Consider the following 56004-nt stretch of genomic DNA (forward strand, 5'->3'; position numbering starts at 1 on the left):
GCGACCAGGTCGTGGCCGCGCTCGCGCTGCGCCCCGGCGCCGCCTTCACCCCCGAGGCCTTCGCCGCGTTCCTCGCCGCCCAGGCCGACCTCGGCACCAAGATGCCCCCGAAATACGTCCGGTTGGTCCCGGAACTCCCCCTGACCGCCACCAACAAGATCCACCGGGTCGCCCTGCGCCGCACCGCGCTCGCCACCACCGACCCGGTCTGGTGGCGCCCGGCCCCCACCGCCCCGGACGAGCCCCTCGCGTACGAGCCCCTCACCCCCGCCGCTCGCGCCCGCCTCCGCGCGGAGTACGCCCGCCACGGCCGTCCCTTCCCCGGCGAGGACGCGACTTCGACCCGCCCTTAGGGGGTGTCTCGCCGCCTCGCCGATCCCCTCGGCCCTGGCGGGCCCGGCGATCTCCCCTGCACCGGACGCCGCCCCCCCGTAGCCCTTCGGGCACGGGAGGTGCCCCGGATCCGGCCTGATCGACAAGGCACCCCCTAGGGGTAGGGGTAGGGCCAGACCCACCTCCCGCACGCCTCCCAGACCCATGGCCCGCACCCCGCGCCGCCGCATAGCGTGACCGGCATGGAGTCCCCCCGCCCCCGACCAGGCCCCCGTCCCCGCACCGCCTGGCAGGCCCTCGCCCGGCCCCGCACCCTGCTCCGCACCGCCTGGCCGTGGCGGGCCGTCGCGCATCTCGCGAGCGGCGCCGCCCTCGGGGCCGTGCTGCTCTGCGTGCTGCTGCTGCTCACCGGGTTCTCCCTGCTGCTCGTCGGCCTGCCGCTGCTGCTGCTCGCCGGGGTCGCGGTCGGCGCCGTCGAGCGCCGGCGGCTGCGGCTCGTCGACCTCGACCCGGCGCCCGATCCGCACCGGGTGCCCGAGGCGCCCGGGCTCACCGCCTGGCTCCGGCTGCGGGCCCGGGAACACGCCACCTGGCGGGAGCTCGGACACGCCCTGCTCCACGCCACCCTGCTCTGGCCGCTCGACCTGCTCGTGCTCGCCGCCGGACTCGGGCTCCCCGCTGCCCTGATGAGCGCCCCGCTCCAGCTCGCCGCCGACGGCCACGAGGCGAAGGTCGCCAAGGTCTGTCTGGTGACCTCGTACCCGCAGGCCTTCGTCGCCGCCCTGCTCGGGCTGCTGCTCCTGCCGCTCCTCCTCTACCCCCTGACCGCCTACGCCGGCGCCCGCGCCGCCCTCGCCCGCGCGCTGCTCGCCCCGCGCGAGGCCGAGCTGCGGCAGCGGATCGGCGAGGTCACCGCCTCCCGGGCCCGGCTCGCCGCCGCCTTCGAGGCCGAACGCCGCCGCATCGAGCGCGACCTGCACGACGGCGCCCAGCAGCGGCTCGTCGCCCTCACCATGACCCTCGGCCTCGCCCGCTTCGACGCCCCGCCAGGACCGCTCGCCGACCAGCTCGCCAAGGCCCACGACGAGGCCGGCCGGGTGCTCACCGAACTGCGCGAGCTCATCCACGGCATCCACCCCCAGGTGCTCGCCGACTACGGGCTCGGCGCCGCCCTCGCCGACACCGCCGACCGCACCGCCACCCCCGTGGACACCACCGGGATCGACCCCGACCTGCCCCGGCTGCCCTCCGCCGTCGAGAGCGCCGGCCACTTCGTGGCCCGCGAGGCCCTCGCCAACGTCGACCGGCACAGCGGCGCCGCCCGCGCCCGGATCACCGCCCGCCACACGGACGGCACCCTGCGCGTCACGGTCGAGGACGACGGGCGCGGCGGCGCCGACTCCGGCCGTGGCAGCGGACTCACCGGACTCGCCGACCGGCTCGCCGTCCTCGATGGCACACTGACGATCACCAGCCCGCCCGGCGGGCCGACCCTGCTACGAGCGGAGATCCCGTGCAGCCCGCTGCCGCCGACCGTCCCGCCGGCCTCCGGATCGTCCTCGCCGAGGACAGCGTCCTCCTCCGCGAGGGACTGATCGGCCTGCTCGCGCGCTTCGGCCACGAGGTGGCCGCCGCCGTCGGCGACGCCGAGGCCCTGCGCACCGCCGTCGCCGCGCACGCCCCGGACGTCGTCGTCACCGACGTGCGGATGCCGCCCGGCTTCCAGGACGAGGGACTGCGCGCGGCGGTCGCGCTGCGCGCCGAGCGCCCGGGCCTGCCGGTGCTCGTCCTCAGCCAGTACGTGCAGCGCAGCTACGCCGCCGACCTCCTCGACTCCGGCGACGGCAGCGGCGTCGGCTATCTGCTGAAGGACCGGGTCGGGCAGGTCGAGGAGTTCGTGGACGCGCTCGCCCGGGTCGCGTCCGGCGGCACGGTCGTCGACCCCGAGGTCGTACGGCAGCTGCTGCGCCGCCATCGCGACCCCCTCCAGGCGCTGACCCCGCGCGAGCGGGAGGTGCTCGGCCTGGTCGCCGAGGGGCACTCCAACGCGGCGATCGCCCGCCGGCTGGTCGTGACGGAGGCGGCGATCGGCAAGCACATCGGCAACATCCTCGCCAAGCTCGACCTGCCGCCGGCCGAGGACACCCACCGCCGGGTGCTCGCCGTCCTCGCCTACCTCCGCGCGTGAGCGGAGGCGGGGAAGCCGGGTGGCAGAGAGGGAGAGAGCCGGACGGGAAAGCAGAAGGCCCCTCGCTCTCGCGAGGGGCCTTCCGGTCGGTGCGCCGCCAGGGACTCGAACCCCGGACCCGCTGATTAAGAGTCAGCTGCTCTAACCAACTGAGCTAGCGGCGCCTGCTGACAGAGAAAATACTACCTGGTCCGGAGGGGTGCTCGTGACCACCCCTCCGGAGGCCTTCCCGGCGGACCCTCCCGGCGGACCCTCCGGGGCCCCGCTAGATCGCCAGCGAGAGCACCACCGGAGCCGCCCGCCGGTTGAGCGTGTCGGCCGCGGCGCGCAGCCGGTGCGCGTGCTCGATCGGGAGCGACAGGGCCAGGCAGCCCACGGTCGAGCCCGCCGTGAGCGGCACCGCCGCGCAGACCGTGCCCACCGCGTACTCCTGGAGGTCCAGCATGGGGACGGTCGGCGGCTGGCTGTCCAGCTTGGAGAAGAGCACGCGCTCGTTGGTGATCGTCCGGGAGGTCAGCCGGGCGATCTTGTGGCGGCTCAGGTGGTCGCGGCGCCCGTTCTGGTCGAGCTGGGTGAGCAGGCACTTGCCGACGGCGCTCGCGTGCGCCGCCGAGCGGAAGTCCACCCACTCGTTGACCTTCGGGGTGCGCGGGCCGTCGGCGAACTGGGTGATCTTCACCTCGCCGTCGATGTAGCGGCTGATGTAGACGGCGGCACCGACGGAGTCGCGCAGCTCGCCGAGGGTCTCCTGGAGCTTGCGCTCCAGGGCCTCGCGGCGGGTGACGCCGGAGCCGAGCAGGACCAGGGAGTCGCCGATCACATAGGCGCCGTCGGAGACCTGCTCCACATAGCCCTCGCGCCGGAGCATCAGCAGCAGGGACGTCAGATGGGCGACGGGCAGACCGGTCTCCCGCGCGATCTGCGCGTCCGTCACGCCGCCGCCGTGCCGTGAGACCGTCTCCAGGACGCGCAGGGCGTATTGCACCGAGTGGAACGGCGCGGTGGGCTCGGGCTTCAGCGCCACGGTTTCCCCCTACCAGGTTGTGACCGCAAGCTTCCGTACCACGATAGCCGCCAAGCGCCCGTAATAGGGCGGCTGTTGGCGAGAATGATGCGGTCCGCCGGGCCCCTGTCCTGGGCATCACCCCGCTGGCATATGCCATGGTCACAGCCCACTCGGAGAGGTGGAGGTCAGGGCCGCGCGAAGGGTCCTCCGTACGCCCGTTCGGTGCCATTCCGGACGTGAAGATTTTTTCGCCGGAGGGCCGTGACCGCCCGCTGCGGAGGCCTCCGGGAGCCCCCGCGAGGCACTCCCGGGGCCGCCCCCGGAATAAACGGAGCCATCCTCCTGTTACGCCCCTCGTACCCGACGTCCCCGCGAAGGAAGGCCGCCCACGGTGAGCGACGCGATTCGAGACGCGATTCGAGGAGAGGCGCACGGCTCCGCGCCCGTACCGCTGTCCGTGCTGGACCTGGTCACGGTCGGCGAGGGCCGCACCGCGAGCCAGTCGCTCGCGACCAGCGTGGAGATCAGCAAGCTCGCCGAGCGCCGCGGCTACCACCGGCACTGGGTGGCCGAGCACCACTCCATGCCCGGCGTCGCCTCCTCCTCGCCCGCCGTGATCCTCGCCCACCTCGCCGCCCACACCCGGCGCATCCGCCTCGGCTCCGGCGGCGTCATGCTGCCGAACCACGCCCCGCTGGTGATCGCCGAGCAGTTCGGCACCCTGGAGGCCCTCGCCCCGGGCCGGGTCGACCTCGGCCTCGGCCGCGCGCCCGGCACGGACGGCGCGACCGCCGCGGCGCTGCGCCGGACCGAGACGCTGCACGAGGGGGCGGACGACTTCCCGGAGCAGCTCGCCGAGTTGACCCGCTTCCTGGACGACGACTTCCCGGACGGGCATCCGTACGCCCGGATCCACGCCGTGCCCGGCCCGGTGCAGGGTCCCCAGGGCCGGCCGCCGATCTGGCTGCTCGGTTCCTCCGGCTTCAGCGCGCGGCTCGCCGGACTGCTCGGTCTGCCCTTCGCCTTCGCCCACCACTTCTCGGCGCGCAACACCATCCCGGCGCTCGACCTCTACCGGGACTCCTTCCGCCCCTCCGAGGTGCTCGACGCGCCGTACGCGCTGATCGGCGTGGCCGCGCTCGCCGCCGAGGAGGCGAAGGAGGCGCACCGCCAGGTGCTCACCGGCGCCCTGTCGATGCTGCGGCTGCGCACCGGCCGGCCCGGTCTGGTGCCGACCCCGGAGCAGGCCGAGGCGTACGCGTTCGCGCCGGCCGAGCGGGAGTTCGTGGACGGCTGGCTGGCGAACATCGTGTACGGGACGCCGGACGAGGTCCGTGACGGCCTGGACGCGCTCCAGAAGCGCACCGGGGCCGACGAGTTGATGATCACGGCCAACGCGCACGGCGGGGACGCGCGGCTGCGCAGCTACGAGCTGATCGCCGACGCCTACGGTCTGCCTGACGGTGCGCCCGACGGGCTGCCCGAGCGCGGCTGAACGGGAAATTCCCCGGCCGTTGGTTCACCTTCGAACGAGGCGGCCGTCGACCCCTAAGTGAACCTTAAACCGCTCGTCACGCGTGGTGGCGGGCGGTTGGTTTTTGTGCTGCACCTCTCTGACGAGGGCTTTCTCGCGTCAATTGGTCTAGTCCTCAATCTGGTTCAGACCATTGACGCGCTGTTCACGCGGCGGATATCACTGCTCCAACTTCCGTACCGCCACCCCTCCCGGAGGCCGCACGTGCACCCCCGCAACCCCCGCAGTCCCCGCAAGCCACTGATCGCCGCACTCCTCTGTTCGACCCTCGCCGCCGGCGCGCTCGCCGCGACCGTCGGCCTCGGCTCGGCCTCGGCCGCCGACTCGGCCACCACGGCCGCGTCCACCGGCGGCGTCAAGATCGCGTACTACGACCAGTGGAGCGTGTACGGGAACGCCTTCTACCCCAAGCACCTGGACGAGCGGGGGATCGCGGCCAAACTCGACGTCATCAACTACTCGTTCGGGAACATCCACCCGACCGACCTCACCTGCTTCGAGGCCAACAAGGCGGCCGGCGACGACAACAACCCCAACGCCGGTGACGGCGCGGGCGACTCGTACGCCGACTACCAGAAGTCCTTCTCGGCCGCGGACAGCGTCGACGGCGTGGCCGACAAGTGGGACCAGCCGATCGTGGGCGTCTTCAACCAGTTCAAGGAGCTGAAGGCGAAGCACCCCCACCTGAAGATCAACATCTCGCTCGGCGGCTGGACCTACTCCAAGTACTTCTCGGACGCGGCCAAGACCGACGCCAGCCGCAAGAAGTTCGTCGCCTCCTGCATCAAGCAGTACATCCAGGGCGACCTGCCGGTCGAGGGCGGCTACGGCGGCCCCGGCACCGCGGCCGGCATCTTCGACGGCATCGACATCGACTGGGAGTACCCGGGCTCGCCCGACGGGCACCTCGGCAACCACTACGCCCCCGAGGACAAGCAGAACTTCACGCTGCTGCTCGCCGAGTTCCGCAAGCAGCTCGACGAGTACGGCGCCGCCCACGGCGGCAAGAAGTACCTGCTGACCGCCGCCCTGCCGGCCGGCCAGGACAAGATCAAGAACATCGAGACGGACAAGATCGGCGCGTACCTCGACTACGCGAACATCATGACGTACGACATGCACGGCGCCTGGGACGGCGACGGGCCGACGTACCACCAGTCCCCGCTGTACTCCGGCGCGAACGACCCGACCGACGTCATCAAGCCGGGCACCGAGAAGTACTCGATCGACAACGCCATCGACTCCTGGATCGACGGCAAGCCCGCCTACGGCATCACCGGCGGCTTCCCCGCCAACAAGCTGACCCTCGGCTACGAGTTCTACTACCGCGGCTGGAAGGGCGTGCCGGCCGGCACCACCAACGGCCTCGCCCAGACCGCGACCGGCGGCTCGGGCGCCCGCCCGCTGAGCCAGGCGGCCGGCATCGCGTACTACAAGGAGCTCGGCGGCATCGTCGACAACCCGGCGACCACCTTCTGGGACGACCAGGCCAAGTCCGCCTACTTCTACAAGGACGGCGAGTTCTTCACCGGTCTCGACCAGCGCACCATCCAGGCCCGCGCCGACTACGCCCACCAGCGCGGTCTCGCCGGCGCGATGATGTACTCGCTGCTCGGCCTGGACGCCAACGCCACGCTCTTCAACCAGATCGTGACCGCGGTCGGCTCGTCCCCGACCAACCCGACGCCCACCCCGACCCAGCCGACGACGCCGCCGACCACCGGGCCCACCCCCACCCCGACGCAGACCACCACCCCGCCCACCGGCTGCACCAACCCGGCCTACGTGGCCGGCCAGGTCTACACCGGCGGCTCGCTCGTCTCCCACAAGGGCCACAACTGGAAGGCCAAGTGGTGGACCCAGAACGAGGAGCCGGGCACGACCGGCGAGTGGGGCGTCTGGCAGGACCTCGGCGCCTGCTAGTCACCCGCTGGTCACCACCCCGGTGTGACCCTCCATGAACCACTGCCCCCGCCCGGAATGTCCCTCCGGCCGGGGGCAGTTCCATGCCCGGGCGCGTGCTCGGCCGGGGTCGCTCAGGCCGGCTGCGGCTGTACGGGCAGGGGCGCGACCCCGATGAGGTCGGCGATGCGGTCCGGGGCCACCGGCCGGGAGTAGAGCCAGCCCTGGCCGGTGTCGCAGCCGATCCGGCGCAGTCGGGCGGCCTGGCCGGCGGTCTCCACGCACTCGGCGGTGACCGTGAGGCCCAGCCGGTGCGAGAGCCCCACCAGCGCCTCGACGATCAGCTCGTCGGCCGGATTGGCGTGCTCCTCGTCCTGGAAGCCGCGCACGAACGATCCGTCCAGCTTGAGCACCGAGACCGGCAGCCGGCTCAGGTACGCCAGGTTCGAATAGCCGGTGCCGAAGTCGTCGATCGCGATCCGCACGCCCATGTCGCTCAGTGCCTGCAGCGCCTGGAGCGGCCGCCCGGCCGAGCCCATCACGGCCGATTCGGTCAGCTCCAGCTGGAGCAGGTGCGGCGCGAGCCCGGTCTCGGCGAGGATGCCCGCCACGTCGGCGACCAGGTCGGAGTCCCAGACCTGGCGCACCGCCACGTTGACGCTGACGAAGATCGGCCGGTCGCCCGGGTGGTCCTTCTGCCACTGCCGGGCCTGGCGGCAGGCGGTGTGCAGCACCCAGCGGCCCAGCTCGACGATCGAGCCGTCCTCCTCGGCGATCCCGACGAACCGATTCGGCGTCAGCAGCCCGAACTGCGGGTGGTTCCAGCGCACCAGCGCCTCCACCCCGCGCACCGCCCCGTCGGCGAGGTCCACGAGCGGCTGGTACTCCAGCACGAACTCGCCGCGCTCCACGGCCGGCCGCAGGGTGGAGCTGAGCGCCTGCCGGGTCATCCGGTGTGCGTTGCGCTCGGGGTCGAAGAGGGTCCAGCGGGCCTTGCCGTCGGCCTTCGCCCAGTACAGCGTGGTGTCGGCGGCCTGCATCAGGAGCGTGGCGGTCGAGCCGTGGGCGCGCCGCTCGACCACGCCGATGGAGGCGGAGACGGAGAGCCGCTGCCCGGACAGGTCGAAGGGCTCCTGGAGCGCGGTGAGCACGGACTGCGCGAGGTCGGCGAGCTGCTCGGTGCCGGTGGAGTCCTCGACCAGGATCGCGAACTCGTCGCCGCCGAGCCGGGCCACCAGGTGCCCGCCGTTGCGGGTGTAGCCGTAGTCGTCGGCGCAGGCCGTCAGCCGGCCCGCGACGGCGGCGAGCAGCCGGTCGCCGACCCGGTGGCCCAGGGTGTCGTTGACCGCCTTGAACCCGTCGAGGTCCAGGTAGCAGATGCCGATCCGCCCTGTTCTGCCATGCCCGTACGACTCGTAGGACCGGTACGGGTGCTCCCGGGCCTCCTCCTCGCCGGCCGCCGGGCCCTCGGCGGCGGCGCTCTCCAGGGCGGCGGTGAGCCGCTCGAAGAACAGGGTGCGGTTGGGCAGCCGGGTGACCGGGTCGTGCATCTGGAGGTGGCGCAGCCGGGCCTGGAGCTCGCGCCGGTCGCTGATGTCCGCGACCGAGAGCAGCACGCGCGGGCTGTCGGGCACGGGGGAGACGGTGACCTCGGCCCAGAGCGAGTTCCCGTCGGGGTGCTTGAGGCGGCGGGTGCAGCGGAAGCGGGAGCGCCGGCCGCCGAGCACCTCGCGGTAGGCGTGCCAGGTGCGTCCGTCGGAGGCGAGGTCGACCAGGTCGGCGGCGTCCTGCCGGTGCAGGGCGGCGGCGTCGGTGCCGAGGAGGGAGCCGAGGGCCTCGTTGGCGGCGAGCACGACGCCGTCCCGGTCGACCAGGGCCATCGCGAGCCGGGAGGCGCGGAAGGCGGCGCGGTAGTCGCGGAGCGCGCGCTCGTCGTCCTGGGAGAGGGGGCCGGGATCGGGACCGGGACCGGGGCCGCCGTCCGGATCGGGTGCGGGTGAGTGACGCTCCGTGAGCGCCGGTTCCGCCGACGGGTGCACGGGTTCTTCGGAGGTTCCGCTCACCGCTCGCTCCCGGAGTGCGTTCGGGCCGTACAGATGTGGTCGGAAAGGTCCGCCAGGGAAAGTGTGCCGATCATAGAGGCTGGTTGGGGCGCCGTTCCAGCTTCCGGACGGCCCACGGGCCCCGGGCGGCCTGTGAGGCTGACCACCCGAACCCCTGGCAGATCGTTTCTGCGCGGGTCTGACACGGGTCGATGAAGACCTGATCGATGGTGACTTTCCGTGAGCTGTCGTCTGCCCGTGTCGCGTCGACCGGGCGCGTCCCGCTCACCCGACCGGGGCAGCCGAAAGGTGCGAAACATCACAAACCATCCCAAGGTGGGTGGGGTGTCACGCTTTCCGGAGCCGGAGGTCCACGTGAGGGGTCAGCAGCCACCCGGGCGGGTGCCCGGGGGAGTGGAGCGCCCGCGCCTGCGGGCCGGCGCGGCGGCCCTCACCTCCCTCGCGGCCCTCGCCGCGACCGGTCTGGTGGCCGGCCCGGCCGTCGCCGCGCCCTCCGCGGGGCCGTGCGCCCTGCCCCGTACCGCCGCGCACCACTCCCTCGGCCTCGACACCTGGAACCGGGCCTACCCCCGGCCCACCCGTGCGCTCGACGCCGTCATGATCTTCCTGTCCTTCCCTGACTCCCCGCCGCTCACCACCCCCGCCGAGCTGGCCGCCGACCACTTCCCCGGCACCGCCGAGTTCTTCGAACGCGCCTCCTACGGGCGCTTCCGCCTGCGCGTGCACCCGCAGACCGGCTGGGCCCGGATGCCACGGAACTCCACCGACTACGCGATACGGCGCGACTGGAGCGCCGAGCACCGGGCGGCCTATCTGCGCGACGCGATCCGGGCGGCCGACGGCTCCGTGGACTTCTCCCGCTACGACGTCGTCTATCTGGTCGCCGACCCGGACGCGCCCGGCGTGGACTCCGACGCCACCAAGGTGGTCAACCTGGAGCACCCGCTGGAGGCCGACGGCGCCGAGCTCAAGCGGGTGGTCACCGTCTTCGAGCGGCACCCGCCGGACCGCAACGTGCTCGCCCACGAGACCGGGCACGTCTTCGACCTGCCCGACCTCTACCACCGGCCGACCGACGGCAAGGGCGACTGGGACACCCACGTGGGGGACTGGGACGTCATGGGCAGCCAGTTCGGCCTCGCGCCGGACCTCTTCGCCTGGCACAAGTGGAAGCTCGGCTGGCTCGACCGCACCCAGGTGACCTGCGTCCGCGGCCCCGGCACCCATGTGATCGGCCTGGAGCCGGTCTCCGCCGCCCCGGTGGCCGGCGGCACGCTCGGCACCCGGCTGGCCGTGGTGCGCACCGGCGAGGACAGCGTCCTGGCGATCGAGGCCCGCTCGGCGACCGGCAACGACACCGACACCTGCACCGAGGGCGTGCTCGTCTACCGGGTCCGCAACCGGGCGGCGTCCGGCGACGGCCCGGTCGAGGTGGTGGACACCCATCCGCGCACCGAGGCCTGCTGGGAGCGCTCGGTCTACCCGCCGCTCGCGGACGCACCGCTGGGCGAGGGCGAGTCCTTCACGGTGCCGGACGCGGGCGTCCGGGTGGAGGTGGCGGAGCGGACCCGTTCGGGCGTCTGGACGGTGCGGATCACCGGCCCGCAGCCCGTCGCCGGCTGACGGGGGACACCACGGGTCCGGAACACGAAGAAGCCCCCCGCTTCCGCGAGGGGCTTCTTCCGTCTGTGCGCCGCCAGGGACTCGAACCCCGGACCCGCTGATTAAGAGTCAGCTGCTCTAACCAACTGAGCTAGCGGCGCCTGCTGACGTCGTAGACACTAGCATCCGGATCGGCCGAAGCAAAAATCGATACCCGCACGTCGGCCCGCCTAACCGCCCGGACCGCCCGGACACAGGCCCACAGCAGCACCTCGGGGCCCGGCAGCCACGGCTTGCGGGTGTCGGGGGCGACCAGCCAGCGCGGGCCGGAGTCGTGCGGGGCGAGCGGCGGGACGGTCACCGCGTCCCCGGTGCCGTGACACAGCGGCCGGGGCACCTCCGGACCCCACTCCTCCCAGTCCAGCAGGGACGGCAGGCGCTGGGCGGTGCCGGGCGCGGCGAAGAGCAGCATCCGGCCCCGGTGCACCGCGACCGGGCCGCTGCCCGGGCCCTCGGCCCACAGCCGGTCCAGCATCCGCCGCCCGAAGGTGGGCTCGACGTTCACCACGTCGAAGGCGGTGCCGCAGGGCAGGACGGCGGGGGAGGCGGGGTGCTGCTCCCAGTGGGCGAGCGCGGGGCCCGGGCGCGAGGTGGCGGAGGCGAGCCAGGCGGCGCCGTCCTCGGTGACCCGGGCGGGCTGGTGCCGGCAGATGTCGTACAGGACCGTCGTCTCGTCGCTCAGCCATGTCGTCATACGAGAAGATCTACCGGGCGTGACGGAGCCGTTTCAGCGGGTTGCCGGAAAACCGGACACGGCGGGGTGCGGAGGAGTATCTTGCGCCCCGGCATATGCCAGGGCGCTGGGCGGCCGGACTGTTCCTGCGGCCCACTCCGCCGGCCCGTCCCGGTGGCTCACTCCTCCGGGTCGCGCCCGCCCGTACGGATCAGGTCCCGCCCGAACTCGATCATCTTGCGCGCGTAGTCCTCGGTCCACGCGGCCCGCTCGGCGACGTCCGCCGCGGTGAGCTGGTCGAACCGGCGCGGGTCGGCGAGCTGGGCCGCCGCGATCGCCTGGAACTCGACCGCCCGGTCCGTCGCCGCCCGGAAGGCCAGCGTCAGCTCGGTCGCCCGGGAGAGCAGCTCCCGGGGGTCCTCGATGGACTCCAGGTCGAAGAAGTGCTCCGGGTCGGCGGTCGCCTCGGCCGGCTCGAAGACCAGCGGCGCCGGCCTGACCCGCCGCTGCCCGCTCCGCTCCGCGGATTCCGCCATGATCCCTCTCCTCCTCGCACCCGCACGGCCCGGACACCCGGGCCGCCACTCCCCATTCTCCCGCGCCTGGCAACCCCGCCGAACCCGGCCGCTCACGGTGCCCGAACTCACGGCGCCCCCGTCACCCGGTGTTCCGCCAGGTGGGACAGGACGGCGCGGTTCGCCTCCCGTGCCGGACTCCGTCCGGCGAGGGGGCGTGGGGTCCTCGGGCGGCCTGCTCACGGCGCCCACGTCACCCGGTGTTCCGCCAGGTGGGATAGGACCGCGTGGTTCGCCTCCCACCCGTCGGGGAACTTCACCGTGACGCCCAGCTGGACCGGTTCCGTCGAGGGGTGTTCGTCGAGGAGGTCGGTGACGCCCGCGCGGCAGACGACGACGCAGGCGTGGCGGTGGCGGGAGGCGAGGACGCAGAGGCGGCCGGTCTCCAGGTGGAAGGCGGTCGCGTCGGGGCGGCCCGAGAGGGGGTGGAGGACGACCGTGACGTCGTACTCGCGGCCCTGGAGGCGGTTGGCGGTGTCCACCGTGACGCCCGGGACGCCGAGCTCGGCCAGGGCCGCGCGGACCGCCGCCGCCTGGTCGCGGTGGGCGGTGCCGACGGCGACCCGGTCCGGGGTGAGCGGCGCGGGGGCCGGGGAGCGCTCGGAGACCGTCGAGCCGCCGCGGTCGAGGAGCCGGCGGACGACCAGGGCCACCGCCTGGACCGCCTCCGGGTCGGTGCGCGGGGTGTGCCGGGCGGGGAGTTCGAGCAGGCCCCAGCCGGACTCGGCGGCCTCGTCCAGGACCCGGTCCGGGCCCGAGCCGTCCGACGGCACGCCGAAGGACAGCTTCCGGTCGCCGTGGTCCGTGCCGCTGCGGAAGGGCGTGTACGGGTAGAAGGCGTCGGAGACGAGCGGCGCGGCCGACGCCGGGAGCCGCCAGGACACCGGGAGGCGGTGCTGGGGCAGCTCGGGGTTGTGGGCCAGGAGGGTCGAGACGGCGGATGCCGAAGGGTCGTACGACAGGCCCGCCCACTGCTCCGCGCCCACCACCGAGAACGGGTCCAGCTGCCCCGGGTCGCCCACGAACAGCGCCCGCTCGAACAGGCCCGCCACGGCGAGCAGCGCGTCCGAGCGCATCTGGTAGGCCTCGTCCACGATCGCGTGCGCCCACGGCTCCACGTTCTTCACGTGCGCCCACTTCGCGGCCGTCGACACCACCACCGGAAGGCCCACGAGGTCCCCGGCCTTCGCCGACTTCCGCACCTGCTCCAGCTCGTTCAGCGCCTTGTCGTACGGATCGGTGTCGCTGGAGTGCAGCCGGCCGACCGCGAGATCCGGCTGCTTCTCCGCGATCCGCAGCACCAGGTCGTCCACCTGTGCGTTGGTCTGCGCCACGATCACCAACGGGCGTCCCGCCTCGGCCAGTTCGAGCGCCGCGCGGACGACGAGCGTCGACTTCCCGGCCCCCGGCGGGGAGTCCACGACCACCCCGCGGGCCGTCCCGTGCAGGGTGTCGGCCAGGATCTCCCGGGTGGCCCTCGCGGCCTCGGCGCCGGGGTCGAAACCCCTGCGGTCCCCACTCACAGCACGTCCTCCGGCGTCACGGCGTCGGGCAGTTCCACGGCATCGGCGCGCGGCGGGCCGCCGTGCGTCCACGGGGTGTCCTCCGGGTCGGGCAGCTTCGCGCCCATCCGCTGGTCGTGCTCGAACAGCGTCCAGACGATCCGCTCGCCCTTCTCCGGCACCGTGCCCTCCGCGGGGTCCTTGGCCCGGCCCATCCTGTCCAGGAGCCGCAGCACCAGCGCGCCGTCCGGCTCGCGCCGCACGAACTCCGCCGACTGCGGCTTCCCGTCCAGCGAACGGTAGGCCTTCACGCCCTCGCCCAGGTGCGGCCGGTCGTCCGTGCGCACGGTCAGCAGCGGGCGGGGCGCCGGGCGCTTCGACTCGGTCCAGGCCGGCGTGACCTCGACGACCTCCGCCACGAACGCCTCGCCGGCCAGCCGCCGCCCCGCCATCACCAGCGGGTCGTCCAGCGCCTCCTGCGCCTCCAGCTGGCCCTGCGCCTGCTCGCGCGCCGCCAGCTTCGAGGCCGCCGTCACCGCGTCGTCCCGGCGCGGCTGGGGCGGCTCGCCCGCCGCGATCCGGTCCCGCTGCCCGGTGAACGACCAGCGGTCGCGGGTCCAGCGGTCGGCGACCCTGGCCCCCTCCGGCAGCTCCCGCAGCAGGTCGAGCGCCCGCCACACCGCGTCCCAGGTGGGCTTCAGCTGGGAGGCGACCAGGCGGCGGATCTCCCGCTCGGCCCGGGACAGCTCCGCCAGCCCGTCCTCGGCCGCCCCGCCGTCCTCCGCCGCGCCGAGCGCCTGCCGGGCCCGGTCGTAGGCCTCGATCGCGGGCGCGAGCAGCTTGTTGTCGAAGGCCGGATCGGTCGCCGGACCGGCCGGCGGGCACAGCAACTGCCCCCGCCCGTCCCGCGCCAGCTCCGCCCGCAGCGCCGCCTGGGCCCCCGACTCTCCGTCGCCCGGATCGATCCAGGCGAGCAGCGCGCCCAGGTGCTGGTCCTCCAGGGAGGACTGACCGGTCGCCCAGTGCCGGTTCAGCAGGTCGGTCGCCGCCACGAGCAGCGAGGAGCCCGGCACCCGGGCCCGCTCGCCGAAGTGGGTCAGCCAGCGCCCGAGCAGCGGCACCCGCGGCGGCGCCGGGAACGGCGTCTCCGGGTCCTGCTCGGCCGTGCGCCGAAAGCGCGTGGACCGCCCGAGCAGCCGCACGTACTCGATGCCCGCCCGGCTCGGCACCACCAACTGCGGCGCGTCCGCGCACAGTTCGACCTCGACCTTGACCTTCTTGCCGGTCTCCGGGTCGGTCTCGGACCGCTCGGCCGCCTCGACGACCTCCGCGAAGGAGTCCACGTACGGCAGGATCCCGTCGGCCAGTTCGGCGAGGAACGCGAAGCGCAGGTCCCGGTCGCGCGGCTGCGGCACCACCAGCAGCCGCGGCTCCGCCGGGTCCGTGCCCACCAGCGCGCCGAGCGGCGCACCCGCCTCGCCCGAGGTCGTCAGCGGTACGAGCACCAGCGGCCGGTCCGACAGGTGCCGGTGCCGGACCGTGGCCAGCGGCCGGGCGCGGCCCGCCTCCACCGCCTCCATCCGGGCCAGGGTGCCGATCAGCGACATCCGGCCACCTCCAGCGCCTCCGCGCGCAGCGCCCGCGCCCGGCGCAGCGCCGCCACCGCCGGGTCGTCCGGGTCGCCCGCCTCGCCGCGCGCCGCCGCCAGGACCGCGCCCACCGTGGTCAGACCGCCCAGCTCGCCCCGTACCGAACGGCCCAGGGCCGCCACCGCGTCCGCCGCGCGGGCCCGCTCCCGGCAGTGGAAGGCCAGCTCGCAGGCGGCCAGGCACTCCGGCGCGTACGCGGGCGGCACGCACTCCACCGCCGAGGCCAGCTCCTCGGGCGAGCACTGTGCGAGGTCGAAGGTGACGCCCTCCGGCAGGGTGTCCGCGATCTCCTCGATCCGGGTCAGCCGGGCAAGCTGCCGGCGGGTGACCGCCAGCTGCTTGCGCACGTCCACCGCCGAGGCCGTCGGCAGGTTCGAGAAGTCCTTCGGGCAGACGAGCAGCACCTGGTGGGCCACCGCCGCGCCCTCCGTGACCGCCGCGACCTTCTCCAGCGCCAGCACGTACACCGCGGCCTGCCGGGCCGCCGCGCCCACCTTGGACGCGTCGGCCGAACCGTCGATCATCGGGAAGGACTTGATCTCCACGACCGTCCACCGCCCGTCCGGCCGCACCACCACCGCGTCCGGCTCCAGATAGACCGGCGAGCCGGCCACCTCCAGGGCCAGCATCGGGTGGTCGAGCAGCGCCCAGCGGCCCGCCGCCGTCGCCTCCCGCAGCGCCAGCGCCGTCCGCGCCGCCCGGCCCTCGGGGCCCGCGGCCGCCAGCTCCGGCAGGTCGACCTCGCCGGGCTCGGCGATGCCGAGCAGGGCGAGCAGCTCGCGCCCGCCGTCCGCCTTCACCTTCGCCTCGAACGCGTTCCCCCGGGCGATCGCGAACTGCGACTGGCCGAAGGCCGACGGCGCGCCCAGCTTCGCGGCCAGCGCGGTCTTGTCGACCCCCGCCCCGTCGAGGATCGCCCGCCGTCGGCAGCCGGGATTCGCCGCCAGCGCGGCCAGCGCCCGCGCGTCCAGCGGACGCGGCACGGCGGCCGGTCCGCGCAGCTCGGCGAGCCGATGCCGGAGTGTCGTCTGCGGCGGCCGGTGCGGACCGCTGCCCAGGGATGCGCTCACCCGCGGAAGTCTCCCATCCACCACTGACAGCCGGGAGGTTTCGCGCCGATTCGTACCCGAAGATCCGGTCGGCACACCGGCTCGGGCCGGGGCGAACGGCCGGACGGCGTGCGGCGGACGCCGTGGGTGATGATGGGAGGGCATCTTTTCCGTGAACCGCTGGAGACCTTCCATGGCACCGCGCATCCTGCTCGCCCGGCACGGCCAGACCGAATGGTCGCTGCTCGGCCGGCACACCGGCAGGACCGACATCCCCCTGCTCGACGAGGGCCGGCGCGGCGCCAAGCTCCTCGGCGACCGGCTCGCCCGCGGCCCGTGGGCCGGGCTCGACGGCGTCGAGGTGCGCACCAGCCCGCTCGTACGGGCCCGGGAGACCTGCGACCTGGCCGGCTTCGGCGAGCGCGCCGAGGACTGGGACGCCCTGATGGAGTGGGACTACGGCGCCTACGAGGGGATGACCCCGGCCGAGATCCAGGCGGTGCGGCCGGGCTGGTTCATCTGGCGCGACGGCGTGCCCGACGGGGAGACCCTGGCCGAGCTGTCGGACCGCGCCGACCGGATCGTGGAGTGGGCCCGCTCGGCCGACCGCGACGTGCTGGTCTTCGCGCACGGGCACATCCTGCGCTCGATCGGCGCGCGCTGGCTGGGCGAGGACGTGTCCTTCGCGGCCCGCATCCGCCTCGACCCGACCAGCCTCTCGGTGCTCGGCTGGGCGTACGGGGACCCCGCGATCGAGCGCTGGAACGACACCGGCCACCTGGAGTAGCCGCCCCGGCGGGCGGTACGGGCCGGGTCGCGCGGGGGAGTTCAGCGTGCGGCGAGGACCCGGCGCGTCTCGGCCAGCAGACCGCGGATCCGGGCCGACTCCACGCCCTCCAGGGACTCCTCCACCCGCCGCACCTCCGCCGCCGCCTCGTCGGGCCGGCCGGCCCGGGCCAGGTTCCCGGCCAGCTGGGCGCGGTAGAGGGCGAGGTTGCGGGCGAAGTGCGGGTCCTGGAGGACGGTGGCCCGCTGGGCGTGCCGGGCGGCCCGCGACCAGTCGCCGAGCAGCGCCCAGCACAGCGCCTCCTGGGCCTCCAGCTCCGGCTCGCCGAAGAAGGACATCCACTCGGGGTCGCCGTCGCCCGGGCCCCGCCCGAAGTGGGCGTGCGCACGGCCCAGCGCCTCCGCGCAGGCGGCGCGGTCGCCGAGCCCGGCCCAGGCCCCGGCCTCCCGCAGGGTGAGCAGCGCGCGCAGCCGGTCGGAGGCGAGCGGGGCCGCGGCCCGCAGCCCGGCCTGGGCGGCGCGCACCGCCTCGCGGTAGCGGCCGGCGTCCCGGGCCAGGAAGGAGGTGTTGCAGAAGGCGTGCGCCTCCAGGGCGGCGTCGCCGGCCATCCGGGCGGTGGCCAGGGCCTCGGCGTAGTGCGAGCGGGCGTCGTCGAGCCGGCCCGAGTCGTGGGCCAGCCAGCCGACGGAGATGGCGAGTTCGCCGGCGCCGTTGTGCAGCCGGTCGGCGGTGGAACGGCGGGCGGTGACGCCCGCGTCGAGCAGGGCGTAGGCGGAGCGCAGCGGCTGGGTGGCCCGCCGGTAGAGGCCCTCGGCGCCGTGCCGGTCGTCGAGCAGCCGGATCTGCCGGACCGCCTCCTCGACCGCGCGGACCTCGGCGTCGCCGACGCGGTGGACGGTACGGGGGGACGGAATGCTCGCCGCGGCGGAGCCGCCGAGTCCCAGCGAGGCGGTCGCCAGGGTGGCGGTGCCGCCGGTCATGAATGCGCGACGCAGCACGTCGCTCTCCTCATCGTTCCGGGTGGTGAAGGCGAGGGGCGGCGGTGCCCCGGCCGCCACGGCGGCCGGCCGCCGGCCGCGAACGGCCTCCCGCGCCGAGAACCCCAGGTCCGCAAGGGTCAGTCCGGGGAACATGTGCAGGAAGACCCGCTCGTACGCGTAGTTCGGGCAGCGGATCTCGCCGGCCTCGACGCGACCGATGTAGCGGGGGTCGCAGGCGACCTGCTCGCCGATCTCCCGGGCCGCGCGGCGGACGGCCGCGGCGAACTCCGCCGGCGAACGCTGTCCGCGGAGCCTGCGGAAGGCGAGATTGGGAACTGCCCGTGACAACGCCATGGCCGAGCCCTCTCCTGGTGCTGCCGGTGTTCCGGCGGGGCAAGAACGTACCTGCTGTGACCGGCCGTCCACGCTGGGTTTGGCAACAAATCGGATATCTCGTACGCGATCTGCCATGAACTGCCATCCTTTGCGGCGGCGTGCCGCCGTAGCCGTTGACGCCCGCCGGCGTTGAACCCTGCGGAGAGACGGAACGTGTCTCCTCTTCGAAAACGAGGAGGGTCCCATGGTGGAAATGGTGGAAGCCGGAGCCATCGGGCCGGGCGCCTCGCAGGCGTCGACCGAGCGGCACACCCCCACTCCGGACGCGAGCGCGTCCCCCGCGGGAGCCGGGTTCCCGGGCGGGCCCGGCCCGCACCCCGAGCCCTGCGACCTGGTGACCGTGCCGGCCCGGCAGGGCCTGGAGGCCGTGGACATCCTGCGCCGCGGCGGCGCCCCGGCGGTCGGCCCGGTGCTGCACGACGGGGCCTGCGACACCCTCGGCTTCCTGGTGCCGCCCGGCACCGCGGCGGGCTGGGACATGCCGGGCAGCGCGTGCACCCGGACCGACGGGCGCGGGCTGCGCATCCCGGAACCTCCCGAGCTCCCCGGCCCCGACGGCGCGACCCCCCGCCCCGCCGACTGGCTGCTGCCGCCCGGCGACAGCGGCGCGGTCACCGACCCGGCGATGCTGCGGGAGGCCCTCGGCCAGGCGGCGCGCCTGATCGAGGCGGCGGACGGCTGTCGCTGAGGCCCTCGCGGGGCGGGGCGGCTGCGACGGCGGGTGGGTGGCGACGGCCGGTGGGGCGGTGCGGCGCCGTCGTGGCGGATCGCGCCGTTCCCCGCGCCCCTGGACCCCTGGGCGGGCCCCGGCGTCACCCGGGCCGATAATGGGGGCGTGGGCAGGAACAGGCAACGGGAGCGGGGGGTCGAGGCGGTCGCGGTCGTCGAGACCGTGGACGGCGGACTCGCCGAACTCATACCGGACCGCGACCGGCCGCGCGGATGGACGCTGCTCATCGACGGCGCCCCGCAGTCGCACGTCGACCTCGACGACCCCGCCCATCTCTCCTTCGAGTACCAGCGGCGCCTCGGGCACATCGCCGACCTCGTCGCCCCGCCGGGCCGCCCGGTCCAGGCCGTGCACCTCGGCGGCGGGGCGTTCACCCTCGCCCGGTACGTCGCCGCCACCCGGCCCCGTTCCACCCAGCAGGTCGTGGAGCTGGACGAGCCGTTGGTGCGGCTCGTGCGGCGGGCGCTGCCGCTCGACGCGGGGGCCAGGATCCGGGTGCGCTCCACCGACGCCCGCGCCGGGCTCGGCAAGGTCCAGGACGGCTGGGCCGACCTGATCATCGCCGACGTGTTCAGCGGCGCCCGCACCCCCGCCCACCTGACCAGCACCGAGTTCCTCGCCGAGGTGCGGCGCGTGCTGCGGCCCGGCGGTTTCTACGCGGCCAACCTCGCCGACGGCCGGCCGCTGGCCCATTTGCGCGGCCAGATCGCGACCGCCGCCACCGTCTTCCCCGAACTGGCGCTCGCCGCCGACCCGACCGTGCTGCGCGGCCGGCGCTTCGGCAACGCGGTCCTGCTGGCCTCCGACCGCGAGCTGCCGGTGGCCGAGTTCACCCGGCGGGTCGCGACCGACCCCCACCCGGGGCGGGTCGAGCACGGGCGGGAGCTCGTCGACTTCGCCGGCGGCGCGGTCCCGGTCACCGACGCCGGCGCCAGGCCCTCGCCCGTACCGCCGCCCTCCGTGTTTCGGTAGGCGTTCCGGTGGGCCCGGCAGGTCACGGGCCGCGCGTCAGATCGCGCGTTCCTCGATCTCCACGCGCGGCGCGGAGTCGTGCCAGAGACAGAAGACGGAGATCTCCCGGGAGTCCTTGGTGAAGGTCACCCGGATCCACGAGGTCTGCTTCCACACCTGCATCTGCCAGCCCGACTCGGGCGTGGCGCTGACCAGTTCCGCCGAGGACGGGCCCAGGTCGAAGACGGCCCGGCCGCCGTCGGTGCCGTAGCTCTTCACGCTGCCCCCGCCCCCGCCGCCCGCGTCCGGTGACGGCTTCGGGGCGGCGGTCCGCGGGGCCGCCGGCGGGGGAGTGCCCGGGGTCCGGGAGGGACGGGCGGTCCCGGCGGCGGCCGTGGGCGTCGGGGTCGCCGGGGGCGGGGCCGCGGCGGAGGTCGCCGGGCCGAGGGAGACCGCGTTCGGGCTGCCCGCGCCGGACGGGATGGGCAGGGCGCGCGGCGGGTCGTAGACGGTGCCGGCCAGCACCGTGTGCACCCCCCACCAGGAGAGCGTGACGGCCGCGCCGGTGGCGACCGACCACGCCAGGGCGTGAACCAGACCTCTTCGCACCGGCTCATCCTGCCATCCCCCGAATGGCGTACGGTGCGGGCCATGGCAAGTGTGCTCGTCGTCGAGGACGACCAGTTCGTCCGTTCCGCCCTCATCCGGCACCTCACCGAGGCCTCCCACATCGTGCGGAGCGTCGGGACGGCCCTGGAGGCGCTGCGCGAGGTCGCCCACCACCGCTTCGACGTGGTCATCCTCGACCTCGGACTGCCCGACCTCGACGGGGCCGAGGCGCTGAAGATGCTGCGCGGGATCACCGACGTGCCGGTGATCATCGCGACCGCCCGGGACGACGAGGCCGAGATCGTGCGGCTGCTCAACGACGGGGCCGACGACTACCTCACCAAGCCGTTCTCCGTGGAGCACCTGTCCGCCCGGATGACCGCCGTGCTGCGCCGGGCCCGCTCCTCCGCCGGAGACGTGCCGCCGTCCCGGGAGATCCGGGTCGGCGGGCTCGCCATCGACCCGCTGCGCCGGCAGGCCGCCCTGGACGGCGCCGCGCTCGACCTCACCCGCCGCGAGTTCGACCTGCTCGCCTTCCTGGCCGGACGGCCCGGGGTGGTCGTCTCGCGCCGGGAGCTGCTCGCCGAGGTGTGGCAGCAGGCGTACGGGGACGACCAGACCATCGACGTACACCTGTCATGGCTGCGACGGAAACTGGGCGAGACGGCGGCCCGGCCCCGCTATCTGCACACCCTGCGCGGGGTCGGCGTGAAGCTGGAGCCCCCGCGGTGAGATGGGCGCTCGTCAAGGTGTCGCTGGCCGTCACGGTGATGGTCGTGGTCGCCTTCGCCGTACCGCTCGGCCTCGTCGTCAAGGAGATGGCCCGCGACCGGGCCTTCTCCAACGCCGAACGGCGGGCCGCCGGCCTCGCGCCCGTGCTCGCCATCACCACCGACCGCGAGCAGCTGGAGCGGGCCGTCGCCACCACCGAGGACGGCGCCGAGGGGCGGCTCGCCGTCCACCTGCCCGCCGCGCCCGGCCGACCGGGCGGCACGGGCACGGAGATCGGCACCCGGCGGGCCGCCGACGAGGACCTCGGCACCACCCGGGCGCTCGGCCGGGCCACCATCGCCGAGGTGCCCGGCGGGTCCGTGCTGCTCCAGCCCACCGCGGTCAGCTCCGGGCAGGTCGCCGTCGTCGAACTCTTCGTGCCCGAGGGCGAGGTCAGCAACGGCGTCGCCACCGCCTGGCTGGTCCTCACCGCCGTCGGCGTCGCCCTGATCGTCGGCTCCGTCGCCGTCGCCGACCGGCTCGGCCTGCGCATGGTGCAGCCCGCGCAGCGGCTCGCCCGCGCCGCCCACGAGCTCGGCGAGGGCCGGCTCGGCGCCCGGGTCCGCGAGGAGGGCCCGCCGGAACTGAAGTCCGCCGCCGTCGCCTTCAACTCGATGGCCGACCAGGTCGTGCGGCTCCTCGCCAACGAGCGCGAACTGGCCGCCGACCTCTCCCACCGGCTGCGCACCCCGCTCACCGTGCTCCGCCTCAACGCCGCCTCGCTGGGCTCCGGTCCGGCCGCCGAGCAGACCAGGGCCGCCGTCGAGCAGCTGGAGCGCGAGGTCGACACCATCATCCGCACCGCCCGCGAGGCCAAGCCGCAGACCCGGGCCGGCGCGCCGGTGGTCGGCTGCGACGCCGCCGAAGTGGTGCGCGACCGGATGGAGTTCTGGTCCGCGCTCGCCGAGGACGAGGACCGGAAGGTACGGGTCGCGGGCGTCGAGCGTCCCGTCCGCATCCCGGTCGCGCGCCCCGAACTCGTGGCCGCGCTCGACGCCCTGCTCGGCAACGTCTTCCGGCACACCCCCGAGGGCACCGCCTTCTCCGTCGACCTCCACAACGGCGACGACGCCGTCATCGTCCTGGTCTCCGACGCCGGCCCCGGCATCCCCGACCCCGCCGCCGCGCTGGCCCGCGGCGCCGGCAGCGGCCGCGACGGCTCCACCGGCCTCGGCCTCGACATCGTGCGCCGCATGGCGGAGACCACCGGCGGCGACGTGCGCATCGGGCGCTCCGTGCTCGGCGGCACCGAGGTGCGCATCTGGATCGCCCTCGACGGGCGCCGCGCTCCGGCCGCCGGAGGCCGCCGCGGCCGCCGGGCCGGCGCGGGCCGGCGGGGCCGCGCCCAGAAGGACTGACCGCCGGAGCGTCACCCGGTTCGCGGGGCCCGTCCCGGCGGGCCCCGCGAACCGGGTACGGGGGCTTTCCGGCGTCCAACCTTTCCTCGTCCCGATGCCTCCCTTAAGCGGACCCTAAGAATCCCGACCCCGGTCCGCTGTCGGGCATTTGTCCGTTTCCGGGTCGCTAGCGTGCTGCCGCACCCCACCACCCCCCACACCCCCCCCACCCCACCCCCGGCATTCAGAGGCAGGCACGCGATGGGCACCAGCGCACACCGGCGCAAGGCGAGCGGCAGGACCAAGGCGATCGGCGCGGTCGTGACCCTCGCGGTCATCGGCGGAGCGGCGTTCGCGCTCACCGGCACCGCGCAGGCCGCGTCCGTCGGCGCCGCGTACACCAGGACCAGCTCCTGGACCGGCGGCTACACCGGGCAGTACGTGGTCACCAACGAGACCGACGCGCCGCAGTCCGACTGGACCCTGGAGTTCGACCTGCCCGAGGGCACCACGATCGGCTCGCTCTGGAACGGCGAGCACACCGTGTCCGGGCGGCACGTCACCGTGAAGCCCGCGAGCTGGAACCGGCAGCTCGCCCCCGGCCAGTCCGTCACCGTCGGCTTCGTGACCTCCGCGGCCGGACAGGCCGGCGACCCGCTCAACTGCCTCATCAACAAGGCGAGCTGCGCCGCCGGCGGCCCCGCCCCCACCCCCACCGGCCGCCCCACCACGACCCCGGCCCCGACCCCCACCGCCACGAAGACGGCCACCCCCACTCCCACCCCCACCCGGACGGCCACGCCCACCCCCACCGCGACCGCCCCCACCACCCCGCCCCCGCCGGCCACCGGGACGGCGCGGTTCGCCCCGTACGTCGACACCTCGCTCTACCCCGCGTACGACCTCCTCGCCACCGCCGACCAGACCGGCGTCAAGGAGTTCAACCTCGCCTTCATCACCTCCGGCGGCGGCTGCGCCCCGCTCTGGGGCGGGGTCACCGACCTCGGCTCCGACAAGGTCGCCGCGCAGATCGGCGCGCTGCGCGCCAAGGGCGGCGACGTGCGGGTGTCCTTCGGCGGGGCCGCCGGCCACGAACTGGCGCTCAACTGCTCCACCGTGGACGCGCTGGCCGCCGCGTACGGCAAGGTCGTCGACCAGTACAAGCTCACCAAGGTCGACTTCGACATCGAGGGCGCCGCGCTCCCCGACACCGCCGCCAACACCCGCCGCTCGCAGGCCATCGCCCGGCTCCAGCAGTCCCACCCCGGCCTGAACGTGTCCTTCACGCTGCCCGTCATGCCCGAGGGCCTGACCCAGCCGGGCGTGGACCTGAGCGCCGACGCCAAGCGCAACGGCGTCCGCGTCGACGCCGTCAACATCATGGCGATGGACTACGGACCCGCCTACAGCGGCGACATGGGCACCTACGCCGTCCAGGCCGCGACCGCCACCCAGGCCCAGATCAAGGGCGTCCTCGGGCTCTCCGACGCGGCCGCGTGGAAGGCCGTCGCCGTCACCCCCATGATCGGCGTCAACGACGTCTCGTCGGAGGTCTTCAAGGTCGACGACGCCACCCAGCTCGTCGACTTCGCCCGGTCCAAGGGCATCGGCTGGCTCGCCATGTGGTCGGCCACCCGCGACAAGCAGTGCGCGTCCGGCGCCGTCACCTACGCCGACCCGACCTGCTCCTCGATCCTCCAGCAGCCGCTGGCCTTCACGAAGGCCTTCGGCGCCTACACGTAGGCACACAGGCCGTCCCGGCCCCCCACACCGCGCGCCCCGGACGGCACCACCCCACCCCGTCCGGGGCGCGCACCCCTTCCCCGCGCCGGGCTCAGCCCTTCACCGCGCCCCGCATCACCCCGCCCACCACCAGCCGCCCGAGCAGCGCGAACACCACCAGCAGCGGCAACGTCCCGAGCAGCGCCCCCGCCATCACCACCGAACGGTCCGGGACATAGCCGCGACCCAGGCCGGTCAGCGCCACCTGCACCGTCGGGCTGCCCGTCTGGGTCAGCACGAGCACCGGCCAGAAGAAGTCGTTCCACGCGGCCACGAAGGTCAGCGTGCCGAGCACCGCCATCGCGGGCCGCGCCGCCGGGAACACCACGTGCCACACGATCCGCAGCGTCCCCGCCCCGTCCATCCGCGCCGCCTCGACCAGTTCGCCCGGCAGCGCCCGAAGCAGGTACTGGCGCATGAAGAACACCCCGAAGGCCGACACGAGCCCCGGCAGCACCACCGCCTGCAGCTCGTCCGTCCAGCGCAGCCGGGCCACCAGCAGGTACAGCGGGACGACCCCGAGCTGCGGCGGGATCAGCATCGTCCCCACCACCAGGGCGAACAGCGCGCCCCCGCCGCGGAACCGCAGCCGCGCGAAGGCGAAGCCGGCCAGCGTCGCCACCAGCACCGTGCCGGCCGCCGTGAGACCCGCCACCAGCAGGGTGTTGGCGAGCGCGGCCCCGAGCCGCGCGTCGGTCCAGGCCACCGCCAGGTGCTCCGGCAGGTTCCGGCCGAAGCGCAGCGGCGGCGGGGTGTGCGCGAGCCGGGTCGAGGTCCGTGAGGCCGCCACCGCCGCCCACACCAGCGGAAGCACGGAGACCGCGCAGAACAGCAGCAGCAGGGCGTACGTGCCCGGGCCCGCCCGCTCGCCGCGCATCAGGCGCCCCTCCCGAGCCCGTGCCGCACCAGCCGGGCCGCGCCGAACACCAGGAGCAGGAGCAGCAGCATCACCCAGGCGATCGCCGAGGCCCGCCCCAGGTGCAGGTTCACCCAGCCCTGCTCGTACAGATAGAGCCCCAGCGTCTGGAACTGGCGGTCCGCGCCGCCCGAGGCCCCCGTCCCGGCGTCGAAGAGCAGCGGCTCGCCGAACAGCTGGGTCGCCCCGATCGTCGACACCACCACCGTGAACAGGATCGTCGGACGCAGCGCCGGCAGCGTGACGTGCGCGAACCGCCGCCACCGCGACGCCCCGTCGAGCGCCGCCGCCTCGTACAGCTCGCGCGGCACCGTCTGCATCGCCGCCAGATAGATCAGCGCGTTGTAGCCGGTCCACCGCCACACCACGATCGCCGCCACCGCCGCCTTCGCCGCCCACGGCCCGTTCTGCCAGTCCACCGGCGCCAGACCGAGGCCGGTCAGCGCCCAGTTCACCGGCCCGTGCTCGCGCCCGAAGAACAGCGCGAACACCAGCGTCGCCGCCGCCACCGACGTCGCGTACGGCGCGAGCGCCACCACCCGGAACAGGCCGCGCGCCCGCAGCCGCGCGTCCAGCAGGTGCGCCACGCCGAGCGCGAGCAGCAGTTGGGGCACCGTCGCCAGCACCCCGATGAGGAAGGTGTTGCCCAGCGCGTTCCAGAAGTACGGATCGACCGCGAGCCGCACGTAGTTCCCCGGCCCCACCCACTCCCACCGGTCGAGCGCCGTCAGCTCGACCCGGTGCAGCGAGGCCCAGCCGGTGTAGAGGAGGGGGAAGAGGCCGAAGGCGCCGAAGAGCACGAAGAAGGGCGCGACCAGGCCGTACGGCGCCCAGCGTTCCGCGCGTGTCCTGCGCACCGCCGCCGTCACCGGTCCAGGGCGTTGTCGATGGAGCGCAGCGCGTCCGCCCAGGCCTCGTCCGGGTCGCGGCCCGTCTGGTCGACCAGGAGCATCCCGCCGTCGGTGAGCAGCTGGGCCACCAGTCCCTCCTTCGGGCCGATCGGAGCCGACGGCACCCCGCGGGCCGCCGCGCCGAAGATCGCGCCGACCGGGGTGTCGCCGAAGTACGGGTGCCGGGCCCGCGCCACGGCGGGCAGGGCGTGGGCGGCGGAGGCGCTCGGGAAGCTGCCGCGGCGGGCGAACAGCCGGGCCTGCTGGGCCGGGGCGGTCAGCCAGGCGGCGAGCCGGGCCGCCTCCGCCCGGTGCCGGCCGGCCTTCGGGACGACCAGGAAGGAGCCGCCCCGGTTGCCCGGCCGGGGTGCCGCCGCCACGTCCCAGCGGCCCCGCCCCGCCGGGCCCGCCTTGTCCTGGATGTAGCCCAGCATCCAGGCCGGGCAGACCACCGTCGCGAAGGAGCCGCGGGCGAAGCCCTGGTCCCAGCCGGGCGTGAACTGCTGCAGCCGGGCCGTCAGTCCCTCCCGGGCGAAGTCCGCCGCCAGGTCCCAGGCCTGCCGCACGGCCGGGTCGGAGCCGATGACGAGGGCGCCCCGCCCGTCGTAGAAGCGCCGCGGGCCGCTGCTGACGACGGCCGAAAGGACGCCGGACGCCGAGTCGGTGAACGCCGTCCCCTCCGGGGCGCGGGCCGCGTAGCGCCGCCCGGCCGCCAGGAAGCGCCGCCAGTCCCCGGCCCACAGCCGCCCCACCGCCTCCCGGTCGGTCGGCAGTCCGGCCCGCGCGAACAGGTCCTTGCGGTAGCAGACCGCCTGCGGCCCGACGTCGGTGCCGAGCGCGACCGTGCGCCCGTCCCGGCCGGTGCCCTGCGCCCACTTCCACGGCAGGAACGCGCTCCGGTCCACCCCCGGCGCCGCGCCCAGGTCCACCAGGCGCGGGCCCTGGGTGCCGACCACCTCGGCGATGTTGCCGACCTCCACGGCCTGCACGTCCGCGAGGCCGGAGCCGGTGACGAGATGGGTGATCAGCTGCGGGTAGTAGTTCTCGTTCCGCTCGATCGAGGTCTGCCGGACGGTCACGTCGGGACGCAGCCGCATGTACGCCTCGTAGAGCCCGGCCTCCTGGAAGCCGAAGGAGCCGAACACGCCCACGGTCAGCGTCACGGGCCGGCCCGCCGGGTCCACCGCGCCGCCGGCGCCCGCGCGGGGTGGCTCGGGCGGGTCGGTGGCGCAGCCCGCGGTGAGGCCCGCGCCGAGCAGCAGGGCCAGCGCGAGCGCGGCGACCGGACGGCGGGCCGGGTTTCCGCTGTTTCGGTGGGTGCGCCGGGACATGCGGCGACCGTAGTGCGGCGCCGGGGGCCCGCCGGCCACAGCTCGCCGGGGACCGCGCGGGGGAGCGGCGGATGTCACCCGGCCGTGTGAAGCCCGGACATGGCCCGAGTGCCGTGCGCGTGAACGGGCGGGAACACCCGGCCGTTAGCATCGCTGGACCTCGATGGTGAACGACGAAACGGAGTGGGCTGTGGCGCGACCGCGTATCGGTGTGGCGGTGCTGACGATGGGCACTCGCCCGAAGGAGCTGCGGGCGCTGCTCGACTCGGTGGCCATGCAGGACGAGCCGGCCGCCCGTCTCGTGGTGATCGGCAACGGCACCGGTTCGCTGGCCGAGCTGCCGGACGGGGTGCACGGCGTGGAGCTCCCGGAGAACCGCGGGGTGTCCGGCGGGCGGAACGTCGCCATCGAGACCCTGCGCTCCTTCGGCGACGTGGACGTGGTCGTGGACCTCGACGACGACGGGCTGCTCGTCGACACCGACGTCTTCCGGCGCCTCGCCGACCTGTACGAGGCGGAGCCGGCGCTCGGCATCGTCTCCTTCCGGATCGCCGACGAGCACGGCGAGACGCAGCGCCGGCACGTGCCCCGGCTGGGAGCGAAGGACCCGATGCGCGGCGGCGAGGTGACCACCTTCCTGGGCGGCGGCCACGGCCTGTCGATGCGGATGCTCGACCAGGTCGGCGGCTGGCCCGAGGACTTCTTCTTCACCCACGAGGAGACCGACCTCGCCTGGCGGGCGCTGGACGCCGGCTGGACCGTGCGGTACGCGCCGGAGCTGCTGCTCCAGCACCCGAGGACCAGCCCGGCCCGGCACGCGGTCTACTACCGGATGACCGCCCGCAACCGGGTCTGGCTGGCCAAGCGGAACCTTCCCGCCCCGCTCGTCCCGGTCTACCTCGGCGTGTGGACCCTGCTGACGATCGCCCGCACCCGCTCGCTGCCGGGGCTGCGCGCCTGGTTCGGCGGTTTCCTGGAGGGCGTCCGGAACTCCGGCGGCGACCGCCGGCCGATGAGCTGGTCCACGGTCTGGCGGATGGGCCGGCTGGGCCGCCCGCCGGTGATCTGAGACACATCGCCCGGTCCCGCGCCCGAGGGGGCGGGACCGGGCGATGTGCGCGGGCCCCTGCGGCCCCGGGAAAACGACCGAGGCCCCGGTTCTTCCGAACCGGGGCCTCGACCCTCAGGGTGAGTGACGGGACTCGAACCCGCGGCATCCTGGACCACAACCAGGTGCTCTACCAGCTGAGCTACACCCACCATGACCGGTCATTCGCCCGAGGGCTTCCCTGACCGGCCGAGAAGAAGTCTACAGGGTCTTGGGGGGTGCTCGCGCACACGTTTCTCCGGCGCACGAGCGGACCCCCTCCGGCGGCTCCCTAGTGGGCCGCCCCGCCGTCGATCACGTGGCGGGCCGCGATCTGCCGGGCGGTCTCCGAGTCCGGGCCGGGCTGCGGCACGAAGACGGCCTCCCGGTAGTAGCGGAGCTCGGCGATCGACTCGCGGATGTCCGCGAGCGCCCGGTGGTTGCCGTTCTTCTCCGGACTGTTGAAGTACGCCCTCGGGTACCAGCGGCGGGCCAGTTCCTTGACCGAGGAGACATCGACGATCCGGTAGTGGAGGTGCGCCTCCAGGGCCGGCATGTCGCGGGCGAGGAAGCCGCGGTCGGTGGAGACCGAGTTCCCGCACAGCGGGGCCTTGCCGGGCTCCTTCACGTGCTCGCGGACGTACGCGAGGACCTGGGCCTCGGCGTCGGCGAGGGTGGTGCCCCCGGCCAGCGCGTCGAGCAGTCCGGACTTCGTGTGCATCTCGCGCACGATCTCCGGCATGGTCTCCAGGGCCGCGTCCGGCGGGCGGATCACGATGTCCACGCCTTCGCCGAGCACGTTCAGTTCCGAGTCGGTGACCAGCGCGGCCACCTCGATGAGTGCGTCGTCCGTCAGCGAGAGCCCGGTCATCTCGCAGTCGATCCACACCATGCGATCGTTCATGCGTCCTACCTTATGGCCGAAATATGGTCGGGGGACGGCCGAAGGGCCCCTCGGGGGGTGTCCCGGGGGCCCTTCGGTTTCCTCGGTGCGCGGCTCGTGGCGCGCGGCTGTGGGGTGCGGTGCGGTTACGGGGCGCTCCGCTGGCCCGGGAGTGCCGGGCGGCCCGGCGCGAAGGCGTCCGAGGCCGGCTTGCCCGGGTCGAGCAGGTGGCCCGGGCGGCGGGCGCCCGCCGGGACCTGCGCCTGGGCCGGGACGACCGCGTCGAGCACGGCCGTGCCGCCCTCGCCCTGCGGCCGCCGGGCCCGGTACGCGGCCCGGTAGGCGGCCGGGGAGGAGCCCAGCTGCCGCCGGAAGTGCCCGCGCAGGGCCACCGGCGAGCGGAAGCCGCAGCGCCCGGCGACCTCGTCGACCGAGTAGTCGGAGGTCTCCAGGAGCCGCTGCGCCTGGAGCACCCGCTGGGTGATCAGCCACTGCAGCGGCGCCGAGCCGGTCAGCGAGCGGAAGCGGCGGTCGAAGGTCCGCCGTGACATGTAGGCGCGCGCGGCGAGGGTCTCCACGTCGAACTGCTCGTGGAGGTGCTCCAGCGCCCAGGCGACGACCTCGGCCAGCGGGTCGGCGCCGATCTCCTCGGGTAAAGACCTGTCGAGGTAGCGCTCCTGACCGCCGCTGCGCCGCGGCGGGACGACCAGCCGGCGCGCCAGGGCGCCCGCGGCCTCCGTGCCGTGGTCGGTCCGCACGATGTGCAGGCACAGGTCGATTCCGGCCGCCGTGCCCGCGGAGGTCAGCACGTCGCCGTCGTCGACGAAGAGCTCCCGCGGGTCCACGTGGACCGACGGGTAGCGCTTGGCGAGCGTCGGCGCGTACATCCAGTGCGTGGTCGCGGGCCGGCCGTCGAGCAGCCCGGCGGCGGCGAGCACGAACGCGCCGGTGCACAGGCCGACGATGCGCGCGCCCTCCTCGTGCGCCCGGCGGAGCGCGTCCAGCGCCTCCGGGGGCGGCGGCGAGGTGATCGAGCGCCAGGCCGGCACGACGACGGTGCCCGCCCGGCTGATCGCCTCCAGGCCGTAGGGTGCGCTGAGTTCGAGACCGCCGGTGGTGCGCAGCGGGCCGTCCTCGCCGGCGCACACCAGCAGCCGGTAGCGCGGCACCCCCGCGTCCTGGCGGTCGATGCCGAAAACGGAGAGCGGGATGGAGCTCTCGAAGATGGGGCCACCGCTGAACAGCAGTACCGCGACGACTTCGCGACGGCGGCGCCCGGACAGCTTCCGTGCCGCCTCCGGTGCGGCGGAGTCCTGGCTCATGACGCTAAGCCCCCCTCGGTGTTGGCGTCTCCCTGGTCATGTGGATGTGCCACGTTTCCCCTCGGTTTTGCGCGAGACCCCAGTCTTCGGTATCCATGATCGAATCTACTGCGTCCCGTGGCGCCCGAGTGCCACGTTCTCCTTCCGGCACATTGTCGACATGGCAACTTGGCGTGAAGCATTCGATCGTGAAGCCCAGTACAGCGCGGTGATGCCAGGACCTACGCGGGTTGAGCGGTCTTCGGCCAAGGACTCGCCGAGGACCTGAACTTGGCCGAAAACATACGGGATCGGCTGTGCGACCCTGTCAACTCCGCGAGTGGCGCTCCGCCCGCAGCCCCCGCTCCGAGCGCCGGAGCAGCACCCGGCAGGCCGCCGTGACGGCCGCGAGGCCCAGCGCGGTGCCGGCCGCGCCGCCCAGGGACGTGCCGTAGACCAGCAGGACGACCGGCACCAGGACGCAGCAGAACGCCGCCCAGCGCACCACGTCGCCCCCCGCGTCGGACGGGCCGCCGTCCGCCCCGCCGCCCTCCGGTCCGGCGGCGGCCCGGCGGCGCCCGCGCGGGCCCGGGGTCCGGCCGCGCTCGGGGGCGGCGCCGGGGGGTGCGAGGACCGCGGTGACCGTCTCGGCGGCGGCCAGCGCGGCGGGGTCAAGGGCGGCGTCGGTGTCCATGGGTGACGGTGCGGGCACGGGCGGGCTCCCTGCGACGGTGACGTTGACCTGTGGCAACGAGGAGCGGAACGTTCCGGTCACTGCGGGAGACGTCCGTTTGGCCCCCGTACGGACACCTGTAGGGCACATCCGGCATTGCGCTACGGCGCGGGGCTCGTGCATGCTCCCTGGAACGCCGTAACGGCGCCCGGTGGCCGCCCCTGGGCACGGGAGGAGTGTCGCCGTACCCTTGGGGGTATGGGCTTGGGAAGATGATTCCCGGACACAGCTCCGCCGCCAACCGTTGTTCCGCTCCCCGTCCTCTCCCCCTCCCGTCAGGACCCTCTTCGCCGAGACACCGATGGCCGGTCACGAATTCCCCGAACCCGCGGACCGCAAGCGCGTCGCCGACTCCACGGTCGACCCCCTCGCGGTGGAACAGCCACGCCACTCCTGCGACCCGGCCTTCCGGCACGGGGTCGTCGTCGGCTTCGACGGCTCGACCTCCAGTGAGCGCGCCCTCGCCTACGCCATCGGCATGGCCCGCCGCTCCGGCTCCGGCCTGATCATCGTGCACGTCGCCAACCGGCTGCCCACCACCGTGTGGGCCGGCTGCGAGCCGCCGGTCTTCGTCGACGTGCCCGATCACCGCACCGAGGTGCTCGGCCTGGAGCTCGCCTGCGCCGACCACCTCTCCGAGGTGCCCTGGATCCTCGTCGAGCGCGGCGGCGACATCTGCCACGAGCTGGAGGAGGTCGGCCGGGAGTACTCCGCCGACGCGATCGTGGTCGGCTCGACCCACGGCATCGTGGGGCGGATCTTCGGCTCGGTGGCCGGCCGGCTCGCGCGCCGCGCCCAGCGCCCCGTGATCGTCATCCCGTAACGCCACCGGTCGTCCCGTCACACCGGTCACCGCGGTCGCGCGGCTCCCTCCCAACTCCCTTGTCCCGGCCATATTTTCGGCCTTCCCCAGGTGAATTGTGCGCTTGTGAAGGGTACATAAAAGTCACCGTCGTACAAGCGGACCACGCAGCACAACTGCACACCTGAAGGGAGCCCGCCGTGTCCAACGAAGCCGCCGCGGGAAACAGCACCTCCACTCTCGGACACCTCGCACTCGGCCTGACCCTGCTGGCCTTCGGCATCGGTTCCACCGGCGTGATCGACCACGTCGGCGCGGGCGACGCCGCGGGCCTGGCGACCTGGGTCGGCGGTGTGGCCCTGTTCCTCGTCGGGCTGCTCGCCCTGCGCGCCGGCAACACCGGTGAGGGCACCGCCTCCTCGGCGCTCGGCGCCTTCTGGTTCACCTGGGGCACCGGGGTGGGCGACGCAGGGTCGGCCGAGGCCGCCGGGCTCTTCCTTCTGCTGTGGGCGCTGCTCGCCCTGACCCTCACCGTCGCCTCGGGCGGCAGCGGCCTCTTCGGCCAGGGCGTCTACGGGCTGCTGTTCGTCTCCCTGCTCCTGATGGGCATCGGCTCCCTCGCCGACAACGCGGGCCTCGGCAAGGCGGGCGGCTGGGTCGCCGCGGTGGCCGGCCTCGCGGCCTGGTACGGGGCGACGGCGGCGGTGGCCGGCTGGCCGATGTCCCTCGCCCGCGGCTCCCGCGGCGCGGCGGCGGCGAGCTGATCCGTAACGGCGCGAAAAGAGCGGCCCTCGTCCACCTGGGATGGACGAGGGCCGCTCTCGTGTCCGGTCGACCGCCGGGGGACAGGCCCGGCGGGCGGGGCCCCGGGGGACAGGCCCGGGGTACCGCTGCTACTCGACCGTGACGGACTTGGCCAGGTTGCGCGGCTTGTCGATGTCGCGGCCCATGGCGAGCGCCGTGTGGTAGGCGAAGAGCTGGAGCGGGATGCCCATCAGGATGGGGTCGAGCTCGTCCTCGTTCTTCGGCACGACGATGGTGTGGTCGGCCTTCTCCTGCGGCTGGTGCGCGACCGCGAGGATGCGGCCGCTGCGGGCCTTGATCTCCTCCAGGGCGGCGCGGTTCTTCTCCAGCAGGTCGTCGTCGGGGACGATGGCGACCGTCGGCAGGGCCGGCTCGATGAGGGCGAGCGGGCCGTGCTTCAGCTCGGAGGCCGGGTAGGCCTCGGCGTGGATGTAGGAGATCTCCTTCAGCTTGAGGGAGGCCTCCAGGGCGACGGGGTAGCCCCGGACGCGGCCGATGAACATCATCGACTGGGCGCCCGCGTACTCCTTGGCCAGCTTCGCGATCTCGTCCTCGGACTTGAGGATCTCCTCGATCTGGCCGGGCAGCTTGCGCAGGCCCTCGATGATCCGCTTGCCGTCGGTGACGGACAGGTCGCGGATGCGGCCGAGGTGCAGGGCGAGCAGCGCGAAGGCGACCACCGTGTTGGTGAAGCACTTGGTGGAGACGACGCAGACCTCGGGGCCGGCGTGCACGTAGACGCCGCCGTCCGCCTCGCGGGCGATCGCGGAGCCGACCACGTTGACGACGCCGAGGACGCGGGCGCCCTTGCGCTTGAGCTCCTGGACGGCGGCGAGCACGTCGTAGGTCTCGCCGGACTGGGAGACGGCGATGTAGAGGGTGTCGGGGTCGACGACCGGGTTGCGGTAGCGGAACTCGGAGGCCGGCTCGGCGTCGGCGGGGATGCGGGCCATGGACTCGATGAGCCCGGCGCCGATCAGGCCGGCGTGGTACGAGGTGCCGCAGCCGAGGATCTTGATCCGGCGGATGGTGCGGGCCTCGCGCGGGTCGAGGTTCAGGCCGCCGAGGTGCACGGTGGAGAAGCGCTCGTCGATCCGGCCGCGCAGCACGCGGTCGACCGCGTCGGGCTGCTCGGAGATCTCCTTGTGCATGAAGGTGTCGTGGCCGCCCATGTCGTAGGAGGCGGCCTCCCACTCGACGGTCTCGGGGGTGGCCGTGGTGGTGGCGCCCGAGGTGGTGTAGGTGCGGAAGTCGTCGGCCTTGAGGGTGGCCATCTCGCCGTCGTCGAGGGTGACGACCTGGCGGGTGTGGGCGATGAGGGCGGCCACGTCGGAGGCGACGAGCATCTCCTTCTCGCCGATGCCGAGGATGACCGGGGAGCCGTTGCGGGCCACCACGATGCGGTCGTTGAAGTCGGCGTGCATCACGGCGATGCCGTAGGTGCCCTCGATGACCTTCAGGGCCTCGCGGACGCGCTCCTCCAGGGTGTCGGCCTGGGAGCGGGCGATGAGGTGGGTGATGACCTCGGTGTCCGTCTCGGAGGCGAAGACGACGCCGTCGGCCTCCAGCTTGGCGCGGAGCTCGGCGGCGTTGTCGACGATGCCGTTGTGGACGACCGCGACCTTGTTCTCGGGGTCGAGGTGCGGGTGCGAGTTGATGTCGCTCGGGGCGCCGTGCGTGGCCCAGCGGGTGTGGGCGATGCCGGTGGTGCCGGTGAAGCGCTTGGGGACCCGGGCCTCCAGGTCGCGGACCCGGCCCTTGGCCTTGACCATCTTCAGGCCGGAGGCCTTCGGGCTGGTCACGACCATGCCGGCCGAGTCGTAACCCCGGTACTCCAGGCGGGCCAGGCCCTCCAGGAGCAGCGGGGCGGCGTCGCGCTTACCGATGTAACCGACAATTCCGCACATAAAGGTGAAACCCCTCCAGGTTTGGTGGTGTGTGCCGCTCAGCCGTAGACGATGCGGCGGAGCTGCCGCAGCGAGAGCTCCGGCGGTGCCACGGCGCGGTGCGGCAGCTCGGCCGCGATCCGCTCGAAGATCTCGGCGTTCACCGCCCCGCCGGACTGCAGTTCGCGGTGGCGGCGGCGGACGAAGTCCTCGGTCGACTCGTCGAAGTACGCCAGCACGTCGAGGATCACCCGGGCGGCCTCACCGCGCTGGAGCGAGGTGCTGCGGACCAGGTGGTCGATGAGGTCGTCGTGTGACGGACGGCGTTCGAGCACCCGTGAATACTGAGGGGTACCCGGCGGTCCTGGCAAGAATCCTGCCCGATTTCGGGCAGGCGGGGTCATGATCGGGCCGCCAGATGGGCTAATTGGTCTACACCTTGACCCCCGACGGGGGCAGACGGTACGCATGGTGACTGTTCGGACACGTCAGCCCGCAGCCACACGCCCCCAGCCGTACGCCCGGCCGCCCGCGCCGGACGCCCCGTCGAAAGGGACCCGCCGGTGACTCCGCGCAGAACGCTTCCGCTGCTCTTCTCCTCCCTGCTGCTGGCCGGTGCCGCCCTCTCCGGCTCCGGCTCCGCCGCCGAACCGGCCGCCGGGGCCGCCGTCCGCCCGCTCGGCGCCGTCGTGCCCGCGCCCGCCTCCGTGACCCCCGGCGGCGAGCCGTACACCCTCGGCCGCGGCACCGCCGTCCGGGTCGACTCGGCCGACCGCGAGTCCCGCGCCATCGGCCGCTACCTCGCCGGGCTGCTCCGGCCCGCCACCGGCTATCCGCTGCCCGTCGTCGACGACGACGCGGCCCGCGGCGGCATCCTGCTCCGTCTCGACCCGCGCGCCACCGGCCTCGGCGACGAGGGGTACGAGCTGCGCTCCGGCCCGGGCGGGATCACCCTCACCGCGCACGCGCCCGCCGGGCTGTTCCGCGGCGTGCAGACCCTGCGCCAGCAGCTGCCCGCCGCCGTCGAGCGGCGCACCGTGCAGTCCGGGCCCTGGCGGATCGCCGGCGGCACCGTCACCGACACCCCGCGCTTCGCCTACCGCGGCGCGATGCTCGACGTCTCCCGGCACTTCTTCACCGTCGACCAGGTCAAGCGCTACATCGACCAGCTCGCCCTCTACAAGATCAACAAGCTGCACCTGCACCTCAGCGACGACCAGGGCTGGCGCATCGCCGTCGACTCCTGGCCCCGGCTCGCCGCCCACGGCGGCTCCACCCAGGTCGGCGGCGGCCCCGGCGGCTTCTACAGCAAGGACGACTACCGCGAGATCGTCCGCTACGCCGCCTCCCGCTACCAGGAGGTCGTGCCCGAGATCGACATGCCCGGCCACACCAACGCGGCCCTCGCCTCCTACGCCGAGCTCAACTGCGACGGCGTCGCCCGTCCCCTCTACACGGGCACCGAGGTCGGCTTCAGCTCGCTGTGCGTGCCGAAGGAGGTGACGTACGACTTCGTGGACGACGTGGTGCGCGAGCTGGCCGCCCTCACCCCCGGCCGCTACCTCCACATCGGCGGCGACGAGGCGCACTCCACCAGCCACGCCGACTACGCGGCCTTCATGGACCGGGTGCAGCCGGTCGTCGCGAAGTACGGCAAGACCGTCATCGGCTGGCACCAGCTGACGGGCGCCCGCCCCGCGCCCGGCGCGCTCGCCCAGTACTGGGGGCTCGACCGCACCTCCGCGGCCGAGAAGGAGCGGGTCGCGGCGGCCGGCCGGGCCGGCACCGGCATCGTCCTGTCGCCCGCCGACCGGGCCTACCTCGACATGAAGTACACGAAGGACACCCCGCTCGGCCTCTCCTGGGCCGGCTACGTCGAGGTCCGCCGCTCCTACGACTGGGACCCGGCCACCCTCCTGCCGGGCCTGCCCGAGACGGCGATCGCGGGCGTCGAGGCCCCGCTGTGGACGGAGACCCTCTCCGAGAGCGCCCACCTCGACCGGATGGCCTTCCCGCGCCTGCCGGGCATCGCCGAACTCGGCTGGTCCCCGGCCGCCACGCACGACTGGGAGTCCTACCGGCTCCGCCTCGCCGCGCAGGGACCGCGGCTGAGCGCCCTGGGCGTGGACTTCCACCGCTCGCCGCAGGTGCCCTGGGAGTAGTCCGGGAAGGGGACGGGCCCCGGCGGAGGACCGTAACTCCGCCGGGGCCCGGGCCGGGGCCGGCCGCCGTCAGGCGAACCGGGCGATCGGGTTGACCAGGTCGCCGACCAGCTGCAGCGCGCCGGACGGGTCCGCGAGGTCGACCATCTGCCTGTTGTCGCGCAGCTGGAGCCGGTTGAGCGCGGACAGCGCGAAGGTCTCCGCGAACAGGTCGTAGCGCGCGAAACGTTCCGCCAGCTCCGGGCGGGCGCCCTGGTAGTCCTTCACGCACTCCGCGACCGTGCGCCAGAACGCGTCCTCCGGGAGCACGCCCTCGGCCGCCAGCGTGGCGCCGAGGAAGCGGAAGAAGCAGTCGAAGACGTCCGTGAACACCGACAGCAGCTTCATGTCCTCGGGCACCTCGGCCCGGATCCGCTCCACGGCCGGCGGGAGCACCGCGTCCGGGTCCATGACGCAGATCTCCTCGGCGATGTCCTTGAACACCGCCCGCGCCACCGCGCCCCGCTCGTCGAGGACCAGGATCACGTTCTCGCCGTGCGGCATGTAGACCAGGTCGTACGCGTAGAAGGAGTGCAGGACCGGGACCAGGTAGGCGTCCAGGTAGCCGCGCAGCCAGGCCGCCGGAGCCAGGCCCGACTCCTTGATCAGGGCACCCGCGAAGGACGCGCCGGTGTGGTCCACGTGCAGCAGCGAGGCCATGGTGGCGAGCCGCTCGCCCTCGGCGAGGGACGGCACCGGGGACTCGCGCCAGAGCGCGGCCAGCATCTTGCGGTAGGGCGAGTGGCGGTCGGTGGCCGCCTCGTACTCCAGGTGCCGGTAGCCGACCGCCGCCCGCTCGCGGATGATCGAGAAGCGGGCCGCCCGGAGGGTGTCGTCGGCAGCGACCAGACCGGCCAGCCAGTCGTTGATGGCGGGCGTGGCCTCCATGTAGGCCGCCGAGAGGCCCCGCATGAAGCCCATGTTGAGCACGGACAGGGCCGTCTTCACGTAGTGCTTCGCCGGGTCGGTGGTGTTGAAGAAGGTACGGATCGACTGCTGCGCCAGATAGGCGTCGGCGCCCTCGCCCAGGTACACCAGGCGCTCCTGGGCCACCTCGGCGGCGAAGGTGACCGCCATCTTGTTCCACCACTGCCAGGGGTGCACCGGCACGAGCAGGTAGTCGGCGAGGTCCAGGCCCCGCTCGGCGAGGGTCGCGGCGAAGCCGTCCACGGTCGCGTCGCCCAGCTCGGCGCGGACGAAGGACTCGTAGTCGAGGCCGGCCCCGGTGGTGAAGGTGGCGCGGTCGCGGTGCGCGGCCAGCCACACCAGGTGCACCGGGTTCGCGGTCTCGGGCGCGTAGGCCCGGTACTCGTCGACGCCGAAGCCGAGCCGCCCGTTGTTGGCGACGAAGCAGGGGTGGCCCTCGGTCATCCCGGTCTCGATCGCCTGGAAGCCGGCCCGGGCCAGCTCGGCGGAGGTCACGCGCGGCTTGGTGGCCTTGTACGCGGTGCCGGCCAGGGTGGAGGAGATCTCCTCCAGGTACACCGGCAGGATCTCGTCGCTCAGGCCCAGCGCGCCGCGCAGCTCGATGACGAAGCGCAGGGCGTCCAGCGGGAGTTCCTCGCTGCCCCGGTGCCGGGTGATGGACCCGGGGTGGACCTGCCAGTGGTCCAGGGCGTAGCGGTCGGCGGCGAAGCGGTACTCGGTGCGTCCGTCGTCGCTGAGCACCGCGTAGCGCCCGTCGGCGAGCTCGCGCGGGTCGAGCAGGCGCTCGTGGACGAACTCGGCGAGGGCCTTGCGGATCAGGGCGCGGTTGGCGTCGGCCCAGCGCTCGGGGGTGAGGTGGGCGACGGGGCTGTCGGCGAGGGGGTTCATGCGGAGGCTCCGACGGCGGTCTCGAACTGGGCGCGGGTGCAGAAGCTGAGCAGGGCGGTCTTCTCGGGCTTGCGGATCTCCCGCTCGGGCACGAAGCCCACGGCGGCGTTGAGCGCGTGCACGGCCGTGTTGCGCACGTCCGGCTCGACGACCACGCGGGCGGTCGCCGGGTCGGCGAACAGCTCGCGCATCACGGCGGTGATCACGGTGCGGGTGAAGCCGTGCACGGGGGTGTCGGTCGGGGCGACCAGGAAGTGCATGCCGACGTCGCCGGGCTCGGGCTCGTAGAGCCCGACCAGCTCGGCCTTCGCCGGGTCGTAGCGCTCCATGAGGAAGGCGGGCACGCCGTCCACGCTGCCGACGAAGGCGTCGTGGTGCGGGTTCGCGGCGATCGCCATGTACTCGCGCTCGACGTCCTGGAGCCGGAAGCCCTGCATCATCCAGAACGCGGCCTTGGGGTGGGTGACCCAGGGGTGGATCAGCTCGGCGTCCCGGAGCGGGTCGAGCGGGCGGATGCCGATGTCGTGCGCGGTCATACGGCGAACTCCTGGAAGGCGATGGTCTTCTCGACGGGGTAGTACTCGGCGCCGAGCATCGCGGCGATGATGCAGGCGTTCCGGTAGGGGCCCATGCCCAGGTCGGGCGAGGTGATCGAGTGGGTGTGCACGCCGGCGTTCTGGAGGTAGACGGCGCGGCCGGTGGTGTCGATCGCGTAGTCGCGGGCGACGTCGAAGCGGCCCTGGGAGTCCCAGCGCAGCCGGTCGCGGACCGGCTCCAGGAAGGCGGGGACGGTGTACTTGTAGCCGGTGGCGAGGACGAGCCCCTCGGTCTCCAGGGTGAAGTCCTTCTCCTGCTCCTCCTGCCGGAATCCGAGCGTGTAGCTGCCGGTGGCCTCGTCGTACGCGGCGGTGCGCAGCGCGGAGTTGGTGAGCAGCCGGGTGGGGACGGGGCCGGCCAGGTTCTTCTGGTAGAGCAGGTCGAAGATGGCGTCGATCAGTTCACCGTCGATGCCCTTGAACAGGCCCTTCTGCTCGGTCTCCAGGCGGTAGCGGGTCCGCTCGGGCAGCGCGTGGAAGTAGTCCACGTACTCGGGGGAGGTCATCTCCAGGGTGAGCTTGGTGTACTCCAGCGGGAAGAAGCGCGGGGAGCGGGTCACCCAGTTCAGGCGGTAGCCGTGGACGTCGATCTCGCTCAGCAGGTCGTAGTAGATCTCCGCGGCGCTCTGGCCGCTGCCGACCAGAGTGATCGACTTCTTCTTCTGGAGCGCGGCCTTGTGGGGGAGGTAGCGCGAGTTGTGCAGGACGTCGCCGCCGAGGCCCTCGCAGGACTCGGGGACGTACGGCGGGGTGCCGGTGCCGAGGACGATCCGGCGGGTACGGAACGTCTCCCCGGCGGCGGTGGCCACCACGTACTCCTCGGCGCCCTCGTCGTACGAGACGGCGGTGACGGTGGTGGAGAAGCGGATCGAGGAGAGCTTCCCGGCGGCCCAGCGGCAGTAGTCGTTGTACTCGGTCCGCAGCGGGTAGAAGTTCTCGCGGATGTAGAAGGAGTAGAGCCGCCCCTTCTCCTTCAGGTAGTTGAGGAAGGAGTACGGGGAGGTCGGGTCGGCGAGGGTGACGAGGTCCGACATGAACGGCGTCTGCAGGTGGGCGCCCTCCAGGAACATCCCGGAGTGCCACTCGAAGTCGGGCTTGGACTCCAGGAAGAGGCCGTTCAGTTCGGCGATCGGCTCGGTCAGGCAGGCCAGGCCGAGGTTGAACGGGCCGAGACCGATGCCGATGAAGTCGAGGGTGCCGTGCGTCGTGGACGTCTCAGGCGTGGACAAGGTTCTCTCCCAGGTACTGCTCGGCGTGGCCGGCTATCAGATCGAGGACGGCGGCGATGTCGGCCACGGTCGTCTCGGGGTTGAGCAAGGTGAACTTCAGGTACTGCCGGCCGTCGGCCTTGGTGCCGGCCACGATCGCCTCGCCTGAGGCCATCAGGGCCTTGCGGGCGTGCAGGTTGGCGCGGTCGACGTCCTCGGCCGAGGCGGCGTGCTCGGGGACGTAGCGATAGACCAGGGTGGACAGCTGCGGCTCGACGACCACGTCGTAGCGCGGGTCGGCGGCGAGCAGTTCGTAGCCCTGCCGGGCCAGCGCGCAGACCTCGTCGAAGAGGCCGCCGATGCCGTCGGCGCCCATCACGCGCAGGGTCAGCCACAGCTTGAGGGCGTCGAAGCGGCGGGTGGTCTGCAGGGACTTGTCGACCTGGTTGGGGATCTTCTCGGCGAGCGTGCGGCGCGGGTTGAGGTACTCGGCGTGGTACGTGGCGTGCCGCAGGGTGGCGCCGTCGCGGACCAGCACGGCGGAGGAACTCACCGGCTGGAAGAAGGACTTGTGGTAGTCGATGGTGACCGAGTCGGCGTGCTCGATGCCGTCGAGGAGGTGGCGGCGGGTGGGCGAGGCGAGCAGTCCGCAGCCGTAGGCGGCGTCCACGTGCAGCCAGGCGCCGTACTCGCGGGCCAGGGCGGCGATCTCCGGCAGCGGGTCGATGGAGCCGAAGTCGGTGGTGCCGGCGGTGGCGACGATCGCCATCGGGACCAGGCCCTCGGCGCGGCAGGCGGCCAGCTCGGCGGCGAGCACCACCGACTGCAGGCGCTTGGCGCCGTCGACCGGGATCGGGACGACGGCCTCGCGGCCGAGGCCGAGCAGCTGGGCCGACTTCTGGACGCTGAAGTGGCTGCACTCGGAGGTGAAGATCCTGAGCTTCGACAGGTCGCCGGTCCCGGACTCCTCGCGGGCGAGCAGCAGCGCCTGGAGGTTGGACTGGGTGCCGCCGCTGGTGAACACGCCGTCGGCGAGCGGGCCGAGGCCGATCCGGGTGGCGGTCCAGTCGATCAGCCTGCGCTCGATGAGGGTGCCGCCGGCGCTCTGGTCCCAGGTGTCGAGCGAGGAGTTGACGGCGGAGAGCACGGCCTCGCCGAGGACGGCGGGGATGACCACCGGGCAGTTGAGGTGGGCCAGGTAGCGCGGGTGGTGGAAGTAGACCGCGTCCCGCAGGTACACCTCCTCCAGCTCGTCGAGGGCGGCGGAGGTGTCGCCGAGCGGCTTGTCGAGGTCGACGGCGTCGACGACGGGGGCCAGTTCGGCGGGGGTGACACCGGTGAACGGGCCGCGCGCCGTGGCGAGTTTCCTCGCCACCCGCTCGACTCCTTCGGTGACGGAGCGTCGGTAGAGCTCCGCCGTCGTGTCGTTGAGCAGCTGGGAGCGCATGTGGGGGCCCTTCCGGGAGGGGACTCGGTCGGCTTGAGTAAGGTTAGCCTAACCTAAGTTTATGTACGAAAAAGCCCCCCGACTCCACTGAGTCGAGGGGCTTTTCGGCGACGTGCCGGGGCGTCACGCCTCCACGGCGGCCTCCGCCTGGGCCTCGGCCTCCGCCTCGTCCGGGACCTCGCGCAGGGCGTCCTCGGACAGGCCCTGGCGCCAGTAGCCCACGAAGGTCACCTTGCGCCGGTCCAGGCCGCGTTCGCGCACGAAGTGCCGGCGCAGCGCCTTCACCGCGCCGGACTCGCCCGCGATCCACACGTACGGGTTCGTGCCCGGCAGCTCCGCCTCCGCGAGCGCCGCGACGGCCGAGGGCGCGCCCTCCTCCCGTACCAGCCAGGTGATCGTCGCGTCCGCCTGGGTCGCGAGCTCCATCCGGTCGCCGGAGTACGGCACTTCGAGGTACACGTGGGCGCGGGTCTCGGCCGGCAGCCACTCCAGGATCGCGGAGGCGGCCGGCAGGGCCGTCTCGTCGCCCCAGATCAGCACCGAGTCGGCGTCCTCCGGGAGCCGGAAGCGCACCCCGGTGTTGTCCGCCACCGCCGGACCGAGCACGACCACCCGGTCACCGGCCGCGGCGCGCTGCGCCCAGCGGCAGGCGGGGCCCCCGTCCTCATGGACGGCGAAGTCGATGTCGACCTCGGTGCGGCCGCCGGGCGCGGTGCGCTGCTCGCGCACGGTGTACGAGCGCATCACCGCCCGCTCCTCGTGCGGCATCGCCCGGTAGGCGCCCAGGATCGCGTACATGTCCGGGTCGTCCAGCGGCGGCAGCACGGGCGCGTCCTGGCCCGGGTGCGGCAGGAAGAGCGAGAGCGACTGGTCGCGCCCCCCGGCGGCGAAGCCCTTCAGGTCCTCGCCGGCGCGCTCGTCACCGGTGAAGGTGACCCGGACCAGGGACGGGCCGAGCCGCCGCGTCCGGTCGACCCGGAGGGAGAAGAACTGGAACGGGGCGGTCTCGGCGTTCGTCATGGTCAGGCCACCTTCTTGGCGTTCTCGAGGGCCTTGGCCAGGTCCTCCAGGAGCGGGGCGCACTTGGCGTAGGAGTAGACGGGCTCGGTGACGCGCGGGATGACCTGTCCGGCCTTGACGGCGGGCAGCGCGGCCCAGGTGGGCTTGGCCTTCAGCTGCTCGGGCTGGAGGGTGCCGGTGCGGTTGTCCAGCATGATGACGTCGGCCCGGTACTTGTCGACGTTCTCCCAGCTGAGGAGCTCGAACCAGCCGGTCGGGTCGAGCTTGTCCGGCACGATCAGGTTGACGCCGAGCTCCTGGAAGAAGAGCAGGTCGGTCGGGCGGACCGGGGTGGAGACGTAGAAGGTGTCCGGGGCGCCGGAGCCGATCAGGACCTTGATGTCCTTCTTGGCCTTGGCGGCCTTGCGGACCCGCTCGGCGGCCGCCTCGAAGCGTGCCTTGTCGGCCTTGACCTGCGCGGACTGCACGTCGGCGCCGAGCGAGGCGGCGAGGTCGGCGTGGCGCTGGAGGACGGAGGGCATGGACTTCCCGGCGGCCCACAGGGCGACGCTCGGGGCGATCTTCAGGATCTTGGCCTTCTGCTCCTCCGGCACGTACCAGAGGGCGTCCTTCTCCCACATGTCCGTGATGAGGACCTCGGGCTGGAGCTTGAGGTACTCCTCGATCCTGAACTCGCCCCAGACGTTGCCGATGACCTTCACCTTGTCGATGTCGAGGTCGCCGGCCTGGACGTCGGGCTTGCGCGTCTTGGTCTTGGGGTCCTCGACGTAGGTCGGGCCGAAAACGCCCTTGACCTCGATGCCGAAGTCCTTGAGGGCGGCGGCCATGCCGGTGAAGGCGACGATGTTCTTCGGCACGGACGCCGTCTTCACCGTCGTGCCGCGGTCGTCCTTGAACTCCCAGGCGCCGGACTTCCCCGCGGCCGAGGGCGTGGCGCCCCCGTCCTTCTTGTCACCGCCGCAGGCGACGAGCGCGGCGCCGAGCCCGAGGGCGCCGCCCGCGGCGAGGAGGCCGCGACGGGTGAGGGAAGTGGCTCGGGCGGTGCTGGGCATGGCGAATCGCTTTCGGTACGTGCCGGGGGTCGGCGTCCGGGCAGATCGAGGTAGGTAAGGCTTACCTCACGACGAGGAGGTTAGCCTAACCTCACTTGGATCAACAGCCCCGGGTGGCCGAAAACCATGGAGGCCCGCCGCCCCCGGATTCGGGGGCGGCGGGCCTCCGGCACGGGCCGGTGCGCGGGATCAGCCGGTGAGGCCCAACTCGCGGGCGATCAGCATTCGCTGGACCTCGCTCGTGCCCTCGCCGATCTCCAGGATCTTGGAGTCGCGCCACATGCGGGCCACCGGGTACTCGTTCATGAAGCCGTAGCCGCCGTGGATCTGGGTGGCCTCGCGGGCGTTGTCGACGGCGACCGTCGAGGAGTACAGCTTCGCGAGGGCCGCCTCCTTCTTGAAGGGCTCGCCGAGGACGAGGCGGGAGGCCGCGTCGCGCCAGCCGATGCGGGCCATGTGGGCGCGCATCTCCATGTCGGCGATCTTGAACTGGATGGACTGGTTGTCGGCGATCGGACGGCCGAAGGCGTGACGTTCCTTCGCGTACTTCACCGACTCGTCGACGCAGCCCTGCGCGAGGCCCGTGGCGAGCGCCGCGATCGCGACGCGGCCCTCGTCCAGGATGCGCAGGAACTGCGCGTAGCCGCGGCCCTCCTCGCCCAGCAGGTTCTCCACCGGGACGCGCACGTCGTCGAAGGAGAGCTCGCGGGTGTCGGAGGCGTTCCAGCCGACCTTGGAGTACGGGGCGGCGACCGTGAAGCCGGGGGTGCCCGAGGGGACGATGATCGAGGAGATCAGCGGGCGCCCGTCGGGCTTGCGGCCGGTCACCGCGGTCACCGTCACCAGGCCCGTGATGTCCGTGCCGGAGTTGGTGATGAAGCACTTCGAGCCGTTGATGACCCAGTGGTCGCCGTCCCGGACGGCGGTGGTCCGGGTGCCGCCCGCGTCCGAACCGGCGCCCGGCTCGGTCAGGCCGAAGGCGCCGAGCATCTCGCCGGAGCACAGCTTCGGCAGCCAGGCGCGCTTCTGCTCCTCCGTACCGAAGCGGTAGACCGGCATGGCGCCCAGCGAGACGCCCGCCTCCAGGGTGATGGCGACGGAGGAGTCGACCCGGGCCAGCTCCTCCAGGGCGATGCCGAGGGCGAGGTAGTCGCCGCCCATGCCGCCGTACTCCTCGGGGAAGGGCAGACCGAAGAGGCCCATGCGGCCCATCTCGGCGACGATCTCGTACGGGAACTCGTGGCGCTCGTAGTACTCGCCGATCTTCGGGGCGACGACGTCGTGGGCGAACGCCTCGACGGTGCGGCGGAGTTCCTCGTGCTCTTCGGAGAGCCGGTGGTCGAGGGACATGCTCAGGACTCCTTGTGGGAGAGCGCGCGGACGGTGCGGGACGGGCTCGGCCGGCCCAGGTGTTCGGCCATCCAGCCGCTCGTGGCGGTGAGGGCGGCCAGGTCGACCCCGGTCTCGATGCCGAGACCGCGGAGCATCCACACCAGGTCCTCGGTCGCGAGGTTCCCGGTGGCGGACTTGGCGTACGGGCAGCCGCCGAGGCCGCCCGCGGACGCGTCGAAGACGGTGACCCCGTGCTCCAGCGCCGCGTAGGCGTTGGCGAGGGCCTGTCCGTAGGTGTCGTGGAAGTGCACGGCGATGCGGGAGGTGGCCAGCCCGGCCTCGTTGAGCGCCGTGAGCAGCGCCTTGACGTGGCCCGGCGTGGCGACGCCGATGGTGTCGCCGAGGCTCAGCTCGTCGCAGCCCATGTCGGCGAGCGCCTTGGTGACCCGGACGACCTGCTCGACGGGGACGGCGCCCTCCCAGGGGTCGCCGAAGCACATCGACAGATAGCCGCGGACCCGCAGCCCGGCCTCGACGGCCCGGGTGACCACCGGCGCGAACATGGCCAGGGCCTCGTCCACGGTCCGGTTGAGGTTGGCCCGGGCGAAGGACTCGGTGGCGGAGGCGAACACGGCGACCTCGCGGGCGCCGAGCGCGAGCGCCCGGTCCAGGCCGCGCTCGTTCGGCACCAGCACGGGCAGCCGCACCGGCAGGTCGCGGACCCGCGGGAATAGCTCCTCGGCGTCGGCGAGCTGGGGGACCCACTTGGGGTGCACGAAGCTGGTCGCCTCGACGGTGGTCAGGCCGGCCGCGGCGAGCCGGCGGACGAACTCCGCCTTCACGTCGGTCGGGACGGCCGTCTTCTCGTTCTGCAGGCCGTCGCGCGGGCCGACCTCGTGGATCCGGACCCGGGCGGGAAGCCCCGGCGCGGGCACGGTCATGGGCAGGCTGCCGGGCAGGCTCATGCGTCCTCCTCCTCGCGGGGCGTGACCACGGCCAGGACCTGGTCCATGGCGACGGTCGTGCCGGGCGTGACGTCCAGTTCGGTGACGGTGCCGGCGTGCGGGGCGGAGATGACGTGCTCCATCTTCATCGCCTCGACCACCAGCAGGCTCTGCCCGGCCTCGACCTCGTCGCCGACCGCGACCTTCACCACGGTGACGGTGCCGGGCATCGGCGCGGCCAGCGTGTCGGCCCCGCCGTGCCGCGCGCCGGACAGCGCGGCGGCCACCGGGTCGTGGTCCATGACGTGCCAGGAGTCGCCGTCCCGGCCGAGCCAGGCCCCGGCCCGGTGGAAGCGGTGCGCCACCCCGTCCACGGTCACCGTGACGGAGGTGTCCGTGACCCGGGCACCGGCCGGCGCCTCGACCGTCACCGGTTCCAGCCCCGCCACCCGGAAGGGGAAGGCGAGCGGCCGCGGGGCGCCGCCGAGGCGCCAGCCGCTCGGCACGTCGAACGGGTCCGTCCAACCGTCCCGGGGCCGCGGGGCGAGCCCGGCGCGGCGGACGGCGGCCGCCGCCGCGTACACCTCGTCCGGCACGCCCTTCGGCACCAGCGACTCCGCCTCGCGCTCCACCAGACCGGTGTCCAGGTCGCCCGCCACCACGTCCGGGTGGGCGAGGAGCCGGCGCAGGAAGCCCGCGTTGGTCGGCACGCCCAGGGTGACCGTGTCGGCGAGGGCCGCGCGGAGCTTGCGCAGGGCCGTCGCGCGGTCCGGGCCGTGCACGATGACCTTCGACAGCATCGGGTCGTAGAGGCTGGACACCTCGGTGCCCTCGGACAGGCCCGAGTCGGTCCGCACGCCCGGGCCGGACGGCTCGCCGAGCGCGAGCACCGTGCCGCCGGACGGCAGGAAGCCGCGGGAGGGGTCCTCGGCGCAGATCCGGGCCTCGATCGCCCAGCCGTCGAGCCGGACGTCCTCCTGCCCGAAGGACAGCGGTTCGCCCGCCGCCACCCGCAGCTGCCACTCCACCAGGTCCAGGCCGGTGATCAGCTCGGTCACCGGGTGCTCGACCTGGAGGCGGGTGTTCATCTCCATGAAGTAGTACGCGGAGGGGTCGCCGCCCGGCACGATGAACTCGACCGTGCCCGCGCCGACATAGCCGCAGGACCGGGCCGCCTCCACGGCCGCCGCGCCCATCGCCGCCCGGATCTCCGGGGTGAGCAGGACGCTGGGCGCCTCCTCGATGATCTTCTGGTGGCGGCGCTGGAGCGAGCACTCGCGCTCGCCGAGGTGCACCACGTTCCCGTGGGCGTCGGCGAGGACCTGGATCTCGATGTGTCGGGGGCGGTCGATCCACCGCTCCACGAGCAGCGTGTCGTCGCCGAACGAGGCCCGGGCCTCGCGCCGCGCCGCCGCGATCTCCTCCTCCAGGACCGTCAGGTCCCGCACCAGGCGCATGCCCTTGCCGCCGCCGCCCGCGCTGGGCTTGAGCAGCACCGGAGCGCCGAGCTCGCGGGCCGCGGCCTCGATCTCCGGGTCGGCGGCGCCGGGGACGACCGGGACGCCGGCCGCCTGCACGGTCTCCTTGGCCCGGATCTTGTCGCCCATCAGCGAGATCGCGTCGGCGGGCGGGCCGATGAAGACCAGACCGGCGTCCGCGCAGGCGCGGGCGAAGGCCGCGTTCTCCGCGAGGAAGCCGTAGCCGGGGTGGACGGCCTGCGCGCCGGTGCGGGCTGCGGCGTCCAGGAGGGCGGGCACGGAGAGGTAGGACTCGGCGGCCGCGGGCGGACCGATCCGTACCGCCGTGTCGGCCTCCCGCACGTGCCGGGCGTCGGCGTCGGCGTCGCTGTACACGGCGACGGAGCGGACGCCCATCTCCCGCAGGGTGCGGATGACGCGGACGGCGATCTCGCCCCGGTTGGCGACGAGAACGGTGTCGAACAGCATGTTCCGAAGTCCCCTTACATCCGGAAGACGCCGAACTGGGGGTCACCCAGGGGCGCGTTGGCACAGGCGGTCAGGGCGAGACCGAGCACCTGCCGGGTCTCCAGCGGGTCGATGACCCCGTCGTCCCAGAGCCGGGCGGTCGCGTAGTAGGCGTTGCCCTGGGTCTCGTACTGGGCGCGGATCGGCTCCTTGAAGGCGGCCTCCTCCTCGGCGCTCCAGGCGTCGCCGAGCTGGTCGCGCTTGACCGTGGCGAGCACGGACGCGGCCTGCTCGCCGCCCATGACGGAGATCTTGGCGTTGGGCCACATCCACAGGAAGCGGGGGGAGTAGGCCCGGCCGCACATCGAGTAGTTGCCCGCGCCGTACGAACCGCCGATGACCACCGTCAGCTTGGGCACGCGCGTGGTGGCCACGGCCGTGACCATCTTGGCGCCGTGCTTGGCGATGCCGCCGTGCTCGTAGGCCTTGCCGACCATGAAGCCGGTGATGTTCTGCAGGAAGACCAGCGGGATGCCGCGCTGGTCGCACAGCTCGATGAAGTGCGCGCCCTTCTGGGCGGACTCGGCGAACAGGATGCCGTTGTTGGCGACGATGCCGACCGGGTGCCCGTGGATCCGGGCGAAGCCGGTGACCAGGGTCTGCCCGTACTCGGACTTGAACTCCTGGAAGCGCGAGCCGTCCACCACCCGGGCGATGACCTCGCGCACGTCGTACGGGGTGCGGGAGTCGACCGGCACCGCGCCGTACAGCCCGTACGGGTCGACCTTCGGCTCCTCGGCGGGCTCGACCGACCAGGGCAGCGGGCCGCGCTCGGGCAGGGTGGCGACGATGTTGCGGACGATGCGCAGGGCGTGGGCGTCGTCCTCGGCGAGGTGGTCGGTGACGCCGGAGATCCGGGAGTGCACCTCGCCGCCGCCCAGCTCCTCGGCCGTGACGACCTCGCCGGTCGCGGCCTTCACCAGCGGCGGGCCGCCGAGGAAGATCGTGCCCTGGTTCCGGACGATCACGGCCTCGTCGCTCATCGCCGGGACGTAGGCGCCGCCGGCGGTGCAGGAGCCCATGACGGCCGCGATCTGGGGGATGCCGGCGCCGGACATCCGGGCCTGGTTGAAGAAGATCCGGCCGAAGTGCTCGCGGTCCGGGAAGACCTCGTCCTGCATCGGCAGGAAGGCGCCGCCGGAGTCCACCAGGTAGAGGCAGGGCAGCCGGTTCTCCAGCGCCACCTCCTGGGCGCGCAGGTGCTTCTTGACCGTCATCGGGTAGTACGTGCCGCCCTTGACGGTCGCGTCGTTGGCGACGATCACGCACTCGCGGCCCGAGACCCGGCCGATGCCGGCGATGACGCCGGCCGCGGGGGCCTGGTCGCCGTACATCCCGTTCGCCGCGAGCGGGGCCAGCTCCAGGAAGGGCGAGCCCGGGTCCAGGAGGCTGTCCACGCGGTCGCGCGGCAGCAGCTTGCCGCGTGCGGTGTGCCGGGCCCGGGCCTTCTCGCCGCCGCCGAGCGCCGCCTCGGCGAGCTTGCCGCGCAGGGTCGCGGCCAGCTCGTGGTGGGCCGCCTCGTTGGCCTGCCAGGCCGGCGAGGCGGGATCCGCCGCACTCGTCAGCACAGGTGCCTGCTGCATCCGTCGAGCTCCCTTGCTCGGTCGAATCCACTTCGGTTCCGTCGGTCGCCCTGTTAATGAGCGTTAACGTCTCCCTTCAGGTTAACGACCGCTAACGGGGTTGTCTAGAATCGAATCCATGACCACCACCCCGACCCCGGCCGGCCGGACCGACGCCCCGACGCGACGCGAGCAGATCCTCAAGGAGGCCGCCCGTCTCTTCGCCGAGCGCGGCTTCCACGGGGTGGGCGTGGACGAGATCGGCGCCGCCGTCGGCATCAGCGGGCCCGGGCTCTACCGCCACTTCCCCGGCAAGGACGCGATGCTCGCCGAGCTGCTCGTCGGCATCAGCGAGCGGCTGCTCGACGGCGGCCGGCTGAGGGTCGCCGAGTCCGACGGCGACCCGCGCGCCGTGCTCCGCTCGCTCATCGACGGGCACATCGACTTCGCCCTCGACGACCGCCCGCTGATCACCCTCCACGACCGCGAGCTGGACCGGCTCAAGGACGAGGACCGCAAGCGGGTCCGCCAGCTCCAGCGGCAGTACGTGGAACTGTGGGTGACGGTGGTGCGCGAGCTGTACCCGGCGGCGGGGGAGTACGAGGCCAGGGCCGCCGTGCACGCGGTCTTCGGCCTGCTCAACTCCACCCCGCACCTCGGCGCCCCGCTGGGCCGCGGCGCCATGGAGGACCTGCTGCGCAGCCTCGCGCACGGCGCCTTCGGCGCGCTGGGCGTGCAGTAGCGGCGGACCCGGGCGGACCCGGGCGCCCCGAGCCCCCGGCGGACCCGGTCCGGCGGAATCCGCGGCTCCGCGCGGTGCCGCCCGTACGGGGCGTGGGCGGGGCCCCGCGGGCGCGGCGAGACCGGCAGAATGGGGCCCATGCCGATACTCAGCCGCGCCGCCCTCGTCGAGCACCTCGTCCGGACCCGTATCGCCGGGGACGTCGCCACCCCGCGCGACAACAACCTCAGCCACTACCGGAAGCTCGCCAACGGCGACCGCCACTACTGGTTCGGCCTCGAGTTCGGCGACCGGTGGACCGACGAGCAGGACGTGCTCGCGGTGATGGCCGAGCGCTGCGGGGTCGTCGACGACCCGGCGCACCGCACCGGCCAGGACACCATCGACCCCGAGCTGACCGTCGCGGCCCTCGACCGGATGGCCGCCCGGCTCGCCAAGGCCGCCGCCGCGAAGGAGCGGGTGCTCTTCGCGACCGGCCACCCCGGCTCCCTGATCGACGCGCACAGCCGGATCGCCGCCGGGCTGCGGGCCCGCGGCTGCGAGATCGTGCGGATCCCCGGCGGCCTCACCGCCGACGAGGGCTACGTGGTGCAGTTCGCCGACGTCGCCGTCTTCGAGCGCGGCGCGAGCCTGTGGCACACCCACTCCCCGGAGCCGATGAACGCGATCCTGGACGGCCTGGAGGCGCTCGGCGAGCCCGCGCCCGACCTGGTCGTCGCCGACCACGGCTGGGCGGGCCGCGCGGCCCAGCGCGGCGTGGAGTCCATGGGCTACGCCGACTGCAACGACCCGGCGCTCTTCCTCGCCGAGGCCGAGGGCACCATGCAGGTCACGATCCCGCTCGACGACCACGTGGTGGACCCGCGCTTCTACGAGCCGATGACGGCGTACGTCCTGGACGCGGCGGGCCTGACGGGCTGACCGGCGCCGCTCTCGGCGCGGGCGCCGGGGCGCGCCGGGGGCCCGGGCCGCCGTGCTCACCCCCGGCCCGGCGTCGGGTCCAGGTACACCCGGCGCACCGCGGGGAAGCGCTCGCGGAGCCGGCGTTCGGCGGCCTCGCAGGCGAGTTCGACCTGCTCGGCCGAGACCATGTTGCGGAAGTCGACCTTCGCGGCGACCAGGATCTCGTCCGGGCCCTGGATGAGCGTCGTCAGGTCGAGCACGCCGACCACGTGCTCCACCGCGAGCAGCTCCTCGCGCATCGCGTCCCGGGTGCGCGGCGGCAGCGCCCGGCCGACGAGCAGTTCGGCGTTGGAGCGGCCCAGCACCCAGGCCACGTACACCAGCAGACAGCCGATCAGGAGGGACGCGACGCCGTCCCAGACGCCGGAGCCGGTGAGCTGGCCGCCGAGCAGGCCGCCGGCGGCGAGCATCAGTCCGGTGAGGGCGGCTGAGTCCTCCATGACGACGGCCTTGACCGTGGTGTCCGGGGTGCGCCGCAGATAGCGCCCGAACGGCGCGTCCACCCGCTCCGCCTCGGCCCTGACCTGACGGACCGCGGTGCGCAGCGAGAAGCCCTCCAGGACGAAGGCGACGCCGAGCACCACGTACGAGACGAGCGGGTCGCCGAGCTCCTCGCCCTGCACGAGCGTGTGCACGCCGTCGTAGAAGGAGAAGACGGCGCCGCCCACGAAGGTGGCGACCGCGGCCAGCATCGCCCACACGTAGCGCTCGCTCGCGTAGCCCAGCGGGTGCTCCTCGTCGGCGGGCTTGCCGCTCCGCCGGAGCGCGGTGAGCAGCATGACCTCGGTGACGGTGTCGGCGACCGAGTGGGCCGCCTCGGAGAGCATCGCGCTCGATCCGGAGATCACCCCGGCCACGGCCTTGGCGGCGGCGATCCCGAGGTTCGCCGCCGCGGCCACGACCACGGTGTAGGTGCTGTCCCGGTTCTCGTTCGCCACGCCCGTTTCCGCCATATGTACGACGGTATGTCCGGACGTCAGCGCGGCACGCGAACGACACCCTCCTGGATGACGGAGATCGCGAGCCGCCCGTCCTGCGTGAAGATCCGGGCCTGGCCCAGGCCCCGCCCGCCGGAGGCGGTCGGCGACTCCTGGTCGTAGAGCAGCCACTCGTCGGCCCGGAAGGGCCGGTGGAACCACATGGCGTGGTCGAGCGAGGCGCCGACCACGTCGCCGACCGCCCAGCCGCCCCGCCCGTGGGCGAGCAGCACCGAGTCGAGCAGCGTCATGTCGGAGACGTAGGTGGCGAGGACGACGTGCAGCAGCGGGTCGTCGGCCAGCTTGCCGTTGGTGCGGAACCACACCTGGGAGCGCGGGTCGCGCGGCTGCCCGACCGAGCCCCACGGGGGCACGTCGGCATAGCGCAGGTCGACCGCGGCCCGGGCCTCGATCAGCCGGTCCGCGACCTCGCGGGGGAGGTGGCGCGGGAGCGTCTCGGCCGCGGCGGGCAGCGTGTCCGGGTCGGGCGCGGGCGGCATGTCCGCCTGGTGGTCGAGCCCCTCCTCGTACGTCTGGAAGGACGCCGAGAGGTGGAAGATCGGCTGCCCGTGCTGGACCGCCACCACCCGGCGGGTGGTGAAGGAACGCCCGTCGCGGATCCGGTCCACGGAGTAGACGATCGGCGCGCCCGGGTCGCCGGGGCGCAGGAAGTACGCGTGCAGCGAGTGGGCGAGGCGGTCCTCGGGCACGGTCCGGCCCGCCGCCACCAGCGCCTGGGCGGCCACCTGGCCGCCGAAGACGCGGGGGACGAGCGCGGACCGTGACTCGCCGCGGAAGATGTCCCGCTCGATCCGCTCCAGGTCGAGCAGATCGAGCAGGGCATCGAGTGCGGAGCGTGCTTCGGGCACTTACAGGCCCATGCTCTTGGCGATGATCGACTTCATGATCTCGCTGGTGCCGCCGTAGATGCGGTTGACGCGGTTGTCGGCGTAGAGGCGGGCGATCGGGTACTCGTTCATGTAGCCGTAGCCGCCGTGCAGCTGGAGGCAGCGGTCGATCACGCGGTGCGCGACCTCGGTGCAGAAGAGCTTGGCGGAGGCGGCCTCGGCCGGGGTCAGCTCGCCCGCGTCCAGGGCCTCCAGGGCGCGGTCGGCGACGGCCTCGGCCGCGTCCACCTCGGCCTGGCAGGCGGCCAGCTCGAACTTGGTGTTCTGGAAGTGCGCGACCGGCTTGCCGAAGACCGTGCGGTCGGTGACGTACTGCTGGGCGAACCGGACGGCCGCCTTCGCCTGGGCGTACGCGCCGAAGGCGATGCCCCAGCGCTCGGAGGCGAGGTTGTGGCCGAGGTAGTAGAAGCCCTTGCCCTCCTCGCCGAGCAGGTCCTCGGCGGGCACCTTCACGTCGACGAACGCCAGCTCGGCGGTGTCGGAGGTGCGCAGGCCCAGCTTGTCCAGCTTGCGGCCGATGGAGTAGCCCGCGGACTTGGTGTCCACCGCGAAGAGGGAGATGCCGAAGCGGCGGTCCTCCTCGGACGGGGCGGAGGTGCGGGCGCAGACGATCACGCGGTCGGCGTGGACGCCACCGGTGATGAAGGTCTTGGCGCCGTTGAGGACGTAGTGGGTGCCGTCCTCGGAGAGCTTGGCGGTGGTCTTCATGCCGGCGACGTCGGAGCCGGTGCCCGGCTCGGTCATCGCGAGCGCCCACATCTCCTCGCCGGACACGAACTTCGGCAGGTAGCGCTTCTTCTGCTCGTCGGTGGCGAGCATCTTGATGTACGGGAGCGCCAGCAGCACGTGCACGCCGGAGCCGCCGAACTGCACGCCGGCACGGGCGGTCTCCTCGTAGAGGACGGCCTCGAACTTGTGGGTGTCCAGGCCGGCGCCGCCGAACTCCTCCGGCACGTTGATGCCGAAGACGCCCAGCTCGCCGAGCTTGTAGTAGAAGTCGCGGGGCGCCTGGCCGGCGGCGAACCACTCGTCGTAGACGGGCACGACCTCGGCCTCGATGAAGGCCCGGATGGTCTCCCGGAACGCCTCGTGGTCCTCGTTGAATACGGTACGGCGCACGAGCCGCCTCCTTCGGATGTACGGGCCAGTTGTCTAAGCGCTTGCTCAGGCTCTCGAATCCGAAGTTACCCAGCGGTCACCCGCCCTGTCCATACTCCCCGGCTGTGATCCAGGCCCGGCCCTCCGCGTCGTACCCGAAGGCCGGCCTCCCCTCCGCCCCGCTCGTCCGGAACGGCGCCCCCTCCTCGTCCCCGATCCGCACCGTCCCCCGCCGTCCCGCCGAGCTCCACTCCAGCTCCAGGTACCAGCGGCAGTCGCAGCCCGCCGTCCGTGCCGAGACCAGGAGCTCCTCCGGTTCGGCGGCGGTGACCCGGTACGGGAAGGAGACCGCCGGCAGCGTCCGGCCCTCCCCGGAGGCGTCGTACCCGTCCAGCGGCCGGGCCACCGGACGCGGCCGGTCCAGGTCCACGGCGAAACGGCGCGGCGTCACCGCCCCGCCGCACCCCTGGTCCATCCGGTACGCCGTCCACGGCAGCGGCCTGCCCCGCTCCACCACGCGCACGTGCAGCCCCTGGAGCACCACCGCGGCCGCGCCCTTCCCCTGCACCGACACCCGCACCAGCGTCTCCCCGGCGTGCACGGCCCCGCGCGCCACCGCCCACTCCCGCGCGTCGGCCGGCAGCGGCGGCGGACCGGGCTTCCGCTCCACCAGGTACGCGTGACCGCACCCGCCCTCCCAGACGTGCGAGGCGACGGTCCAGGTCAGCGGCGGAGGCGGGGCGGGAGGAGCCGCCGGGGCCGCCGGCCCTTTCCCGGGCTGCCGTTCCCCGGGCTTCCCGGTGAGGAGCACGGCTCCGAGCGTCACCGCCCCGACGAGCGCCGACACCCCGGCGACCAGCGCCACCCGCCCCCACCGCCGGGACCCGGTCTTGGACGCCCGCTCGGGCACGGGCTCGGGCTCGGGTGCCGGTACGGGCTCGGGCTCGGGTACGGCCTCCGGCTCCGGTACGGCCTCCGGTTCCGGCGTCGCCGGGCGCCGGGCGCGGTCCGCGCGGGCCCAGGCCTCCTCCAGGGACCGCCG

General features: G+C 73.6%; 49 protein-coding genes and 3 tRNA genes (2 of these 52 running past the window's edge). 18 read left to right on the forward strand and 34 right to left on the reverse strand.

Annotation, left to right across the window (positions count from 1 at the left end):
• The 3 genes from ACIGW2_RS23515 to ACIGW2_RS23525 all read left to right on the forward strand — a co-directional run.
• Positions 1–353 carry the final stretch of an AMP-binding protein gene (locus ACIGW2_RS23515; protein WP_399845559.1) on the forward strand. The gene continues 1345 nt to the left of window position 1, outside the view, so only the last 353 of its 1698 coding nucleotides appear in the window; its start codon lies beyond the left edge, outside the window; it ends in the stop codon at positions 351–353.
• Positions 354–575: 222 nt separating this feature from the next.
• Positions 576–1928: a sensor domain-containing protein gene (locus tag ACIGW2_RS23520; RefSeq protein WP_399845561.1), complete on the forward strand. Its 1353-nt coding sequence runs from the start codon at positions 576–578 to the stop codon at positions 1926–1928.
• Positions 1847–2521, forward strand: a complete 675-nt coding sequence (locus ACIGW2_RS23525) for a response regulator (protein WP_391655663.1) — start codon at positions 1847–1849, stop codon at positions 2519–2521. Before ACIGW2_RS23520 ends, ACIGW2_RS23525 begins: the two co-directional genes overlap by 82 nt.
• A gap of 90 nt (positions 2522–2611) precedes the next feature.
• On the opposite strand, the gene ACIGW2_RS23530 is transcribed toward ACIGW2_RS23525, so the two are convergent.
• Both ACIGW2_RS23530 and ACIGW2_RS23535 read right to left on the reverse strand, forming a co-directional pair.
• Positions 2612–2685 (reverse strand) — tRNA-Lys (locus tag ACIGW2_RS23530).
• 101 nt (positions 2686–2786) lie between these two features.
• Positions 2787–3545, reverse strand: coding sequence for an IclR family transcriptional regulator C-terminal domain-containing protein (locus ACIGW2_RS23535; protein WP_356070664.1), 759 nt, complete (start codon positions 3543–3545; stop codon positions 2787–2789).
• A 373-nt stretch (positions 3546–3918) separates the two neighbouring features.
• On the opposite strand from ACIGW2_RS23535, the gene ACIGW2_RS23540 reads away from it, so the two are divergent.
• Both ACIGW2_RS23540 and ACIGW2_RS23545 read left to right on the forward strand, forming a co-directional pair.
• On the forward strand, positions 3919–5022 hold the full coding sequence (locus ACIGW2_RS23540) for an LLM class flavin-dependent oxidoreductase (RefSeq protein ID WP_391655662.1): 1104 nt from the start codon (positions 3919–3921) through the stop codon (positions 5020–5022).
• Positions 5023–5301: 279 nt separating this feature from the next.
• On the forward strand, positions 5302–6984 hold the full coding sequence (locus tag ACIGW2_RS23545) for a glycosyl hydrolase family 18 protein (RefSeq protein WP_399845887.1): 1683 nt from the start codon (positions 5302–5304) through the stop codon (positions 6982–6984).
• Between the two features lie 113 nt (positions 6985–7097).
• On the opposite strand, the gene ACIGW2_RS23550 is transcribed toward ACIGW2_RS23545, so the two are convergent.
• On the reverse strand, positions 7098–9026 hold the full coding sequence (locus ACIGW2_RS23550; protein WP_399845564.1) for a putative bifunctional diguanylate cyclase/phosphodiesterase: 1929 nt from the start codon (positions 9024–9026) through the stop codon (positions 7098–7100).
• 354 nt (positions 9027–9380) lie between these two features.
• On the opposite strand from ACIGW2_RS23550, the gene ACIGW2_RS23555 reads away from it, so the two are divergent.
• Positions 9381–10649, forward strand: coding sequence for a M6 family metalloprotease domain-containing protein (locus tag ACIGW2_RS23555; protein ID WP_361583240.1), 1269 nt, complete (start codon positions 9381–9383; stop codon positions 10647–10649).
• 66 nt (positions 10650–10715) lie between these two features.
• Here ACIGW2_RS23555 and ACIGW2_RS23560 read toward each other — a convergent pair.
• The 6 genes from ACIGW2_RS23560 to ACIGW2_RS23585 all read right to left on the reverse strand — a co-directional run bounded on the left by ACIGW2_RS23560 (position 10716) and on the right by ACIGW2_RS23585 (position 16157).
• Positions 10716–10789, reverse strand: a tRNA-Lys gene (locus tag ACIGW2_RS23560).
• Complete coding sequence (locus tag ACIGW2_RS23565) at positions 10780–11382, reverse strand: bifunctional DNA primase/polymerase (protein WP_399845566.1); 603 nt, start codon at positions 11380–11382, stop codon at positions 10780–10782. Before ACIGW2_RS23565 ends, ACIGW2_RS23560 begins: the two co-directional genes overlap by 10 nt.
• Before the next feature lie 158 nt (positions 11383–11540).
• Positions 11541–11897 (reverse strand): hypothetical protein, encoded by a 357-nt coding sequence (locus ACIGW2_RS23570; RefSeq protein WP_399845569.1) that lies wholly within the window; start codon positions 11895–11897, stop codon positions 11541–11543.
• A 218-nt stretch (positions 11898–12115) separates the two neighbouring features.
• Entirely contained in the window at positions 12116–13459 is a 1344-nt protein-coding gene (locus tag ACIGW2_RS23575) for an AAA family ATPase (protein ID WP_399845571.1), read from the reverse strand.
• Positions 13456–15045, reverse strand: a complete 1590-nt coding sequence (locus ACIGW2_RS23580) for a hypothetical protein (protein ID WP_399845573.1) — start codon at positions 15043–15045, stop codon at positions 13456–13458. The genes ACIGW2_RS23575 and ACIGW2_RS23580 overlap by 4 nt, the downstream gene beginning before the upstream one ends.
• Positions 15036–16157, reverse strand: a complete 1122-nt coding sequence (locus ACIGW2_RS23585) for a hypothetical protein (protein ID WP_399845575.1) — start codon at positions 16155–16157, stop codon at positions 15036–15038. Before ACIGW2_RS23585 ends, ACIGW2_RS23580 begins: the two co-directional genes overlap by 10 nt.
• Before the next feature lie 172 nt (positions 16158–16329).
• Here ACIGW2_RS23585 and ACIGW2_RS23590 point away from each other — a divergent pair, with 172 nt between their 5' ends.
• A complete protein-coding gene (locus ACIGW2_RS23590; RefSeq protein ID WP_356070682.1) occupies positions 16330–16923 on the forward strand; it encodes a histidine phosphatase family protein in 594 nt (197 codons plus the stop codon).
• Positions 16924–16964: 41 nt separating this feature from the next.
• Here the strand turns inward: ACIGW2_RS23590 and ACIGW2_RS23595 are convergent, their stop codons facing one another.
• On the reverse strand, positions 16965–18257 hold the full coding sequence (locus ACIGW2_RS23595) for a tetratricopeptide repeat protein (RefSeq protein ID WP_391655656.1): 1293 nt from the start codon (positions 18255–18257) through the stop codon (positions 16965–16967).
• 235 nt (positions 18258–18492) lie between these two features.
• Here ACIGW2_RS23595 and ACIGW2_RS23600 point away from each other — a divergent pair, with 235 nt between their 5' ends.
• Together ACIGW2_RS23600 and ACIGW2_RS23605 are read left to right on the forward strand one after the other, a co-directional pair.
• Positions 18493–18987, forward strand: a complete 495-nt coding sequence (locus ACIGW2_RS23600) for a hypothetical protein (RefSeq protein ID WP_391655768.1) — start codon at positions 18493–18495, stop codon at positions 18985–18987.
• 147 nt (positions 18988–19134) lie between these two features.
• A complete protein-coding gene (locus tag ACIGW2_RS23605; protein ID WP_399845578.1) occupies positions 19135–20001 on the forward strand; it encodes a spermidine synthase in 867 nt (288 codons plus the stop codon).
• A gap of 36 nt (positions 20002–20037) precedes the next feature.
• On the opposite strand, the gene ACIGW2_RS23610 is transcribed toward ACIGW2_RS23605, so the two are convergent.
• Positions 20038–20589 carry a hypothetical protein gene (locus ACIGW2_RS23610; RefSeq protein WP_399845581.1) on the reverse strand — a complete coding sequence of 184 codons (552 nt, stop codon included), beginning with the start codon at positions 20587–20589 and terminating at the stop codon, positions 20038–20040.
• Positions 20590–20631: 42 nt separating this feature from the next.
• Between ACIGW2_RS23610 and ACIGW2_RS23615 the strand changes: the two genes are divergently transcribed.
• The 3 genes from ACIGW2_RS23615 (at position 20632) to ACIGW2_RS23625 (ending at position 24440) form a co-directional block, all read left to right on the forward strand.
• The gene (locus tag ACIGW2_RS23615) at positions 20632–21321 is read left to right on the forward strand and encodes a response regulator transcription factor (RefSeq protein ID WP_391655653.1); all 690 of its coding nucleotides are present in this window, start codon (positions 20632–20634) and stop codon (positions 21319–21321) included.
• On the forward strand, positions 21318–22718 hold the full coding sequence (locus tag ACIGW2_RS23620) for an ATP-binding protein (protein WP_399845584.1): 1401 nt from the start codon (positions 21318–21320) through the stop codon (positions 22716–22718). Before ACIGW2_RS23615 ends, ACIGW2_RS23620 begins: the two co-directional genes overlap by 4 nt.
• Positions 22719–22958: 240 nt before the next feature.
• Positions 22959–24440, forward strand: coding sequence for a cellulose binding domain-containing protein (locus ACIGW2_RS23625; protein ID WP_399845586.1), 1482 nt, complete (start codon positions 22959–22961; stop codon positions 24438–24440).
• Between the two features lie 91 nt (positions 24441–24531).
• Here the strand turns inward: ACIGW2_RS23625 and ACIGW2_RS23630 are convergent, their stop codons facing one another.
• The 3 genes from ACIGW2_RS23630 to ACIGW2_RS23640 are packed head-to-tail and all read right to left on the reverse strand — an operon-like array spanning position 24532 to position 27616.
• Positions 24532–25356 carry a carbohydrate ABC transporter permease gene (locus ACIGW2_RS23630; protein WP_391655650.1) on the reverse strand — a complete coding sequence of 275 codons (825 nt, stop codon included), beginning with the start codon at positions 25354–25356 and terminating at the stop codon, positions 24532–24534.
• Positions 25356–26306, reverse strand: coding sequence for a carbohydrate ABC transporter permease (locus ACIGW2_RS23635; RefSeq protein WP_399845891.1), 951 nt, complete (start codon positions 26304–26306; stop codon positions 25356–25358). The genes ACIGW2_RS23630 and ACIGW2_RS23635 overlap by 1 nt, the downstream gene beginning before the upstream one ends.
• Positions 26261–27616, reverse strand: coding sequence for an ABC transporter substrate-binding protein (locus tag ACIGW2_RS23640; protein WP_391655649.1), 1356 nt, complete (start codon positions 27614–27616; stop codon positions 26261–26263). Before ACIGW2_RS23640 ends, ACIGW2_RS23635 begins: the two co-directional genes overlap by 46 nt.
• A gap of 190 nt (positions 27617–27806) precedes the next feature.
• On the opposite strand from ACIGW2_RS23640, the gene ACIGW2_RS23645 reads away from it, so the two are divergent.
• Positions 27807–28685 carry a glycosyltransferase family 2 protein gene (locus tag ACIGW2_RS23645; protein WP_399845590.1) on the forward strand — a complete coding sequence of 293 codons (879 nt, stop codon included), beginning with the start codon at positions 27807–27809 and terminating at the stop codon, positions 28683–28685.
• A gap of 118 nt (positions 28686–28803) precedes the next feature.
• On the opposite strand, the gene ACIGW2_RS23650 is transcribed toward ACIGW2_RS23645, so the two are convergent.
• The 4 genes from ACIGW2_RS23650 to ACIGW2_RS23665 all read right to left on the reverse strand — a co-directional run bounded on the left by ACIGW2_RS23650 (position 28804) and on the right by ACIGW2_RS23665 (position 31581).
• Positions 28804–28876: transfer RNA gene (locus ACIGW2_RS23650), tRNA-His, on the reverse strand.
• A gap of 119 nt (positions 28877–28995) precedes the next feature.
• Complete coding sequence (orn, locus tag ACIGW2_RS23655) at positions 28996–29607, reverse strand: oligoribonuclease (RefSeq protein WP_391655647.1); 612 nt, start codon at positions 29605–29607, stop codon at positions 28996–28998.
• A gap of 125 nt (positions 29608–29732) precedes the next feature.
• Positions 29733–30908: a helix-turn-helix domain-containing protein gene (locus ACIGW2_RS23660; protein ID WP_361583285.1), complete on the reverse strand. Its 1176-nt coding sequence runs from the start codon at positions 30906–30908 to the stop codon at positions 29733–29735.
• Positions 30909–31215: 307 nt separating this feature from the next.
• On the reverse strand, positions 31216–31581 hold the full coding sequence (locus tag ACIGW2_RS23665; protein WP_391655766.1) for a hypothetical protein: 366 nt from the start codon (positions 31579–31581) through the stop codon (positions 31216–31218).
• Positions 31582–31921: 340 nt separating this feature from the next.
• On the opposite strand from ACIGW2_RS23665, the gene ACIGW2_RS23670 reads away from it, so the two are divergent.
• Both ACIGW2_RS23670 and ACIGW2_RS23675 read left to right on the forward strand, forming a co-directional pair.
• Positions 31922–32443 (forward strand): universal stress protein, encoded by a 522-nt coding sequence (locus tag ACIGW2_RS23670; RefSeq protein WP_265862657.1) that lies wholly within the window; start codon positions 31922–31924, stop codon positions 32441–32443.
• Between the two features lie 179 nt (positions 32444–32622).
• Positions 32623–33186, forward strand: a complete 564-nt coding sequence (locus ACIGW2_RS23675) for a GPR1/FUN34/YaaH family transporter (protein WP_361583288.1) — start codon at positions 32623–32625, stop codon at positions 33184–33186.
• A gap of 129 nt (positions 33187–33315) precedes the next feature.
• On the opposite strand, the gene glmS is transcribed toward ACIGW2_RS23675, so the two are convergent.
• Complete coding sequence (glmS, locus tag ACIGW2_RS23680) at positions 33316–35133, reverse strand: glutamine--fructose-6-phosphate transaminase (isomerizing) (RefSeq protein WP_356070724.1); 1818 nt, start codon at positions 35131–35133, stop codon at positions 33316–33318.
• A 38-nt stretch (positions 35134–35171) separates the two neighbouring features.
• A complete protein-coding gene (locus ACIGW2_RS23685) occupies positions 35172–35447 on the reverse strand; it encodes a hypothetical protein (RefSeq protein ID WP_265862652.1) in 276 nt (91 codons plus the stop codon).
• 228 nt (positions 35448–35675) lie between these two features.
• Here ACIGW2_RS23685 and ACIGW2_RS23690 point away from each other — a divergent pair, with 228 nt between their 5' ends.
• Complete coding sequence (locus tag ACIGW2_RS23690; RefSeq protein ID WP_399845597.1) at positions 35676–37274, forward strand: beta-N-acetylhexosaminidase; 1599 nt, start codon at positions 35676–35678, stop codon at positions 37272–37274.
• A 69-nt stretch (positions 37275–37343) separates the two neighbouring features.
• On the opposite strand, the gene ACIGW2_RS23695 is transcribed toward ACIGW2_RS23690, so the two are convergent.
• The 10 genes from ACIGW2_RS23695 to ACIGW2_RS23740 form a co-directional block, all read right to left on the reverse strand.
• Entirely contained in the window at positions 37344–39128 is a 1785-nt protein-coding gene (locus tag ACIGW2_RS23695) for an IucA/IucC family protein (RefSeq protein WP_399845600.1), read from the reverse strand.
• Positions 39125–39664 (reverse strand): GNAT family N-acetyltransferase, encoded by a 540-nt coding sequence (locus ACIGW2_RS23700; protein ID WP_361583295.1) that lies wholly within the window; start codon positions 39662–39664, stop codon positions 39125–39127. Before ACIGW2_RS23700 ends, ACIGW2_RS23695 begins: the two co-directional genes overlap by 4 nt.
• The gene (locus ACIGW2_RS23705) at positions 39661–40953 is read right to left on the reverse strand and encodes a lysine N(6)-hydroxylase/L-ornithine N(5)-oxygenase family protein (protein WP_391655644.1); all 1293 of its coding nucleotides are present in this window, start codon (positions 40951–40953) and stop codon (positions 39661–39663) included. The genes ACIGW2_RS23700 and ACIGW2_RS23705 overlap by 4 nt, the downstream gene beginning before the upstream one ends.
• Positions 40940–42379, reverse strand: a complete 1440-nt coding sequence (locus ACIGW2_RS23710; RefSeq protein ID WP_399845605.1) for a pyridoxal phosphate-dependent decarboxylase family protein — start codon at positions 42377–42379, stop codon at positions 40940–40942. Before ACIGW2_RS23710 ends, ACIGW2_RS23705 begins: the two co-directional genes overlap by 14 nt.
• A 123-nt stretch (positions 42380–42502) precedes the next feature.
• Positions 42503–43399 carry a siderophore-interacting protein gene (locus tag ACIGW2_RS23715; protein ID WP_391655642.1) on the reverse strand — a complete coding sequence of 299 codons (897 nt, stop codon included), beginning with the start codon at positions 43397–43399 and terminating at the stop codon, positions 42503–42505.
• A 2-nt stretch (positions 43400–43401) separates the two neighbouring features.
• Positions 43402–44451, reverse strand: coding sequence for an ABC transporter substrate-binding protein (locus ACIGW2_RS23720; RefSeq protein ID WP_399845609.1), 1050 nt, complete (start codon positions 44449–44451; stop codon positions 43402–43404).
• Between the two features lie 189 nt (positions 44452–44640).
• The gene (locus tag ACIGW2_RS23725; protein ID WP_391655640.1) at positions 44641–45801 is read right to left on the reverse strand and encodes an acyl-CoA dehydrogenase family protein; all 1161 of its coding nucleotides are present in this window, start codon (positions 45799–45801) and stop codon (positions 44641–44643) included.
• Between the two features lie 2 nt (positions 45802–45803).
• Entirely contained in the window at positions 45804–46748 is a 945-nt protein-coding gene (locus ACIGW2_RS23730; protein WP_391655639.1) for a hydroxymethylglutaryl-CoA lyase, read from the reverse strand.
• Positions 46745–48673 (reverse strand): acetyl/propionyl/methylcrotonyl-CoA carboxylase subunit alpha, encoded by a 1929-nt coding sequence (locus ACIGW2_RS23735; RefSeq protein ID WP_391655638.1) that lies wholly within the window; start codon positions 48671–48673, stop codon positions 46745–46747. Before ACIGW2_RS23735 ends, ACIGW2_RS23730 begins: the two co-directional genes overlap by 4 nt.
• Before the next feature lie 14 nt (positions 48674–48687).
• Positions 48688–50295: a carboxyl transferase domain-containing protein gene (locus ACIGW2_RS23740; RefSeq protein ID WP_399845614.1), complete on the reverse strand. Its 1608-nt coding sequence runs from the start codon at positions 50293–50295 to the stop codon at positions 48688–48690.
• A 118-nt stretch (positions 50296–50413) separates the two neighbouring features.
• On the opposite strand from ACIGW2_RS23740, the gene ACIGW2_RS23745 reads away from it, so the two are divergent.
• Both ACIGW2_RS23745 and ACIGW2_RS23750 read left to right on the forward strand, forming a co-directional pair.
• A complete protein-coding gene (locus tag ACIGW2_RS23745; RefSeq protein ID WP_361583318.1) occupies positions 50414–51016 on the forward strand; it encodes a TetR/AcrR family transcriptional regulator in 603 nt (200 codons plus the stop codon).
• A gap of 138 nt (positions 51017–51154) precedes the next feature.
• Positions 51155–51937, forward strand: coding sequence for a phosphatase (locus tag ACIGW2_RS23750; RefSeq protein WP_361583321.1), 783 nt, complete (start codon positions 51155–51157; stop codon positions 51935–51937).
• 56 nt (positions 51938–51993) lie between these two features.
• On the opposite strand, the gene ACIGW2_RS23755 is transcribed toward ACIGW2_RS23750, so the two are convergent.
• The 4 genes from ACIGW2_RS23755 to ACIGW2_RS23770 form a co-directional block, all read right to left on the reverse strand.
• Positions 51994–52932 (reverse strand): cation diffusion facilitator family transporter, encoded by a 939-nt coding sequence (locus ACIGW2_RS23755; RefSeq protein ID WP_399845619.1) that lies wholly within the window; start codon positions 52930–52932, stop codon positions 51994–51996.
• A 23-nt stretch (positions 52933–52955) separates the two neighbouring features.
• Entirely contained in the window at positions 52956–53825 is an 870-nt protein-coding gene (locus ACIGW2_RS23760; protein WP_399845622.1) for an acyl-CoA thioesterase, read from the reverse strand.
• On the reverse strand, positions 53826–54983 hold the full coding sequence (locus ACIGW2_RS23765) for an acyl-CoA dehydrogenase family protein (protein ID WP_356072408.1): 1158 nt from the start codon (positions 54981–54983) through the stop codon (positions 53826–53828).
• A 76-nt stretch (positions 54984–55059) separates the two neighbouring features.
• On the reverse strand, positions 55060–56004 hold the 3' portion of the coding sequence (locus ACIGW2_RS23770; RefSeq protein ID WP_399845626.1) for a helix-turn-helix domain-containing protein. It continues 204 nt past the right edge of the window; the window shows 945 of its 1149 coding nt (coding positions 205–1149); the start codon falls outside the window, past its right edge; it ends in the stop codon at positions 55060–55062.

The organism is Streptomyces sp. NPDC053541 (assembly GCF_044544705.1).
GTDB lineage: Bacteria > Actinomycetota > Actinomycetes > Streptomycetales > Streptomycetaceae > Streptomyces.

Excerpts from the sequence above, each read along its gene's own strand:
- ACIGW2_RS23745 (WP_361583318.1), top strand. The coding sequence starts at position 50,414 with ATGACCACCACCCCGACCCCGGCCGGCCGGACCGACGCCCCGACGCGA.
- ACIGW2_RS23720 (WP_399845609.1), bottom strand. The coding sequence starts at position 44,451 with ATGCCCAGCACCGCCCGAGCCACTTCCCTCACCCGTCGCGGCCTCCTC.
- ACIGW2_RS23615 (WP_391655653.1), top strand. The coding sequence starts at position 20,632 with ATGGCAAGTGTGCTCGTCGTCGAGGACGACCAGTTCGTCCGTTCCGCC.
- ACIGW2_RS23565 (WP_399845566.1), bottom strand. The coding sequence starts at position 11,382 with ATGACGACATGGCTGAGCGACGAGACGACGGTCCTGTACGACATCTGC.
- ACIGW2_RS23750 (WP_361583321.1), top strand. The coding sequence starts at position 51,155 with ATGCCGATACTCAGCCGCGCCGCCCTCGTCGAGCACCTCGTCCGGACC.
- ACIGW2_RS23660 (WP_361583285.1), bottom strand. The coding sequence starts at position 30,908 with ATGAGCCAGGACTCCGCCGCACCGGAGGCGGCACGGAAGCTGTCCGGG.
- orn (WP_391655647.1), bottom strand. The coding sequence starts at position 29,607 with ATGAACGATCGCATGGTGTGGATCGACTGCGAGATGACCGGGCTCTCG.
- ACIGW2_RS23580 (WP_399845573.1), bottom strand. The coding sequence starts at position 15,045 with ATGTCGCTGATCGGCACCCTGGCCCGGATGGAGGCGGTGGAGGCGGGC.
- ACIGW2_RS23520 (WP_399845561.1), top strand. The coding sequence starts at position 576 with ATGGAGTCCCCCCGCCCCCGACCAGGCCCCCGTCCCCGCACCGCCTGG.
- glmS (WP_356070724.1), bottom strand. The coding sequence starts at position 35,133 with ATGTGCGGAATTGTCGGTTACATCGGTAAGCGCGACGCCGCCCCGCTG.
- ACIGW2_RS23595 (WP_391655656.1), bottom strand. The coding sequence starts at position 18,257 with ATGGCGTTGTCACGGGCAGTTCCCAATCTCGCCTTCCGCAGGCTCCGC.
- ACIGW2_RS23695 (WP_399845600.1), bottom strand. The coding sequence starts at position 39,128 with ATGAACCCCCTCGCCGACAGCCCCGTCGCCCACCTCACCCCCGAGCGC.
- ACIGW2_RS23640 (WP_391655649.1), bottom strand. The coding sequence starts at position 27,616 with ATGTCCCGGCGCACCCACCGAAACAGCGGAAACCCGGCCCGCCGTCCG.
- ACIGW2_RS23710 (WP_399845605.1), bottom strand. The coding sequence starts at position 42,379 with ATGCGCTCCCAGCTGCTCAACGACACGACGGCGGAGCTCTACCGACGC.
- ACIGW2_RS23725 (WP_391655640.1), bottom strand. The coding sequence starts at position 45,801 with ATGTCCCTCGACCACCGGCTCTCCGAAGAGCACGAGGAACTCCGCCGC.
- ACIGW2_RS23755 (WP_399845619.1), bottom strand. The coding sequence starts at position 52,932 with ATGGCGGAAACGGGCGTGGCGAACGAGAACCGGGACAGCACCTACACC.
- ACIGW2_RS23630 (WP_391655650.1), bottom strand. The coding sequence starts at position 25,356 with ATGCGCGGCGAGCGGGCGGGCCCGGGCACGTACGCCCTGCTGCTGCTG.
- ACIGW2_RS23735 (WP_391655638.1), bottom strand. The coding sequence starts at position 48,673 with ATGCTGTTCGACACCGTTCTCGTCGCCAACCGGGGCGAGATCGCCGTC.
- ACIGW2_RS23740 (WP_399845614.1), bottom strand. The coding sequence starts at position 50,295 with ATGCAGCAGGCACCTGTGCTGACGAGTGCGGCGGATCCCGCCTCGCCG.
- ACIGW2_RS23600 (WP_391655768.1), top strand. The coding sequence starts at position 18,493 with ATGGTGGAAGCCGGAGCCATCGGGCCGGGCGCCTCGCAGGCGTCGACC.
- ACIGW2_RS23590 (WP_356070682.1), top strand. The coding sequence starts at position 16,330 with ATGGCACCGCGCATCCTGCTCGCCCGGCACGGCCAGACCGAATGGTCG.
- ACIGW2_RS23625 (WP_399845586.1), top strand. The coding sequence starts at position 22,959 with ATGGGCACCAGCGCACACCGGCGCAAGGCGAGCGGCAGGACCAAGGCG.
- ACIGW2_RS23730 (WP_391655639.1), bottom strand. The coding sequence starts at position 46,748 with ATGAGCCTGCCCGGCAGCCTGCCCATGACCGTGCCCGCGCCGGGGCTT.
- ACIGW2_RS23700 (WP_361583295.1), bottom strand. The coding sequence starts at position 39,664 with ATGACCGCGCACGACATCGGCATCCGCCCGCTCGACCCGCTCCGGGAC.
- ACIGW2_RS23570 (WP_399845569.1), bottom strand. The coding sequence starts at position 11,897 with ATGGCGGAATCCGCGGAGCGGAGCGGGCAGCGGCGGGTCAGGCCGGCG.
- ACIGW2_RS23715 (WP_391655642.1), bottom strand. The coding sequence starts at position 43,399 with ATGACGAACGCCGAGACCGCCCCGTTCCAGTTCTTCTCCCTCCGGGTC.
- ACIGW2_RS23665 (WP_391655766.1), bottom strand. The coding sequence starts at position 31,581 with ATGGACACCGACGCCGCCCTTGACCCCGCCGCGCTGGCCGCCGCCGAG.
- ACIGW2_RS23670 (WP_265862657.1), top strand. The coding sequence starts at position 31,922 with ATGGCCGGTCACGAATTCCCCGAACCCGCGGACCGCAAGCGCGTCGCC.